Here is a 53,097-nt window from a genome sequence, read left to right on the forward strand (position 1 = left end):
GGGAAGGAGTCGAAGAACGGGTCCCCGGCCGTCGTCGCCCCCGGGTACGGGACGGGAAGGGGCGGAGGGGGCGGAGGGTGCGGAGGGGGCGAGAGAACCTGGCCGGGTACGACGAAGGCCCCCGGGACCGGACGGTCCAGGGGGCCTTCACTTCAGCGGGGCGACGGGCTACGCCTCCGGCAGCCGCTCCAGCTGCTCCTGGATGCGGGCGATGTCCTCGTCCGCCTTGGCGAGCCGCGTGCGGATCTTCTCCACGACCTGGTCCGGTGCCTTGGCCAGGAACGCCTCGTTGCCGAGCTTGCCGTTCGCCTGGGCCTTCTCCTTCTCCGCGGCCGCGAGGTCCTTGGCCAGACGCTTGCGCTCGGCGGCGATGTCGATCGTGCCCGACAGGTCGAGCGCGACCGTCGCGCCCGCCACCGGCAGCGTCGCCGTGGCCGAGAAGCTCTCGCCCTCCGGCTGAAGACGCAGCAGCTGGCGGATGGCCGCCTCGTGCGGTGCCAGCGCGGTCCCGTCGAGGGTCAGCCGGGCCGGGACCCGCTGGCCCGGCTGGAGGCCCTGGTCGGCACGGAAGCGGCGGACCTCCGTGATGACCCGCTGGAGCGCCTCGATCTCTCCCTCGGCGGCGGTGTCGCGGAAGCCGCCCGCCGCCTCGGCACCGGGAACGGACACCGCCTTCGGCCAGTCGGCGATGACGACCGACTCGCCGCCCGTGAGGGTGGTCCAGAGGGTCTCCGTCACGAACGGGACGATCGGGTGCAGGAGCCGCAGCGTCACATCCAGGACCTCGCCGAGGACCCGGCCGGAGACCTTCGCGGGTTCGCCGCCCGCCATGAACGTCGTCTTGGACAGCTCGACGTACCAGTCGAAGACCTCGTCCCAGGCGAAGTGGAACAGGGCGTCCGACAGCTTGGCGAACTGGAAGTCGTCGTACAGGGCGTCCACTTCGGCGACCGTGGCGTTCAGCCGGGACAGGATCCAGCGGTCGGTGGCCGACAGCTTCTCGGCGGGCGGGAGTTCACCCTCGACCGTCGCGCCGTTCATCAGCGCGAAGCGGGTGGCGTTCCAGATCTTGTTGGCGAAGTTGCGCGAGCCCTGGACCCAGTCCTCGCCGATCGGCACGTCGACACCGGGGTTGGCGCCGCGCGCGAGCGTGAACCGCAGCGCGTCACTGCCGTACTTGTCCATCCAGTCCAGCGGATTGACCGCGTTCCCGAAGGACTTGGACATCTTCTTGCCGAACTGGTCGCGGACCATGCCGTGCAGGGCGATGGTGTGGAACGGCGGGGTGCCGTCCATCGCGTACAGGCCGAACATCATCATCCGGGCGACCCAGAAGAAGAGGATGTCGTAGCCGGTGACCAGGACGGAGTTCGGGTAGAACTTCGCGAGGCTCTCGGTCTGTTCGGGCCAGCCGAGCGTGGAGAACGGCCACAGGCCGGAGGAGAACCAGGTGTCGAGGACGTCGGTGTCCTGGTGCCAGCCCTCGCCCGTCGGGGCCTCGTCGTCGGGACCGACGCAGACGATCTCGCCGTTCGGCCCGTACCAGACCGGAATCCGGTGGCCCCACCACAACTGCCGCGAGATGCACCAGTCGTGGAGGTTGTCGACCCAGTCGAAGTACCGCTTCTCCATCTCCTGCGGGTGGATCTTGACTCGGCCGTCGCGGACGGCGTCGCCCGCGGCCTTCGCCAGCGGACCGACCTTGACCCACCACTGCATGGACAGCCGCGGCTCGATGGTCGTCTTGCAGCGCGAACAGTGGCCCACGGAGTGGCTGTACGGCCGCTTCTCGGCGACGATCCGGCCTTCGGCGCGCAGGGCGGCGACGATGGCGGAACGGGCCTCGAGACGGTCCAGGCCCTGGAAGGGACCCGGGACGGTGATGACCGCGTGCTCGTCCATCACGGCGATGTTGGGCAGGTTGTGGCGCTGCCCGATCTCGAAGTCGTTCGGGTCGTGGGCGGGCGTCACCTTGACCGCGCCGGTGCCGAACTCGGGGTCGACGTGCTCGTCCGCGACGACCGGGATGAAACGTTCGGTCAGCGGCAGCCTGATGAGCTTGCCGACGAGGTGCTTGTACCGCTCGTCGCTCGGGTGAACGGCGACGGCCGTGTCACCGAGCATGGTCTCGGCACGGGTGGTGGCGACGACGATGGACTCGTCCCCCTCCCCGTACTTCATGGAGACCAGCTCGCCCTCGTCGTCCTGGTACTCGACCTCGATGTCCGAGATGGCGGTGAGGCAGCGCGGGCACCAGTTGATGATGCGCTCGGCGCGGTAGATCAGCTCGTCGTCGTAGAGCTTCTTGAAGATGGTCTGGACGGACTGGGAGAGCCCCTCGTCCATGGTGAAGCGCTCACGCGACCAGGCGACTCCGTCACCGAGGCGGCGCATCTGGCCGGAGATCTGCCCGCCGGACTCGGCCTTCCACTGCCAGACGCGCTCGACGAACGCCTCCCGGCCGAGGTCGTGACGCGACTTGCCCTCCTTGCCGAGCTCCCGCTCGACGACGTTCTGCGTGGCGATGCCGGCGTGGTCCATGCCGGGCTGCCACAGCGTCTCGAAGCCCTGCATGCGCTTACGGCGCGTGAGGGCGTCGATGAGGGTGTGCTCGAAGGCGTGTCCGAGGTGCAGGCTGCCCGTGACGTTCGGGGGCGGGATGACGACCGTGAACGGAGGCTTGTCGCTCTTCGCGTCCGCCTCGAAGTAACCGCGCTCTACCCAGCGCTCGTACAGCGGCCCCTCTACATCGGCCGGCGCGTACTGGGTCGGCAGTTCGGTGTTGGGCTCTGATGGCTGCTGCTGAGCGTTTTCGGTCACGGGGTCAGTTTAGAGGCGTCACGCCCCTGTCCCGAAACGCGATTACTTCGTAACGGTGCGGCCCCCGCGGACTTGGGCGCGTGACCTGTGCGTCAGGATGTTGGGAACACATAAGCATCTGGAGGGGAACCCAGGAATGAGCTACAACCAGCCGGGCCCGTACGGCGGGCAGCCCCAGCAGCCCGGACCGCACGGTCAGCCGGGCCCCTACGGCCAGCAGCCGCAGGCCCCCCAGCCCGGCTACGGTTACCCGCAGCAGGCTCCCCCCGCGCAGCCCGGCTACGGCTATCCCCAGCAGGCTCCCCAGGGCGCCCAGCCGCCGACCCCTCCGTACGGCCAGCCCCCGTACGGCCAGCAGCCCCCCTACGGCACGGTCCCGATGCCGCCCGAGCCGTCGGGCGGCAAGAAGAAGACGGGCCTGATAATCGGCGCCGTCGCCGTCGTGGCGGTGCTCGCGGTGGGCGGGTACCTCGTCTTCGCCGGAAGCGGGGGCGGAGGCTCCGACGTGGCCGACGACGGAGCCCACAAGCTGACGACGCCGGCGAAGGTCCTCGGCGGCGAGTACAAGAAGTCGACCAACAGCAGCGACAGCAGCGGCATGACCAAGAACGACCTGAAGGACGCCGAGGGCTGGGGCGTGAAGAACCCCAAGGACGTCAGCGCCGCGTACCAGTCGGGTGACGAGAGCAACCCGCTCTCGATGAAGCAGATCTCGTTCGGTGGCGTCTGGGGAACCATCGACGACCCCGAGGCGACCGTCGACAGCATGTTCGCCGAGATGAAGAAGAACCAGCAGAAGGAAGGAACCAAGGACGGCGAGCTCGTCGGCAGCCCGAAGGCGTACAGCCCGAGCGCGCTCGACGGTGCCGTCCTCAAGTGCCAGGAAGTCAAGATCAAGAACGACTCGTCGGACACCGGTGCCAGCGCCGGCCCCGGCGAGTTCACGATGCCGGTCTGCATCTGGGGCGACCACAGCACGCTCGGGTTCGTGATGCCGATCGACTACGCGAGCATGATGGCCGGCAAGGGCAGCACGCCCGAGGCCGCGGCCGACATCGCCGCGAAGCTGCGCAAGGACGTCCGCGTCAAGATCTGACGCCGCCCGTCCGCGGACGGAATCGGCGAGTGGGGCCCGGCCATCGGCCGGGCCCCACGGCGATGCGCCGTACTCGGCTCCGCGGACGGCGGTCCCGGGAAATGACAAGGGGCGCCCGGTGATTGCTCGCCGGGCGCCCCTTCGTCGTAGAGGTGTCGCTACGCCGTCTTCTGCTCCCCCGGGCCACGGCCCCGCGCGTCGCGCGGGATCAGGGTCGGGTTGACGTTCCTCAGGACCACGTCGGCGGTGATGACGACGCGGGCGACGTCCTTGCGGGACGGGACCTCGTACATCACGGCCTGGAGGACTTCCTCCATGATGGCGCGCAGGCCTCGGGCGCCGGTCTGGCGGAGGATGGCCTGGTCGGCGATGGCCTCCAGGGCCTCGCGCTCGAAGTCCAGCTCCACGCCGTCGAGTTCGAAGAGGCGCTGGTACTGCTTCACCAGGGCGTTGCGCGGCTCGACCAGGATCTGGAGGAGGGCCTCGCGGTCCAGGTTGTGGACCGAGGTGATCACCGGGAGACGGCCGATGAACTCGGGGATCATGCCGAACTTGACCAGGTCCTCCGGCATGACGTCCTCGAACTGGTCCTTGGACTCCAGCTCGCGCTTCGAGCGGATCGTCGCGCCGAAGCCGATGCCCTTCGCGCCGGCCCGGGACTCGATGAGCTTCTCCAGGCCCGAGAAGGCACCGCCCACGATGAACAGGACGTTCGTCGTGTCGATCTGGATGAACTCCTGGTGCGGGTGCTTGCGCCCGCCCTGGGGCGGCACCGAGGCCGTCGTGCCCTCGAGGATCTTCAGCAGAGCCTGCTGCACGCCCTCGCCGGACACATCGCGCGTGATCGACGGGTTTTCGCTCTTACGGGCGACCTTGTCGATCTCGTCGATGTAGATGATCCCGGTCTCGGCCTTCTTGACGTCGTAGTCGGCGGCCTGGATCAGCTTCAGCAGGATGTTCTCGACGTCCTCGCCGACGTATCCCGCCTCCGTCAGCGCCGTCGCGTCGGCGATGGCGAACGGAACGTTCAGCATGCGCGCGAGAGTCTGGGCGAGGAGCGTCTTGCCGGAACCCGTGGGGCCCAGCAGCAGGATGTTGGACTTCGCCAACTCGATGGCGTCCTCGCGGTTCTGGCCCGCGCTGTTCTCACCGGCCTGGACCCGCTTGTAGTGGTTGTACACCGCGACCGAGAGGGCCTTCTTGGCCGACTCCTGACCGACCACGTACCCCTCGAGGAACTCGTAGATCTCGCGGGGCTTGGGGAGTTCCTCCCAGCGCACCTCGCTCGTCTCCGCGAGTTCTTCCTCGATGATCTCGTTGCAGAGATCGATGCACTCGTCGCAGATGTACACACCGGGGCCTGCGATGAGCTTCTTGACCTGCTTCTGGCTCTTGCCACAGAACGAGCACTTGAGCAGATCGCCGCCGTCACCGATGCGTGCCACGGTGTGCTTCCCCTTCGCCTGGGAGACGCCTAGGTCCAGCGGCTCCTGGTGCTGCCTTATGTCCGACGGTACCTTGCCGAGCCCCTCGTCCGGGCCCCCCTTGGCGCGGTTCACTTTGTCGTGAACCGTGCCAAGGAGCGGCAGACGATACAGCGATACGTCATACGACCGCGGAGTTGTTCATCTTCCGGGTGGAGATGATCTGGTCGATCAGGCCGTACGCCAGGGCGTCCTCGGCCGTGAGGATCTTGTCGCGCTCGATGTCCTCGCGGATCTTCTCGATCGGCGTGGTCGAGTGCTTGGCCAGCATGTCTTCCAGCTGCGCACGCATCCGGAGGATTTCGTTGGCCGCGATTTCGAGGTCCGAGACCTGCCCGCGGCCGGTCTCGCTGTAGGGCTGGTGGATCAGCACACGGGCGTTCGGAAGTGCCATGCGCTTGCCCGGCGTACCGGCGGCCAGCAGGATCGCGGCGGCCGAGGCCGCCTGTCCCATGCAGACCGTCTGAATGTCCGGCTTCACGAACTGCATCGTGTCGTAAATGGCCGTGAGGGCCGTGAACGAGCCACCGGGGCTGTTGATGTAGACCGAGATGTCACGGTCGGGGTCCATCGACTCCAGGCACAGCAGCTGTGCCATGACGTCGTTGGCGGAGGCGTCGTCGATCTGCACGCCGAGGAAGATCACGCGCTCCTCGAACAGCTTCGCGTACGGGTCGTACTCACGCACGCCCTGCGAGGTGCGCTCGACGAAGCGCGGGATGACGTAGCGGGACTCCGCGCGAGGACCGGTGTACTCGGCCTGCGTGCGGGCGAAGAGGCCGCTGCCGGGGAAGTCGTTCACTGTGTCTCCTGAAAAGCCTGAAAAGGGCTGAGCGGTCGGCTGAGGGCCCGGCAGGGGCCCTGTGCCGCCCGGGGGCGGGGAAGGGCCCTGCGCCGTCCTCGGGGGCACTGGAGGGGCTTACGCCGCCCCGGTGCCGCCGCCGCCCGGCATACCGGCAGCGGTGGGCATGATGTCGTCGATGAGGCCGTACTGCTTGGCCTCGATCGGGTCGAACCAGCGGTCGCGGTCCGAGTCACGAGTGATCTGCTCGACGGTCTGACCGGTGTGGAAGGAGGTCAGCTCCGCCATCCGCTTCTTGGTGTGCAGCAGCCGCTCGGCGTGGATCTTGATGTCCGACGCCGAACCCGCGAGACCAGCGGAGGGCTGGTGGATCAGGATCTCGGCGTTCGGCAGGGCGAAGCGCTTGCCGGGGGTACCGGCGCTGAGCAGGAACTGGCCCATCGAGGCCGCCATGCCCATGGCGATCGTCACCACGTCGTTCTTGATGTACTGCATGGTGTCGTAGATCGCCATGCCGGCCGTGATCGATCCGCCGGGGCTGTTGATGTAGAGGTAGATGTCCTTGTCCGGATCGGAGGCAAGGAGCAGCAGCTGTGCCGTGATCTTGTTGGCGATGTCATCGTCGACCGCCTGGCCGAGGAAGATGATCCGCTCGCCGAGCAGTCGGTTGTAGACCTGGTCGCCGAGGCCACCACCGATGGGGTCGCCGGCAGCTGTGGGCATCAGATTCGTCACGTATCCACCTGCTCGTCTTACGACGGCGCCGGGCCGTCTCACGTCTTCTGCAGGGCCTGGGACCCCGGGTTCCGCGCCGCCTCCCGACGGCGTCCGGGGTCTCCCCTGCCCTCGTATTCATGGACCCTAACGCGCGGGTCCCTCCGGGGAATCCCGCAGAGGGAACTGTTCGCTGTGAGCGCATGCGCTGCGCCGGTCCGACCGGGGTCTCGGGCGCCGCCGTCCGAGGGGCCGGACGGCGGCGCCCGACCCGTGAAAAGCCGCACCCGTCGGGGCGCCGGGGGCCGGGAACGCGGCTGCGGCACGGTGGGGGTCGCTCACGCGGTTCCTCGCGCCCCCAAAACGCAGACGGGCCCCCGGGGACATGAAGTCCCCCGGGGGCCCGTCAGGGCGTACTGGCGAGGCGATCAGGCCTCGGGCTTGTCCTCGGCCTCGGCCTCGGTGGCACCCTCGGTGGCCGCGACGGTCTCGGCCGTCTCGTCCTCCTCGTCGTCGAGGTCGACGACCTCGCCGTTGGTGTCCTTGACCGTGGCGGCCTCGACGACGACCGCGAGGGCCTTGCCGCGGGCGACCTCGCCGACGAGCATCGGAACCTGGCCGCCCTCGACGACGGCCTGGGCGAACTGGTCGGGGGACATGCCGGAGGAGGCGGCGCGCCGCATGAGGTGCTCGGTGAGCTCCTCCTGGTTGACGTTCAGCTTCTCCTTGTTGACGAGCTCGTCGAGGACGAACTGCGTCTTGATGCCCTTGACCGCGGCTTCCTTGGTCTCGGCGTCGAACTCTTCCTCGGTCTTGCCCTGGATCTCCAGGTACTTCGCGAGGTCGAGGCCCATCTGGCCGAGCTGGTGGTGCTCGAGGTTGTGCTTGCGGGTGTTGATCTCGTCCTCGAGCAGCTTCTCGGGGACGGGCACCTCGACCAGCTCGAGCAGCTTCTCCAGGACGCGCTCCTGGGCCTGCGTGGCCTGGTCGTACTGCTTCATGTTCTCGAGGCGCTTGCGGCTGTCCGCCTTGAGCTCCTCGAGGGTGTCGAACTCGGAGGCGAGCTGCGCGAACTCGTCGTCCAGCTCGGGCAGTTCACGGGCGGCGACCTGGGTGACCTTGACGGTGACCTCGGCCGCCTTGCCGGCGGCGGAGCCGCCCTTGAGCTCTGAGGCGAAGGTGGTCTCGCCACCGGCCTCCAGGCCCTTCACGGCGTCGTCGATGCCGTCGAGCAGCTCGCCGGAGCCGATGGTGTACGAGACACCGCTGGCGATGCCGTCCTCGAGGACCTCGCCGTCGACCTTGGCCTCCAGGTCGAGGGTGACGACGTCGTCGTCCTGGGCGGCGCGCTCGACCGGGGAGGTCGAGGCGAAGCGCTCGCGCAGGTCCGAGACGGCCTTCTCGATGTCCTCGTCGCTGACCTCGACAGCGTCGACCTCGACCTCGATGCCGGAGTAGTCCGGGATCTCGATGGCCGGGCGGATGTCGACCTCGGCGGTGAAGTTCAGCGTCTCGCCGTCCTTCAGCTCGGTGATGTCGACCTCGGGCTGTCCGAGGACATTCAGCTCAGCCTCGTTGACCGCTTCGGTGTAGAACTTCGGGAGCGCGTCATTGACGGCCTCTTCGAGCACGGCGCCGCGACCGAACCGCTGGTCGATGATGCGCGCCGGAATCTTGCCCTTCCGGAACCCCTTCACCGTGACCTGCTGGTTGATCTTCTTGTACGCCGCGTCGAGGCTGTCCTTGAGCTCCTCGAAGGGCACCTCGACAGTGAGCCGAACCCGGGTCGGGTTCAGGGTCTCCACGGCGCTCTTCACGGTTCGGTCTCCTTGTGGCTGACTTCTTGGGGGGTTCTGCTGCGTGCTGCTGCCGGTCGGGCAGAGCCTTGGGCGGATTCGCGGCCCTTGAGAGACGTAACACTGCAGACATACGGGCACGCAGCTTGCATAGTAGCCGCAGGCGGTACACGCCCCAAAAGGTGATCTTGTCCGGGCCGGAGCCCTGGCGGGTTCCTGCCGGTGGTCGGGGTGGCGGGATTTGAACCCACGGCCTTCCGCTCCCAAAGCGGACGCGCTACCAAGCTGCGCCACACCCCGTCGGTGCGACACGTAGGGTACATGCCCGCAGGCAGTGCGGCTGCCGCATTTCGCGAGCGCCGATGCGGGTGGGAATGGGGTGTGCGATGTGGGCGTCCGACCCGCTACGATGCTTTCTGTGCCGCGGTCGCTGACCTGCGGCGCACCCTGTGCGGGCGTAGCTCAATGGTAGAGCACTAGTCTTCCAAACTAGCTACGCGGGTTCGATTCCCGTCGCCCGCTCCATATGACGTAGGGCCAGGCCAGAGGTTCATTCCTCGGCCTGGCCCTTGTCGTTTCCGGGGACGACCGAAGGGAGCGATCGTGCATCGAATAGCGCCCTGGCGGGACCGGCAGGTCTTGGCCGCGCTGGCGATCGCGGTCGTGGCGGGCGCGGTGGCGCTGGGCCTCCGTTCCCTGCCGGAGGTGACGATCGTGAAGGTCTCGGGCCTGATCAGCGGGCTGAGCGTCATGGTGTTCGTGGGCAGATTCCAGCTCGTTCCGCTCGTGCGCTACGACCGGACCACCGTGGTGATCCGCAACGTCGACCGGACGTACGAGATTCCCTGGCAGGCGGTGCGGAGCCTGAACTGGGATGCCAGGGGCGCAAGCCTCAGTCTCGCGCTGGACGGGGACCGGAGCATCCCGGTCGAGGCGTTCAGCCGCTGGCCCTCGTTCGGCCGCCACGAGAAGGTGATCGAAGAGCTGGAGCGGGCCCGCGAGCAACGGGCGGACGCCGGTCGCACCGGCGAACCGACCGAGGCCCCGGCGCCCGGGGTCGTGGAATTGGCCCTGGTCGTACCGGTCGTGGTGACGGTGGTCGCGCTGCTGGTGAAGGGCGTCACGGCACTTCTGTCCTGACCGCCCCCATGCGACTGCCACGCCCCGTCTCCGAGCGGCCACGGCCGTCCACGCCGTGTCTCCGTCGCCGAGGCCGGCTCGGCCCTCCGCGCCTCGGACGGGGGCTTCGCGAGGCGTCGGCCGTCAGGTGCGCCAGTCGTCGGCGTGGGCGCACAGGTAGGCGGCGAGTTCGGGCGGCTGGAGTTCGAGCACCCTCAGGGCCGATGCCTCCGGTGCGACGCGGACGGTGGAGAAGTCGCCCGTGTCGGGGTCGTCGAGTTCGGGGCCGTCGCGACGGTCCGGATCCATCTCCAGCACATCGGCGCGGAAGTAGTGCCGTACGACGGTCGTCCGTCCGCCCGGTTCGGTCAGGGTGAGGAACTCGACGACCGGGCCGATGGTGGCGCCGATCTCCTCCATGACCTCGCGGCGCAGGGCCGCCTCCAGGCCGGCGTCGCGGGGTTCGACGCCGCCACCGACGGTGGTGCAGTAAGGGGCACCGCCGGGCCATTCCCGGCGCAGGAACACCAGGTGCTCCCCGTCGCGCAGGACCGCGCGGACATTGTGGCGGACCTTCATCCCCTTCATCACGACCACCGCCTCTTCGGGGACAGAGGTGTCCGTGGCCGGTGCCGGTGGAGACGGCGGCACCCGCCCGGCAGGGACCGCGCGACCCGCATGCGTTCGCGGGCCGGCGGTGGGGCGTTTCGTCGCGTCCCGTTCAGAAGCTGATCGAGTTGATGGTCTCCGCTATCGAATCGAGGAACCGGTTGATGGACGGAGCCATGCCGGTCGACGCGAGGAAGAAGCCGAAGAGCACCGCGACGATGGCAGGTCCCGCCTTGATCGATCCCCCTCGGATCAGCACCACGAGGATGATCGCCAACAGCAGCACCACTGACAGCGAAATGGCCACAACTGATCACACCCTACGGTCGGTCCGCTCTCCCGGCCCGGAGGTGCAGCCCCGCACACCCCCGCCAGAACCATCGTGCCACCAACAGGCCACTCGTATGCGACAGGTGACGCATCGTTGGCCAAGGACAGACCCGGGGACGGACCGGGGACCCGTCGGCACGGACCGGCGCAGCCGTCCCCCGGCTCCCGCGGAACACGTCGAACGCGCGCCCCCGCAGCGCAATTCGAAGGCATGTCACACAGGGAATTCAGAGCGACCGTTGCCGTGTCCACACATCTTGTTCGCAGGTAATTCGAATTGTTGCCACAGGCACACGGCGAACACCGAGGACGGGTAACTAAAGCCTACCGAACCGGACATAACCCCAGAGTCGCCCGCGGGTGCTATGCACTACTTAGTCAGCATGAAGTGGGACAGAACGCCCCATCCTGGTAAGCGAATCGGTATCCGGAACTACTTGCGAACGGGTAGGCACACATCTCCAAATCCGGGGTAGGCGCAGGCGATAAGCAGGAATGACATCGGGCGTTTTACGAGAACGCACAGACAAGGCTAGGGTGCCTCAGATGTTCCACGCCGCCACGTCCCCCGAACGCGCAGCGAGGTCCAGGGTCGTCTCCCGGAGTTCTTGGCGGGAGGGCCTGTGACCAACTCGCTCCGACCCCATGACCACCGCAGATCGCCGCTCCCTCCGGCGCAGCAGCTGACGGGCGGGGTGCCCGCCCCGCGCTCGCCCCAGGTCCCCGCGACCGCCACCGGTGCCGCGCCGGGCACCAAGCCCGCCAAGCAGCGCGACGCGTTCTTCGACAACGCCAAGTACCTGGCGATCGCGTTCGTGGCCATGGGGCACGTGTGGGAGCCGCTGAAGAGTCAGAGCCGCTTCGCGGAGACGCTGTACACGGTCGTGTACACGTTTCACATGCCGGCCTTCATCATCATCTCCGGCTACTTCTCGCGCAGCTTCGACATGCGCCCCGACCGCCTGAGGCGGCTGGTCACCGGCGTCGTCGTACCGTACGTCCTGTTCGAGACGGCGTACTCCCTCTTCAACCGCTGGGCCGGCGGCGTGACGGACCAGGAGATCAGCCTGCTCGACCCCTGGTACCTCACCTGGTTCCTGATCGCACTCTTCGTCTGGCGCCTGACGACCCCCCTGTGGAAGGTGGTCCGCTGGCCGCTTCCCATCGCCCTGTGTCTCGCCCTGCTCGCGGCCGTCTCACCCGAGATCGGTGACGACCTGGACCTCCAGCGGGTGCTGCAGTTCCTGCCGTTCTTCGTTCTCGGCCTGCTCATGAAGCCCGAGCACTTCCAGCTGGTGCGCCGCCGCGAGATGCGCGTCCTGTCGGTGCCGATCCTGGCCGCGGCGCTGGTCGTGGGCTACTGGGCGGCGCCGCGGATGAACGCCACCTGGTTCTACCACCGCGACAGCGCACAGGAGCTGGGCGCTCCCTGGTGGTCCGGTGTGGTCATGACGCTCGCGCTCTACGGCTGCTCGCTGGTGCTCACCGCGTGCTTCTTCGCCTGGGTGCCGCGGCGGAAGATGTGGTTCACGGCGCTCGGCGCGGGCACGCTGTACGGCTATCTGCTGCACGGCTTCGTGATCAAGGGTTCCGACTTCTGGGGCTGGTTCGACCACGGGTGGGTGCACAAGCCGCTCGGCGAGGTGTGCGTGACCTTCGCCGCGGTCGCGCTCGTGACCGTGCTGTGCACACGGCCCGTCCAGCGGGTGTTCCGCTTCGCGATGGAGCCGGAGATGGCGTGGGCCTTCAAACGGGACGCGGCGGACCTCGCACGGGAGCGGGCGAAGGCCAACGCGTAGCCGGCCGACGCGTGGCCGGCGGGCGTGTGGCCGGGGGGCGTGTGGCCGGGGGGCGTGTGGCCGACGCGTGCGTGTGGCCGGGGGGCGTAAGAGAGGGGCGGGTCCAGGATTTCCTGGCCCGCCCCTTTTGCCTGTCGCGACGGCGCGGAGGCGCGCACGCGGAAACCGCGGGGAGCGCCGGTGTTCAGCCCGGCGGCAGCCCCAGCAGGGCGCGCATCGTCGCGTACTTCTTCGTCAGTCGCGCCCGGGTGTGCTCGTCGAGGACCGCGAGGCGGCTCGGGTCGGCGTTGTGCGCCAGGTCGGACGCCTTGACCAGGAGGGCGCCCCGGGTGGTGCGGATGCGCCGCGCGTACGACTCCGGGGACTCGCCGTCCTGTTTGGTGAGCGCCAGCACGATGTCCTTCGTACGAGGGGTCAGCGCAGCTTCGCCGAGCCAGTCCTCGGAGAGGGCGTCGTCCTCGACGGCGTCGTGCAGCCAGGCCGCCGCTATCTGGTCGTCGTCGCCGCCGCGATCGCGGACGCCGTCCGCCACCGCTTGGAGGTGCTCGGTGTAGGGGCGGCCGGCCTTGTCGGTCTGGGCGGCGTGCGCCGTGCGGGCGAGCGCTTCGACTTCGGCCAGGGTCAGGAGAGGTTGCGTCACGGGATCAGTGTCTCCTCGGTACGGGCCGCTGCCGCCGCGTTGCCGAAATCCGTGGGGCGCGGTCAGCGTACCGGTGTCAGGCCCTCGCGGCAGATCAGGAGGAGGGCCCGGTCGTCGTTGACGTCCCTGGCCACCGCCTCGATGAGGTGCCAGGCGGCGCCGTGGAAGCCTCCGGCGACATAGCGGTCGGCCTCGCCGGTGAGCCGGTCGATGCCTTCGACGATGTCCCGGTCGGCGGTTTCGACCAGACCGTCCGTGAACAGCATCAGCACGTCCCCGGGCCGCAGTGAGCCCTTCACCGGGTCGAACTGGGCACCGTCGTACACACCGAGCAGAGGGCCTTCCGCCGCCTTCTCCTCCCAGCGGCCGCTGCCCGCGCTGAGCTGCAGGCCCGGCGGGTGTCCGGCCGAGAAGAGTTCGTAGTCGCCCGAGTCGAGATCGAGCACCAGATGGATCGAGGTGGCGAAGCCCTCGTCCCAGTCCTGGCGCAGCAGATAGCCGTTCGCCGCGGGCAGGAAGGCGTGCGGCGGCAGTGAGCCGAGGAGGCCGCCGAAGGCTCCGGACAGCAGCAGGGCGCGTGAGCCCGCGTCCATCCCCTTGCCGGACACGTCCGTGAGGACGACTTCGAGGGTCCGGCCGCCGTTCGTCCGTGCGGCCACGACGAAGTCGCCGGAGAAGGACTGGCCGCCCGCCGGGCGGAGCGCCATCTCGCGGTGCCAGCCCAGGGGCAGCTTCGGCAGCTTGCTCTGCACCCGGATGCGTTCGCGCAGGTCGAAGAGCATGGTTCCGCCGCGTCGCCAGGGCACGCCCACCCGGCTGCGGAACTGCGCGATGAGCAGTCCGAAGAAGCCGCAGGCCGCGACCACCAGGACCACACCCGGCGTGACCCGGGACGGGCCCTCCGTGTACGGGCCGAGCTTCACGGACTCGACTATCAGCGCGGTGGCGGCGGCCGCGTACAGCCCGAGCAGACTCGCGGGGCGGAGCAGCAGGCCGCCGGCCACGATCGGCAGGACCAGGGCGGCGGGTGAGCACCACACCGAGTTGACCAGGGTGGTGGAGGCGATGATCGGGATCGTGATGAGGAGACCGGCCAGCGCGATCCAGTCCGAACCGTCCCCGCGGAAGTAGTCGACAGCGGATCTGCGCAGCCCTGTGCGGGCCCGGTGCCATTGCTTCTTCAACCGGGCCGTGAACGTATCGGCTTCCGCGCGCCGCTCTCGTCCTGCTGCCATTAGTTCGGGACCCTATCCATCGGACCAGGTGCTTGGCACGGGAGGTCCCACTTGTCCCCCCTCCGAGCGCTCAACTTCACAGAGAACTGCACAGGTGTGTTCCGGTCGGGGGCCTCGGCGAGCGGGCGAAATTCCCTCGCTCGTACCGCATTGCCCTGGTAGGCATGGGCTATGACGACTGACGTTCGGGTGCTGCGGCAGGCCGACTGGGACAAGTGGTACGAGAACCTGATCCGCGCGTTCGGAGGTGTGTCGGAGTCGTCCGAGGAGCGCGAACTGTGGAACGCGCTCACAGAGTACGACCGTTCGCTGGGCGTGTGGGACGGGGAGAGCTGCGTGGGTACGGCGGGGGCCTTCTCCTTCAACGTCACGGTCCCGGGCGGCGCCCTGGTACCGGCGGCCGGGATCACGATGGTGAGCGTCGCGGCGACGCACCGTCGGCGCGGGGTGCTCACCGCGATGATGCGCCGCCAGCTGGACGACATCCGTGCCGGGAGCGAGCCGCTCGCCGTCCTGACCGCGTCGGAGCCGGCGATCTACGGGCGGTTCGGCTACGACATCGGGACACTGCAGATCAGCGCGGAGATCGACACGAGCCGCGTAGGACTGTCCGTGCCGCCCGGGACCGACGACGTACAGCTGCGCTACGCGGTGCCCAGGGACGTGCTGGACGCGTGCGAGGCGGTGTACGCCGGCCTGGTGTCGGAGCGTCCCGGGATGCTGGCCCGCCGGCCCGGCTGGCAGCGGCTCGGGGTGCTCGACCCGGAGGGTGAGCGGAACGGCGCCTCGCCGTTGCAGTGCGTGGTGGCCGAGCGGGACGGCGAGGTCGTGGGCTACACCCGCTTCCGGGTCAAGCCGGAGTGGGGGCCGTCCGGGCACAACGGGACGGTGATGATGGACGACCTGGAGGGACTGGACCCCGCGGTGCGGGCGGCACTGTGGCGATTCCTCTTCGGCATCGACCTGACGTCCACGCTGCGGACCCGGGGCCGTCCCGTGGACGAGGCCTGGCAGCGCATGGTCTCCGACATCCGCCGCTGTCAGCTGCGGATGAAGGACTCACTGCATGTGCGGCTCGTCGATGTCGGGGCCGCGCTGGAGGCGCGTACCTATCAGGCCCCGGTGGACGTGGTGTTCGAGGTCGAGGACTCCTTCTGCCCCTGGAACGAGGGGCGTTGGCGGCTCACCGGCGACGCGAAGGGCGCTTCGTGCGTGCGGACCGAGGACGCCCCCGATCTCGCCCTGTCCGTAAGGGAGTTGGCCGCGGTCTACCTCGGCGGGGTGTCGCTGGCCTCGCTCGCGGCGGGCGGACGGGTGCGTGAGCTGCGACAGGGTGCGCTGGCGGAGACGTCGATGGCGTTCACCTCGGTGGTCGCGCCCTGGCTTCCGCACGGGTTCTGAGGACCCGCGTCCACGGCATGGTCCGCGGGACGCGCTCCGACTCGGCCCGGATTCAGGCTTGTTGGCAGGCCGGGCACCAGAACAGGTTGCGGGCGGCGAGATCGGCGGTGCGGATCTCGCCGCCACAGATGTGACAGGGCAGGTTCGCCCTGCGGTACACGTAGACCTCGCCCCCGTGGTCGTCCACGCGCGGCGGGCGGCCCATCGCCTCGGGGGTGTGTTCCGGGCGGACCGTGTCGATGCGGTTGTTGCGGACGCCCTCGCGCATGAGGTCCACGAGGTCGGCCCAGACCGTGTCCCACTCCCTCGCGCCGAGGTCCTTCCCCGCGCGGTACGGATCGATGCCGTGCCGGAAGAGGACCTCCGCGCGGTAGACGTTGCCCACACCCGCGATGACCTTCTGGTCCATCAGCAGGGCGGCGATCGTCGTACGGCTGCGGGAGACCCTGCGGTAGGCGGCCGCCGGGTCGGCGTCCGGGCGCAGCGGGTCCGGGCCGAGGCGGTCGTGTACCGCGCGCTTCTCGTCGTCCGTGATCAGGGCGCAGGTGGTGGGGCCGCGCAGGTCGACGTACGCCGCGTCGTTCGTGAGGCGGAGGCGGACGGTGTCCGTGGGCGGCGGGGCGGGGGTGCCGCCGAAGCCGACCTTGCCGAACAGGCCCAGGTGGATGTGTATCCACTCCGCCGGGCGGAAGCCGAGGAAGAGGTGCTTGCCGTGGGCTTCCGCCGCGGTCAGGACCGAGCCGTCGAGGAGGGCCGCGGCGTCACTGAACTTGCCCTGGGGGCTGGTGACGCGAACACCGCGGCCGCCGAACGCGCCGAGGTGGTCCTCGGCGAGCCGGTGAATGGTGTGCCCCTCGGGCACCGGTCCTCCTGCTGTCTCTCGCCCTACGGCCCGTGGGCCCGTGGGCCCGTGGGCCCGTCGGTACTACGCCTGCGGCTGCTGCGGGTGGTGGGCCGGGATCGGCGGGAGTTCCCGGGTGGTCTCGTAGTCCGCGAGCATCTCGATGCGGCGGACGTGGCGCTCTTCGCCGGTGAAGGGGGTGTTGAGGAAGGTCTCGACGAACTTCGTCGCCGCTTCCTCGGTGTGCATACGGGCGCCGACGGAGATGACGTTGGCGTTGTTGTGCTCGCGGCCCAGCGCCGCGGTCTCCTCGCTCCAGGCGAGGACGGCCCGTACGCCGGCGACCTTGTTCGCGGCGATCTGCTCGCCGTTGCCGGAGCCGCCGATCACGATGCCGAGGGCACCCGGGTCCGCCACCGTGCGCTCAGCGGCGCGGAGGCAGAACGGCGGGTAGTCGTCCAGGGCGTCATAGATGTGGGGCCCGCAGTCGACGGGCTCGTGCCCGGCGGCTTTGAGCCACTCGACGAGGTGGTTCTTCAGTTCGAGACCGGCATGATCGGAGCCGAGATACACGCGCATGGTCCGAGTGTGACACGACCGTTTCGGATCGGCCTCGCCGGGTGCCGCAGCCAAAGAAACGTGACCCAGCCTACAGAACCTCAAGGAAACCTCAAGTAACGATCTGGATTCAAAGGTTCACGAATTCCTTTGCCTCCGTTTCACTGGACCGACTCGTACGCCGACCCACACCCAGGGCGAGCGCGTGCCCCATACACCGCTCGTACGGGATGGGCGCTCTGTACGGGAATCTGCTCATCCGGCGCAAAGGAATCCCCCTCATGACCTCGCAGCCGACCCCCACGAAGGCCGCCAAGGCCCCCGGAGGCCCCGGAGAACCCGGTGGCGGCCTCCAGGCCGGACTCAAGAACCGTCATCTGACGATGATCGCCATCGGTGGTGTCATCGGAGCCGGACTCTTCGTCGGCTCCAGCTCCGGCATCGCCACCGCGGGCCCCGGCATCCTCCTCTCGTACGCCCTCGTCGGCACGCTCGTGGTGCTGGTGATGCGGATGCTCGGCGAGATGTCCGCCGCCAACCCGACCTCGGGTTCGTTCTCCGCGCACGCCGACCGCGCGCTCGGCCGCTGGGCCGGCTTCTCCATCGGCTGGCTGTACTGGTTCTTCTGGGTCGTGGTGCTGGCCGTGGAGGCCACCGCCGGCGCCAAGATCCTCGAAGGATGGATGCCCGCCGTACCGCAGTGGGGCTGGGCGCTCATCGTGATGGTGGTGCTGACGGCCACCAACCTGGTCTCCGTCGGCTCGTACGGCGAGTTCGAGTTCTGGTTCGCCGGGATCAAGGTCGTGGCGATCGGCGCGTTCATCGTCGTCGGCGCCCTCGCGATCTTCGGCGTCCTGCCGGGTGTCGAGGCCGAGAAGGCCGGGCTGGGCAATCTGACCGACCACGGCGGATTCCTGCCGCACGGACCCGGCGCGATCCTCACCGGTGTCCTGCTGGTCGTCTTCTCCTTCATGGGAAGCGAGATCGCGACCCTCGCCGCCGGCGAGTCCGAGGACCCGCAGCGGGCCGTCACCAAGTCGACGAACAGCATCATCTGGCGCATCGCCGTCTTCTACCTGGGCTCGATCCTCGTCGTCATCGCCCTGCTGCCGTGGAACGACCCGTCGATCAAGGACAAGGGCTCGTACGTCGCCGCCCTCGACTCCCTCGGTATCGCGCACGCCGGTCAGATCATGAACTTCATCGTGCTGACGTCGGTGCTGTCCTGCCTCAACTCCGGCCTCTACACCGCCTCCCGCATGGCCTTCTCGCTCGGTGAGCGCGGGGACGCGCCGAAGGCGTTCGCCAGGACCACGCGCCGCGGTGTGCCGATGACCGCCATCGTCGTCTCGGTCGTGTTCGGCTTCGTCGCCGTCTTCTTCAACTACAAGTTCCCGGACTCGGTCTTCCTCTTCCTGGTCAACTCCTCCGGTGCGGTCGCCCTGTTCGTGTGGCTCGTCATCTGCTTCTCGCAGCTGCGGATGCGGAAGATCATCCAGCGCGAGGCGCCGGAGAAGCTCGTCGTGCGGATGTGGCTCTACCCGTACCTGACCTGGGCGACCGCCGCGATGATCGTCTTCGTGCTCGGCTACATGCTGACCGACACCGAGCACGACGGCCGGGAGACGGTGCTGCTGTCGCTGCTCGTCGCGGCGATCGTGCTGGTCATCGCCTTCGTCCGGCAGAAGATGGGCGCGGGTGCCCCGTCGTCCGCGCAGACGCTCGCAGGCGAGTCCCGCGACGAGACCCAGGCCAAGGTCGGCGCCTGACCCGCCCCCGACGCCTGAGTGAGGTGGGGCCCGCGGCACATCGCCGCGGGCCCTTCTCCTTTCGCGTCGCCGTTCGCGTCGCCCTTCGTGCCACCTTTCGCGTCGCCGTTCGCGTCCTCACGCCGGGCCGCGGTGGCGGCGGCCGGCGGCCGGCTGCTCACAGCACGGTGAAGCTGTTCTTGACCTGGTTGTAGACCTTGAGGGCCCGGTCCTCGATGTCCCGGTGGTACCAGGTGTTGATCTGGTACGACTTCCCGTCGGCGTCGAAGCCGAGAAGTCGCGCGTGCCAGCTCACGCCCTTGAGCGTGAAGGTGTACTCCCAGACGATCGCGTTCCGGCCCCGGAACGTCGTCTCCTCCAGCCGGATCTTCCGGTAGTCCTGACCCTGGCGGGCGTCCTGCTCGGAGGTCTGCCAGGTGTCCATCAGATTCCCCTTGGCGAGGGAGGATTTGGCCGCCAGTTCCTGTGCGCCGTCGGGCGAGGTGTAGTGCACCTCGGAGCCGGTCTTCAGATCGCGTCGCCAGCCCTTGGGCGTCACCCACGCGTAGCCGCCGGCCTCCCGGCGCGCGCCCGGGGGCGGGCCGGGCGGGCGTGAGGTGCCCTCGACGGTGGGCGCCGGGGACGAGGGAGCGCCGGTTGTGGCGGAGGCGGAGGCCGTCGGTGCGGTCGAGCCCCGGGAGGCCCCGTTGCTGTCGTCGGGCGATCCGCCCGTCAGGGCGACGACGGCCCAGGCGACGGCTCCCGCCGCGACCGCCCCCGCGGCGGCGAGACCGACACGGCGCCCGCCGCGTCGCGAGCCCGCCCGGGCGCCGAGGTCGTCGCCGTGGCCCTGGCGATGCCCCTGGTCGTACCGGCCGTACCCCTGGACCTCGTCGGAGCCGGACGGTACGGCGGGGCCGGGGAGTTCACCCGGTGGCGTCACCACGGGCACCGGTGCCGTGGGCAGTTGGGAGACCGGGTGCGAGCCGGGTTCCGAGCGCGGTTCCGAGGGGGTTTGCGAACTGGGCTCCGTACGCGGTTCGGAGGGGATCTCGGTGGAGGCGTTGGCCGCCGCCGGCAGGTCGGGGCCCCGGGTGACGGCTTCGAGTCCGGGGACCGCGGAGCGCTCCGGGGGAACTGCCTGAGGATGCTTCCGGAAGTCGGGCGCGCTCTTCCGAGTCGGAGTGCGCTGGATCGGAACGGCGTCCTGCACGGAGTGATGCTGCGGCTCGCGTCCGGGGTTGGGGTTGGGGTTGGGGTCAAATCCGGATCCGGGTTCAGGTCCGGATCCGGGTTCAGGTCCGGCTTCGGGTTCAGGTCCGGCTTCGGGTTCAGGTCCGGCTTCGGGTTCAGGTCCGGCTTCGGGTTCAGGTACGGCTTCGACTTCGGATCGAGTCAGTGGCCTGCGCGGATCACTTGTGCCGACGCGCCGTTCGTCCGGCGGCGGAGTGGCTTCGGGAAGGTCACCCGGGGGCTGCCGCGCCGCCCGCACGAGCTGGGCGTCGAGCAGAGCGGGCGTGGCCGAATCCTTCAGGTCGTGCCCGGGGGCCGACGTGGACGACTTCCGCAGGTCACGCCCGGGGGGCGGCTGGTCCCTATCGGGTCCCGGGGCCAGCTCGGGCCCCGAGGTCGGATCGGGTGCCGAGGTCGGATCGGGTGCCGAGGTCGGATCGGGTGCCGAGGTCGGATCGGGTGCCGAGGTCGGATCGGGTGCCGAGGTCGACTCGCGTCCCGGGGCCGACTTGGGTCCCGGGGCCGACTTGGGTCCCAAGGTCGGATCCGGTGCCGAGGCCGGATCGGGTGCCGAGGCCGGATCGGGTCCCGAGGCCGGCTTGAGTTCCGCGGTCGGCTCAGGTTCCGAGGCCGGCTCAGGTTCCGAGGCCGGATCGCCTGCCGAGGCCGGATCGGGTGCCCTGCCGGATGCCGGCTCGGGGTTCGCGTCGCGGGCCTGATCCGGGGTGAGTTCCGACAAGCGCTCGGATTCAGGGGCGGGCTGGTGTGGGGAGTGGAGCTCGGGAGCGGGTCGGGGCGTGGGGTAGGGCCGGGGGGTGGGCTCGGGGCGGCCCTGGAGCCCCGGCTCGCCCTCGAACCCCGGCGCATCTTCACGCCCCGGCTCGCCATCGTGCCGCCCCGGCACAACCTCGCGCCCCGGCTCGTCATCATGTCGCCCTGGCGCACCATCGCGCCCCGCTTCACCCCCGTACCCCGCCTCACCTTCGCGACCTTGCGCGGGCTCGCCCCCCGGAGCACCGTTGCCCCCGAGAGCGCCCTCGCGCCCCGCTTCACCTTCACGCCCTTGTCCGGGCTCGCCCCCCGGAGCGGGATCGTGCCCCGGCTCGCTCTGGAACCCCGGGGCTCGTTCCGGCCCGGGGGCGGGGGCGGGGCCCTGCTCCGGACCGGGCTCGGGATCGTGTGCCGGTGCGGGTTCGGGTGCGGGGTCGTACAGGGTCTCGTACGCGGTTCCGTAGGCGAATCCGGAGGCGAAGTCGTACTCGGGCCCCTCGGTCGGGGATCCGAAGGGAGTGGTACTCGTCCTCGGGGGACGGATGATCTCCCTCAGTCCCGCCTCCAGTTCCTCCAGACCGGGCCGCGTGGACGGGTCCTTCTCCAGGAGGGCGGCCAAGATCTCCTGCAACTCGCCCGCACCGGATGGGAGTTCCGGCTCTTCGTAGAGAACCGCGTGCAGGGTCGCGAGGGTGGTGGAGCGGGAGAACGGGGAGCGGCCGCCGAGGGCCGCGCAGAGCGTGGCGCCGAGGGACCACACGTCGGAGGGCGGGCCCTGCGGTCGGCCGGAGATCCGCTCGGGGGCCATGTAGTCGGGGGAGCCGACGAGCATGCCGACCATGGTGAGCGCTTCGGCGTCCTGGAGCGCGGCGATGCCGAAGTCGGTGAGGACGACACGGTGCCGTCCGGCGCGCTCGATCAGCACATTGCCCGGCTTGATGTCCCGGTGCAGCACTCCCTGGGCGTGCACCTGCCGCAGCGCCCCGACGAGTTGGAGGCCGACGCGGGCCGCCTCGCGCGATTCCAGCGGTCCGTCCTCGACCACGACCCGTTCGAGCGAGCGGCCGGCGACGAGCTCCATCACGATCCACAGCCGCTCGCCCGCGTCCACGACGTCGTAGATACGGACGACATTGGGGTGGTCGATCCGGGCCGTCGCCCTCGCTTCGCGCAGGGTGCGTTCCCGGCGCGTTCGGGTGTCCTCGGGATCGAGTCCGTCTATCCGCATTTCCTTGACCGCGACCTGCCGGTCGAGCATTTCGTCGGCGGCTCGCCACACCCGCCCCATTCCCCCCTGACCAATACTCTCGACCAGCCGATAACGTCCGGTCACCAGTAATCCCGGAACACCACCCTGTACGTTCGCCGACAATCTCTGCACCCCCTCAACATCAGCCACAATCGCCCGTCACAGCAGAAACACAATGGTCACACTTCAGGCCGTACCAGCATAGTGCGGAGAAATCTTGTGGTACCTCTTCAAGTACTGCGAATTCAGGCGCAGCCAAGGGGGACGAACATGAGTTCTCGTCGTACGACGACCATTACGGGATCGCTGCTCACGGCGTGCTTCTCGGCCGTGATGATCCTTTCCCACACCGCCGTCGCGGACGACCAGGGACCGGGGAGCGGCAAGGGCGGGAAAGCGATGGACAAGGCGCCGACGGGCGTCAAGGTGACCACGCTGCTGCCGGAGAAGATCTCGGTCGACAACAGTACGCAGAAGACGGCGATTACCGCCACGGTAAAGAACGAAGGGACCAAGGAAAGCGGCAACATCAGGATGCTGGTGGTCGGTTTCGACGGCCTGACGGTCAAGAACGTCGAAGGCTGCACCGCCATGGCAAAAAAGGATCTCCCCGAAGGGTCGAACAGCGGTTTCATCTGCTCCACCGGCAATCTCGCGGCGGGCAAATCGAAATCGTACGACGTCGACGCGACGTTCGATCTGAGCAAGACCGGAAAGATCTGCCTCCCGGTCCAGACGAGCGACGGGAAGAAGACGTACTGGCAGCAGGGACCGGTTCCGTTCGGCACGACGAACCCGTCGCCGAACGCCCCCGCGACCCCGCTGCTGCTGGGCACCGACAACAAGCCGGTGGCACCCGGCGGCGACCGGCTGCCGAAGACCGGGGGCGGAAGCGAGGTCCTGCCGCTCGGCATGGCGGGCGCGGCGCTGATCTCGGCCGGAGCGGCGGGGCTGTGGTGGGCCGGCCGTAGGCCCCGGCAGGAACACTGACCGCCCGGCGCCGTCACCCCTGGCGGAGGGGCACGGTGCCGAGCGGGAACGCGCAGAGGCCCGCCGGGTCGAGGTCGAAGACCGACCCGGCGGGCCTCTGCGCGGAACGCCGACGTCATCGACGCGGGCGTCATGCCACGGCGCGGCGCGTCACTTCTTGTCGACGAGCTTCCACGCCGTGGGCAGGACGCCCATCGCCAGGGCGGCCTTGAGGGCATCGCCGATCAGGAACGGGGTGAGACCCGCCGCGAGGGCCGCGCTCGCCGACATGCCGGTGACCACGCCCAGGTAGGGAACACCGATCGCGTAGATGATCGCCTCGCCGAGCAGCATCGTGCCCGCCATGCGCAGGACGGAACGGTCGGCGCCGCGGCGGGCCAGGGCGCCCACGACGGTGGACGCCAGCAGCATGCCGAGGATGTAGCCGAAGGACGGCGCCGCCGCGCCGGAGCTCCCGCCCGCGAACCACGGGACACCGGCCATGCCGACCAGCGCGTACACCGCGAGCGACAGGAAGCCGCGGCCCGCGCCGAGCGCTGTGCCGACGAGCAGCGCCGCGAAGGTCTGGCCGGTCACCGGCACCGGGGAACCCGGGACGGGCAGCGAGATCTGGGCGGCGATGCCGGTGAGCACGGCGCCGCCGAGCACGAGGGCGACGTCACGGACGCGGGAGGCCGGAAGAAGGTCGGCGATGACCTCGCCGGGTCGGGAGGGCGTGGCGGCAGCGGTGCTCATGAGGACTCCGGCGAAGGGGGATACCCCGTTGCTCATGCGGAGCTCGGGGGAGGGCAGGTCAGGACACGGTGACGCTATCCCAGGGGTGCACGGGTGATCACCGTCCGCGCTCGACAAAGGGCGGATCCGGACCTTGGTGGGCTCCTTACAAAGAGGACCCGGTACACCCGCACGAAGGTGATGCTGGTCACTGAGGTGAAGTCGTTTCCGCTACGGGGCGGTTCGCGCCGGGACTGTGGAGACTCACCAAAGGCGCTTTCACCCGCGCCGGGCCCACAGGGCCCTCGGCCGCGGACCCGCCGGACCCGCAGGACCCGCAGGGGTTCGGACCCGCCGGACCCGCCCCTCACTTCCGCCGGGCGCTCCGCCTCCCCTTCCGACCCGCGGTACGCCCCTCACTTCCGCCGAGCGGTACGACTCCGGGCCCGCACCGCGCGCCCGTCGGGGACGCCGACCGGGCCTGGCCGTTCCGGTGCGCGGGCCGGAGCGGGAACGCGCTCGGCCTGTCCGGCCCTTGGGCACACCTGGCAGGTCTCCCGGGCCGCCCCTACCCTTCACCCCATGGTTCCCCAGGCCCTGAACTTCTCGTCGCGTCGCTATGTCGACCTGCGACGCCAGGGCACTGCCACCTGTCGCCGCCCGTCCTGAGGCGGGGCGGAGCGGATCCGGCTCGCCGAGACGAGACCAGAGCACACCACACCAGTCGCACGTCGCACCCGATGTGACGAGGCGTACGTGACGGCGCAGTGCCGGACCAGCTCCCGAGGAAGATCTCCATGGCCAGTACCGTGGCACCCCCTTCGACGTCCCCGCCCTCCCCCGTCCTCGACCGGCGCCGGACCAGCGCCAGCGTGATCCTGCGGTCCGTCCTGGAGCACGGGCCGGTCGCCCGCAGCACCATCGCCCGGCTCACGGGGCTCTCCCCCGCGTCGGTCACCGACTACTGCGCCCGCTTCACCGAGCGGGGCCTGATCCGGGAGGCCGCCGCACCCCGCCGGTCGGGCGGGGTCGGGCGGCCGCATCTCCCGATCGACCTGGACCGCTCCCGGTTCGTGGTCGGCGGAGTGCATGTGGCCGTGCCGTACACGACCGTCGCGCTGCTGGACCTGCGCGGCCGTGTCGTCGCCGAGAAGCGTCTGCGGCACGACCGCACCGAGCCGCACCTCGTTCTCGCGAACGCCGCCGACGGGCTCGCCGCCCTCCTCGCGGGCGCTCCCGGCCGTACCCCCCTGGGCATCGGTGTGGCGACCGGCGGCTGGGTCGACCCGGACTCCGGCACGATCGTGGAGCACGCGTTGCTGGGCTGGCACGACGTGGCCGTCCGGGAGGTCATCGAATCGCGCACCGGGCTGCCGGTCCATGTGGACGGGCACGCGCGGGCGTTGGTCAACGGGGAGCGGCTGTTCGGGCAGGCCCGGGGCAGCCGGAGCGTGTTGCATCTCTTCGCCGGCAATGTGGTGGATGCCGCCTTCGCCACCCATGACCAGGTGCACTACGGACCTCGCTCGCAGGCCGGGGCGATCGCCCATCTGCCCCTGGCGGGCGGGTCCGAGCGGTGCGACTGCGGGCGGACGGGATGCCTCCAGGCCGAGCTGAGCGAACGGACCCTGTGCCGGCGGGCGCGGGAACGGGGTGTCATAGACGGCTCGAACCCGATGCACGTGGTCTCCGCGGCTGCCGCCGGCGACCCGTTGGCCGTACGGCTGCTGATGGAGCGGTCCCGGATGGTCGGGCGGGCGGCGGGGCTGTTGCTCGACGTGCTCAACCCGGAGATGGTCGTCGTCACCGAGATCGGTGCCATGTACCGGGAGGACTGCCTCGGCGCGCTGCGGGAGGCGGTGGGCCCGGAGCGGGCGGCTGCGGTCGTCCCGACCAGCTTCCCGGATTCGGTGCTGGCCGTGGCGGGCGGATCGGTCGCGCTCGATGTCCTGTACCGCGATCCGCTGGGTTCCGCGGGCTTCACGGCCCGCTGAAGGCCTCCCGGCCGCCCGGGCCGCTCAGGACTTCCCCGGGCTCCCCACCGGGGGCGAATTAATTCAGAAACTCGGAATGTTGACAGGGCTTGTGCCCGGACAGGAGCATCGTGGCCATGAGCAGCGCGCGGGTGCAGGTTCCGCTCACCAAGTGCCGTGTGGTCGACCTGATGCGGGTCGCACGCACACGTTGTTGCTGACCCCTTGTCGCCGACAGGTCGCTGACGCGTTGAAGCGCTGAGGTTCACTCGGCAGCCTTCGCCCCGAGGGCCACTCGGCCGCCGTCGTGCCGAGGTCCGCCGACCGTCGTCGTCCCGACGCCGATCCGGCCGTCGTCGTTCCCAGGCCGATCCGGCCGTCGTCGCGCCGTGGTCTCCTCGGCCGTCGTCGCCCCGAGGGCCGGTCCGCCGTCGTAGCGACGCGGACCGTTCAACTGCCGTCGCACCCCCAGTCGACTCGTCCCCATCGGCACGCCTTCGGCGTGTGTCCCTTTCGGCGCGTGTTCCTCTCTTCCGGCTTCGCCCTGCCCGGAACTCCACGCGCTGTCCCGCCACTTGGAATCCCCGGAGTCCTTCCATGCCACCACTGTCCCCCTTGTCCTCCGCCGCGTCCGCGACCGCCGCCTCCAGGTCCGGTGTCGACCGGCGCGTGTTCCTGTCCTCCCTGCTCGGTGTCGCCGCCGCGGCCGGACTGAGCGGTTGCGCGGGTGCCAGTGCCGCCGACACCGATTCCCGGGCGGACACCTCCGCGCCTCTGTCCGACAAGGTGCCGAAGGGCACCAAGCTCAAGATCGCCTCGTACCAGGGTGTCCAGCAACTCCAGTTCAAGCTGGCGGGGTTGGCCGCTCTGCCGTTCACCGTCTCCGACTGGGTGAACATCGGCGCCGGTCCCGATGTCATCAACGCCTTCCGTGCCAAGTCCCTGGACGTCGGCAACAACGCGGGCATCCCGCCGATCCAGGCGCACTACCAGGGCTTCGACGCGAAGATCGTCGCGATCAACATCACCCGCAAGCCCAACTACCTGTTCGCCACCAAGCCCGGCAGCGACATCAAGGACGTGCAGGACTTCAAGGGCAAGAAGCTGGCCTTCTCGCAGGGCCAGGCGCAGGGTGTCGTCCTGCTGCGCGCCCTGAAGCAGGCAGGCATCGCCTACGACGACGTGACCCTGGTGCCGCTCACCAGCAACCAGTTCCTCACCGCGCTCCAGGCGGGCCAGGTGGACATCGCCCCGCTCGCCAACAGCCAGGCGCCGGCCTACCTCAAGCAGTACGGGTCCAAGGGCGCCCACACCATCGACACCGAGGTGGTGGACCTGCTCAACCTGCTCTGGGCGCCGACCTCGGTACTGGCCGACCGCGCGAAGGCTGCCGCGGTCGCCGCGTACATCCCGCGCTGGGCGAAGGGTCAGGTGTGGGCGTACGAGCACCCCGACGCCTGGAACAAGGAGTTCTACGTCAAGACGCAGAACCTCACACTCGCGCAGGCCCAGTCCATCACCGAACTCGCCAACAAGCCTTTGTTCCCGCCGAGTTGGGACGAGGCCGTCAAGTGGGAACAGGAGACCGCCGATCTGCTGGCGGAGGGCGGCTTCGTGAAGGGCTTCAAGGTCGACTCGCTCTTCGACCGCCGCTTCGAGGCCCTCGCGGCCAAGGCCGTACCCGCGGAATACCGGAGGTGACGGCGATGGCGACCAGGAGCACGACCACCACGCAGTCCCCTTCGACACCATCGACCGCGGTCACGGACGACACCGCCCCCGTCTCCGCCTCAGCCACCGAGACGGGCTCCACCACCAAGACGGACGCCGGCACCGAACCGGACGCCACGACCGAGCCGGGTGCAATCACCGGCACCGGCACCGGCACCGAGCCGGTCTCCGTCCCGGTCGCCCCGGCCACGCCCGTCGAGTCCGACGCGGACAGTCGCCGGTCGCGCCGGCCTCGCCGTTCCCGGCGCCGGAGTCTCGCGCCGGGCAAGCGGCTGCCCGCGTCCCGGCTCATCGGGCCGGTGCTGTTCCTGGCCCTGTGGGCCCTCGCGTCCGCCGCCGGGCAACTCGATCCCGGCGCGATCCCCGCGCCGTGGACGGTGCTGAAGACCACCGGCCATCTGTGGACCGACGGCACACTGCCCACCGATGTGCTGACGTCCCTGGAGCGCGCGGGATACGGGTTCGTGCTCGGCCTGAGCGCCGGGGTCGTCCTCGCCCTCGCGTCCGGGCTCAGCCGCGTCGGGGAAGCCCTGATCGACGGGACCGTGCAGCTCAACCGGGCGATCCCGACCCTCGGTCTGATCCCGCTGTTCATCCTCTGGCTCGGCATCGGCGAGACCTTCAAGATCGCGATCATCGCCATCGTCGTCTACATCCCGATCTACCTGAACCTGCACTCCGCCCTGTCCGGCATCGATCACCGCTACGTCGAACTCGCCGAGGTCCAGGGGCTGTCGAGGCTCCGCTTCGTCCGGGAGATCGTGATCCCCGGCGCGCTGCCGGGCTTCTTCGTCGGACTGCGGCTCGGGGTGACCGGCTCCTGGCTCTCCCTGGTCGTCCTGGAGCAGATCAACGCCACCAGCGGCCTCGGCTACATGATGTTCCAGGCCCAGAACTACGGCCGGACCGACATCATCCTCGTCGGCCTGCTGATCTACGGCATCTTCGGGCTCATCTCCGACAGCGCGGTTCGTCTCATCGAACGGAAGGTGCTGTCATGGCGACGCACACTCAGCAACTGACCCGTGAGCACACCGTCCAACTGCGCGGCCTCACGCGGTCGTTCGAGGGGCGTACGGTCCTCGACAACATCGACCTCGATCTCCCCGCGGGTCAGTTCACCGCCCTGCTCGGACACAGCGGCTCCGGCAAGAGCACGCTGCTGCGCGCCATCGCCGGCCTCGATCACAACGTCGCCGGGAGCGGACAGCTCATCGCCCCGGAAAGGGTGTCCGTCGTCTTCCAGGACTCCCGGCTGCTGCCCTGGCGCCGCGTCCTCGACAACGTCCTGCTCGGCACGGACGGCAGGGAGGCGGCGGAGAAGGGCCGCTCCGCCCTCGCCGAAGTGGGACTCGCGGGACGTGAACGGGCCTGGCCCAACGAGCTGTCCGGCGGGGAGGCCCAGCGCGCCGCCCTGGCCCGTTCGCTCGTACGGGAGCCCGAACTGCTTCTCGCCGACGAGCCGTTCGGGGCGCTGGACGCGCTCACCCGGATCCGGATGCATGTGCTGCTGCGCGAGCTGTGGGAGCGCCACCGGCCGTCCGTCCTGCTCGTCACGCACGACGTGGACGAGGCGATCGTGCTGGCCGACCGCGTGCTCGTGCTCGACCGGGGCCGCATCGGCGTCGACCTCACCATCGACCGCCCGCACCCGCGTTCGTACCGCGATCCGCGCCTCGGGGAGTACCGCGAGCGCCTGCTGAGCGCCCTCGGGGTGACCGAGGACGTGACGGGAGCACCGGAAGGGACGGACCACGGAGCGACAGAACACGGAGCGGCGGAACACACCGTCGCGGAACCGGACGGGGCGACGGGACACCCCGTCGCGGGACGGGACGCGGCGGCGGACGACACAGCCGGGCACGACGTGCCCGCGCACCACGAGGAGAAGCACCCGTGACCAGCCCGCGCCGACTCCATCTCAACGCCTTCCTGATGAACACCGGCCACCACGAGGCATCCTGGCGGCTCCCGGAGAGCGACCCGTACGCCCATGTCGAGACGGCTCACTTCGTGCGTCTCGCCCGGATCGCCGAGCGCGGGACCTTCGACTCCCTGTTCCTCGCCGACGGCCCGGTCCTCTTCAACAGCGTGGGCCAGCGCCCGGCCGGCGCCCTCGAACCCATCACCCTGCTCACCGCGCTGGCCACGGCCACCGAGCACATCGGCCTGATCGCCACCGCCTCCACCTCCTACAACTCCCCCTACAACCTGGCCCGCAGATTCGCCTCCCTGGACCACATCAGCGGTGGCCGCGCGGGCTGGAACATCGTCACCACCGCGGGCGCGGAGGCCGCCCGCAACTTCGGTCTCGACGACGAGCCCGCGCACGCCACCCGCTACCAGCGCGCCGCCGAGTTCCTGGACGTGGCGCTCAAGCTCTGGGACAGCTGGGAGGACGATCTGGTCGTCGCGGACAAGGCGGCCGGTGTCTGGGGCGACACGGACAAAATCCATCCCGCGCGCCACAAGGGGACGTACTTCAGCGTGGAGGGCGCCCTCAATGTGCCCCGCACACCGCAGGGTTACCCACTCCTCGTGCAGGCGGGCTCGTCGGAGGACGGCAAGCGGTTCGCGGCCCGGTACGCGGAAGCGGTGTTCACCGCCCAGCAGACCCTCGCGGACGCCCAGGACTTCTACGCCGACCTCAAGTCCCGTACCGCGCAGGCCGGCCGGGACCCGGGCCACATCAAGATCCTGCCCGGTATCGTCCCGGTCATCGGCTCGACCGAGGCGGAGGCGCTCGCCCAGGAACGCGTCCTCGAGGACCACATCGTCTACGAGCACGGACTGAACCGCCTGGAGCACCTGCTCCACCTGGAGCCGGGCACCCTCGTCCTCGACGCGCACCTGCCCGCCGACCTGCCGCCGGAGGACGCGATCGAGGGGGCCAAGAGCCGCTACACCCTCGTCGTGGAGCTGGCCCGGCGCGAGCGGCTCACCGTCCGCGAGCTGATCGGCCGGCTCGGCGGCGGGCGAGGGCATCTGACCTTCGCCGGCACGCCCGAGCAGGTCGCCGACGCGATCGAGGAGTGGTTCCTGGGGGGCGCCGCCGACGGCTTCAACATCATGCCCGCCGTGCTGCCCTCCGGCCTCGACCTCTTCGTGGACCACGTGGTGCCGATCCTGCGCGACCGGGGCCTGCTGCGCCGGGAGTACGGGCCCCGGCAGACCCTGCGGGAGCGCTACGGCCTCCCGCGCCCGGCCAACCAGTACGCGGTCCCGCCCACCGTACCCACGGCCGACGCGCCCGCGGCCGCCCTCGCCTGAACCGCCCCCGACCAGCACCGCCCCTGCCCGATCAGCCGATCCGCCGATCCGAAAGGACCCGCACCTCATGGCAGACATCGAGATCCAGAAGGTCACCGCGCACATCGGTGCCCGTGTCTCCGGCGTCGACATCTCCAAGCCGCTCGACGACATCACAGCCGCCGCCCTGCGCACCGCCCTCAACGAGCACAAGGCCCTGGTCTTCGACGACGTCGACCTCGACGACGAGGGCCAGCAGGCCTTCGCCCGCCACTTCGGCGACCTCACCACCGCGCACCCCACCGTGCCCGCCGTGGACGGCGCCCCGAACGTGCTGCCCGTGGACAGCGAGCGGGGCCGCGCCAACCACTGGCACACCGACGTGACCTTCGTGCTGAACCCCCCGCAGGCCAGCACCCTGCGCAGCATCACCGTCCCGCCGTACGGGGGCGAGACGCTCATCGCCAACTCCGCGGCCGCCTACCGCGATCTGCCCGAGCCGCTGCGCGCGCTCGCCGACACCCTGTGGGCCGAGCACACCAACGACTACGACTACGCGGTACCGGACGAGAACATCGACGAGGAACAGGCCGCGCAGCGGGCCCAGTTCACGTCCATCAAGTACCGCACCGCGCATCCGGTCGTCCGGGTGCACCCGCTGACCGGCGAACGCGGCCTGTTCATCGGCGGGTTCGCGCAGCGGATCGTCGGGCTGTCGGTGGGCGAGTCCCGCAAGATCCTCGACCTGCTCCAGGCGTACGTCACCCGGCCCGAGAACATCCTGCGCTGGCGCTGGTCCCCGAACCAGCTGGTCCTGTTCGACAACCGGATCACCCAGCACTACGCCATCGACAACTACGACGGACTGCCGCGCCGGCTGCACCGGGTGACGGTCGCCGGTGACGTGCCGGTCGGCATCGAGGGCAAGGAGAGCCACTCGATCGCGGGCGACGCCTCGCACTACACGTCGGTGGCCTGACGCGGATGACGTAACGGGGCAGACCGCCCCCAGGACGCCCGGAACCCGGGCGTAAACGGACCCTTACACTCCGTATGCAGCACGTCCGCATGCTGGGCGGCCCCTTCTCCCGGTCGGAGGGGCTGCCCAGACTGTGGGCGTTTTTGCCGCTCGTCTGTAAGGGACCCCCCACTCTCATGTCCCGCACCACCCTCGACGCGCCGCCCGGCACCGCCGCCGCGGACGCCCCCCTCTCTCACGGCCTGAAGCAGCGCCATCTGTCGATGATCGCCCTCGGCGGCGTCATCGGCGCCGGCCTGTTCGTCGGCTCCGGCGCCGGCATCGCCGCCGCCGGTCCCTCGATCGTCATCGCGTACGCCGTCTCCGGTCTGCTCGTCATGCTGGTGATGCGGATGCTCGGCGAGATGTCGGCCGCGTATCCGTCGTCCGGTTCCTTCTCCGCGCACGCCGAGCGGGCGATCGGCCCCTGGGCCGGCTTCACGGCGGGCTGGTCCTTCTGGGTGCTGCTCTGCACGGCCGTCGGCCTGGAGGGCATCGGCGCCGCGAAGATCGTCACCGGCTGGCTGCCCGGCACGCCCGAGTGGGCCTGGGTGGCACTGTTCATGGTCGTCTTCTGTGTGGCCAACCTCGCCGCCGTGAAGAACTTCGGTGAGTTCGAGTTCTGGTTCGCGGCGCTGAAGGTCGGCGCCATCACGCTGTTCCTGGTGCTCGGGGTACTGGCCATCGCGGGTGTCCTGCCGGGCACGGACGCGCCGGGCACCGCGAACCTCACCGGCGAAGGGGGCTTCCTGCCGAACGGCAGCGAAGGGCTCGTGATCGGTCTGCTCGCGTCGGTGTTCGCGTACGGCGGTCTGGAGACCGTGACGATCGCGGCGGCCGAGTCGCAGGACCCGGTCAAGGGCGTCGCGAGCGCCGTCCGCACCGCCATGTGGCGCATCGCGCTCTTCTACATCGGCTCGATGGCGGTCATCGTCACCCTCGTCCCGTGGGACTCCGCGGCGGTCGTCGAGAAGGGCCCCTACGTCGCCGCCCTCGAACACCTCGGCATCCCCGGCGCCGGACAGCTGATGAACGTGGTCGTCCTCGTGGCGCTGCTGTCGGCGATGAACGCCAACATCTACGGCTCCTCGCGCATCGCCTACTCCCTCGTCCAGCGCGGCCAGGGCCCGAAGGCGCTGGGCCGGGTCTCGTCCGGGGTGCCGCGTGTCGCGGTGCTCGTCTCCTGCGTCGTCGGCTTCGGCTGTGTCGTTCTCAGCTACTGGCGTCCGGACGACGTCTTCCCCTGGCTGCTGAACATGATCGGCGCGGTGATCCTGGTCGTCTGGATGTTCATCGCGGTCTCGCAGCTGCGGCTGCGGCGCCGTCTCGACCGGGAGGCCCCGCAGAAGCTGGTCGTCCGGATGTGGGTGTTCCCGGCACTGACCTGGGTCGCGCTGGCGGGCATGGTGGCGATCTTCGTCCTGATGGCCCGGGAGCCGGACACCCGGGTGCAGCTGTACTCGACGGGCGCCATGACGCTGTTCCTGGCGGCCGTCGGCTACACCCGGCAGAGGGCGCGCGCCCGCGCCTGACCGGTACTCCACCTCACCGAAGGGGCCCCCGCGCGAAGGACGGTGTCGCGCGGGGGCCCTTTCGCGTGTCCGGACGCGGGCCCCGGCGCCCTCGGAACCCGGTACGGGCCCGGACACGCGCCCTCATCTTCTTGCTGCTAGCGTGCAGTTGCAAGTAGCTTGCAATAAGAGGTCGGAGGGAACCCCCAGTCATGCCCGTCTACACACTCCCTGAACTGCCGTACGACTACTCCGCGCTCGCGCCCGTGATCAGCCCCGAGATCATCGAACTGCACCACGACAAGCACCACGCGGCCTACGTGAAGGGCGCCAACGACACGCTGGAGCAGCTCGCGGAGGCGCGGGACAAGGAGTCGTGGGGGTCGGTCAACGGCCTGGAGAAGAACCTGGCCTTCCATCTCTCCGGCCACATCCTGCACAGCATCTACTGGACGAACATGACCGGGAACGGCGGCGGCGAACCCCTGGCCGCCGACGGGGTGGGCGATCTCGCGGACGCCATCACCGAGTCGTTCGGCTCGTACGCGGGCTTCAAGGCCCAGCTGACCAAGGCCGCGGCGACCACCCAGGGTTCCGGCTGGGGCGTCCTCGCCCACGAACCGCTGAGCGGCCGGCTCGTCGTCGAGCAGGTCTACGACCACCAGGGCAACGTCGGCCAGGGCTCGGTGCCACTCCTCGTCTTCGATGCCTGGGAGCACGCGTTCTACCTGCAGTACAGGAACCAGAAGGTCGACTTCATCGACGCGATGTGGGCGGTCGTGAACTGGCAGGACGTGGCCCGGCGTCACGAAGCGGCCACGGCCCGCCGGGACGTATTGCTCCTGGCCCCCTGAGAGGGAACATGAACGTCCTGCTCGTGATCGTCTTCTCACCCTTCACGTGGCAGGCGGAAGAAAGGACGGCCCCCGCGAGGACATGACTCGCGGGGGCCCTCCCGTCACGGCACGCACGGCACGTTGAGCGACAGCAGGGCGGCGGACCCGTCCTCCACCCGGAGTTCGGTGATCGCCGCGTTGCCGAGGCTCGGCAGGACACGGCGGTACTCGCCCAGCGGGATGGACAGGGCGGAGCACAGCACCAGACGCAGCAGGGTGTTGTGGGCGACGACCAGCACCCGTTCACCGGAGTGGGCCGCCGCGATGTGGCGCAGTGCGCGCGTTCCACGGGCCGCCGCGGTGCGCGGGTCCTCCGCCTCCGGGAAGGGGTAGGACACCGGATCGGCCCGGAACGCCTTGGCCCGGACCGGGTTCTCGGCCTCGAACTCGGCGAGCGTACGGCCCTCCACCACGCCGAAGTCGCATTCGCGCAGGGTGGGTTCGCGCTGCGGAACGAGCCCCAGGGCGCGGCAGGCCGGCTCGGCGGTGGCGACGGCACGCGACACGGTCGAGGTCCAGATCGCGTCGACCGGGTGCGCGGCGGCCCAGCGCCCGAGGGCCTCCGCCTGGGCGCGGCCCTCGTCGGTGAGGGGGATGTCGCTCACTCCGGCGTAGCGGTTCTCCGCGTGCCAGACGGTCTGCCCGTGCCGGGCCAGGAGGAGCGTCGTGCTGCGGCTCGTAGTACTCATGACGCCGCAGTATCCAGTCCCGGGCCGACCCCCGGCCACGCGTCGCCGTCGTACACGGTCCGGACCTCCCGCGCTGTCGTCCTCGTACGCAATCCGGACCTCCCACACCATCGCCCCGCATGCCGTCCGCACCTGTTATCACGCACTCCGGGCGGCGAAATCTCAGCACGCGCCGAGCTTTTCACCTGCATGAGGGATCCGAACCGGGACGAGCCGGCACGAGACGAGACGAGTGGACGGGCCCGGGACGCGGCCGGACCGGTTCCGGACCCGTCGGCGGCCCCGCGAGCGCTTACGCTCGCAGGGCCGGCGTTCGGCACCCGGATGCTTCTCGACCTTTCCCGTCCGTTCTCACACGGAGGTGTCGCCGTGGACGTGCGCTGCCCGAACTGCGGAGGACCGCTGCAGAAGTTCCGCAAGCTCACCAAGGACGAGGAAGAGTCGGTGCGCAAGATCAAAAAGGTGGAGGACCCGGCGGCCTACCAGCGCTGCACCCGTCCGGGCTGCCGTCGCTTCCAGCGCTGGAGCAACTGGCGCGACGGCGACAACTTCCCCGAGCCCGACGCCAAGTAGTACGCCGCCGAGGGCGGCCCCCAGGGACCGGCACCCCGGGCCGAGCGGCACCGGACCCGCGCCGGACCGGAGCCGCCTACAGGTTGCTGAAGTCCGGTCCCGCCGTGCGCGTGCGCTTGATCTCGTAGAAGCCCGGTACCGAGGCGACCATGAGCGTGCCGTCCCAGAGCTTGGCGGCTTCCTCGCCCTTGGGGGCCGGGGTGACGACCGGGCCGAAGAAGGCGAGCTGCTCGCCGTCGGCGCCGGGGACGGCGATGACCGGGGTGCCGACGTCCTGGCCGACCTTCTCGATGCCCTCCTTGTGGGAGGCGCGCAGCTCGGCGTCGAACTCGAAGTCCGCCTGGTCGGCGTAGTCGATCAGGTCGGCGGGGAGTCCGACCTCTTCGAGGGCGCCGGCTATGGCCTCCTTGGTCGGGCCCGTGCCGTCGTTGTGGAAGCGGGTGCCGAGCGCGGTGTACAGCGGGCCGAGGACGTCGTCGCCGTGCTTCTGCCAGGCGGCGGTGACCACCCGGACCGACTGCCATGCCGTGGTCGCGAGCATCTCGCGGTAGTGGTCGGGAAGCTCGTCCAGCTTGGGCTCGTTCAGTACGGCGAGGCTCATGATGTGCCAGCGGACCTCGATGTCGCGGACCTTCTCCACTTCGAGCACCCACCGCGAGGTCATCCAGGCCCAGGGGCACAGCGGGTCGAACCAGAAGTCGACGGGGGTCTTGCCGGAACTGGTCTGAGCGGTCTGCTCGGGCATGGCTCTCCTCGGAACGCGGTCTTTCCGTGGCCAACACCGGCACGCGTCCGCACCATTCCCGCGCGTACGTGTGATTCCCGCGTGGCGGCGCGATTCCCCGGTGTCCCCGCCGTCGCAGTGCCCGGCGTCAGGGGCACATGGCAGGATCGGTCCTGTTCGGACATGTCTATGACGCCATGAGGGAGTGCAGCCGTGCCCGGTGAGAATCTGTCCCGCGACGAGGCCCAGGAGCGGGCGGCACTGCTGTCCGTCGACAGCTACGACGTCTCCCTCGACCTGCGCTCGGCCGTCGGGGAGACGGAACCCGGCGAGGCGGCCGGCGAGCCCCGCACCTTCCGCTCGGTCACCACGCTCCGCTTCCGCTGCGCCGAGCCGGGCGCGGCGAGCTTCGCGGACCTGATCGCTCCACGTGTGACGGCAGTCTCGCTCAACGGCAGGGACCTCGACCCGGGTGAGGTCTTCGACGGCTCCCGCATCCGGCTGGAGGACCTCGCCGCCGAGAACGAACTCGTCGTGGACGCCCAGTGCGCCTACTCCCGCACCGGTGAGGGCATGCACCGCTTCGTCGACCCCGAGGACGGCGAGGTGTATCTGTACACGCAGTACGAGCCCGCCGACTCGCGGCGCGTCTTCGCCAACTTCGAGCAGCCGGACCTCAAGGCACCGTTCCGCTTCGAGGTGCGGGCCCCCGAGGGCTGGACCGTCTGGAGCAACGGCGCCGGTGAACTCGCCGACGGTGTGTGGAAGTTCGCCGAGACGAAGCCGATCTCCACCTACATCACGGCGGTCGTGGCGGGCCCGTACCACTATGTGACGGACTCCTACTCCCGTACCTTCGACGACGGTACGACGCTGGAGATCCCCCTCGGCGCGATGTGCCGCAAGGGCCTGGCCCCCCACTTCGACGCCGACGACGTGTTCCTGGTGACCAAGCAGGGGCTGGACTTCTTCCACGACCACTTCGACTACCCGTACCCCTTCGGGAAGTACGACCAGGCGTTCGTGCCCGAGTACAACCTCGGCGCGATGGAGAACCCGGGTCTGGTCACCTTCCGCGAGGAGTACATCTTCCGCGGCAAGGTGACGCAGACGTCGTACGAGGCCCGGGCGAACGTCATCCTGCACGAGATGGCGCACATGTGGTTCGGCGACCTGGTCACGATGGTGTGGTGGGACGACCTGTGGCTGAAGGAGTCCTTCGCCGACTTCATGGGCACGTTCGCCAACGTCGGCGCGACCCGTTTCACCGACGCCTGGATCACCTTCGCCAACCGCCGCAAGGCCTGGGCGTACCGCGCGGACCAGCTGCCGTCCACCCACCCGATCACGGCCGACATCCGCGACCTGCAGGACGCCAAGCTCAACTTCGACGGCATCACCTACGCCAAGGGCGCCTCGGTCCTGAAGCAGTTGGTGGCGTACGTCGGACAGGACGCCTTCCTGGAGGGCGCCCGCCGCTACTTCAAGCGGAACGCGTACGGCAACACGCGCCTCGGCGATCTGCTGTCGGCCCTGGAGGAGACGAGCGGACGGGACATGGCCGCCTGGTCCCGGTCCTGGCTCCAGACCGCGGGCGTCAACTCCCTCACCCCGCAGGTGATCCTGAGCTCCGAAGGGCGCGTCACCGAGCTGGCGATCGTCCAGGAGGCCGCCGAGTCCCATCCCGAACTGCGCCCGCACCGCGTGGCCGTGGGCCTCTACCGGCGGCAGTCGCTGCGCGAGGGCGGGGACGGCTCGCTCGTCCGCTACGCGCGCGCCGAGGTGGACGTCGACGGGCCGCGCACGGTCGTCGCCGAGCTGGTCGGCGCGGAGGCCCCCGAGCTCGTCCTCGTCAACGACGACGACCTCACGTACTGCAAGATCCGTTTCGACGAGGGCTCGCTGGCCACGCTGCGGGACGCACTCGGCGAGATGACCGACCCGCTCGCCCGCGCGCTGTGCTGGTCGGCACTGTGGAACCTCACGCGCGACGCGATCGTGCCCGCCCGGGACTTCATCGGTCTGGTGCTGCGTTTCGCGGGCCGCGAGTCCGACATCGGCGTGCTCCAGATGCTGCAGGCCTGGGCGAACTCCGCGCTCGTCCACTACGTGGCGCCCGACTGGCGCGCGGAGGGCGGACAGCTGCTCGCCGAAGGTGCGCTGAAGGAGCTGCGGCTCGCCGAGCCGGGCAGCCAGCACCAGCTCGCCTGGGCCCGCTTCTTCGCCGACATCGCGTCGTCCGAGGCCGATCTCCAGCTGCTCCAGGGCCTGTTGGAGGGGACCGCCAAGATCGACGGGCTGGAGGTCGACCAGGAGCTGCGCTGGGCGTTCCTGGAGCCGCTGGCCGCGCAGGGGGCCGCCGACGAGTCCGTCCTCGCCGCCGAACTCGCCCGCGACGACACGGCGTCCGGCAAGCGGCACCAGGTCCGCTGTCTCGCCGCCCGCCCCTCGGCCGCGGTCAAGGCCCAGGCCTGGGCGGCCGTCGTGGAGTCCGACGCGCTCTCCAACGCCCTCGTCGAGGCGACCATCTCCGGCTTCATCCAGCCGTCCCGGCGGGAGCTGCTCGCGCCCTACACCGCCAAGTACTTCGCCGCGATCGACCGTGTCTGGGCGGAGCGGTCCATCCAGATCGGCATGGACGTGGTCAGGGGGCTGTTCCCCTCGCTCCAGGACTCCCCGGAGACCCTGGAGGCGACGGACGCCTGGCTCGCGGCGCACGAGGACGCGCCGCCCGCGCTGCGGCGGCTGGTGCTGGAGTCACGTGACGATCTGGCGCGGGCACTGCGGGGGCAGGCCTGCGACACCGCCGCGGCGGGCTGAGCACCCGCTCCGCGCGAACCACCCCGAGGGCACCGGCGCGACGCGCGTCCGGTGCCCTCGCCGGTGAACTGATCCGATGCGTCCACTGGTTACGAAATGGAGGTATTCAGAGCCGTAACCCCTATTAATCTCCATCCGGACCAGCGTCTTTCGGCAGTCGAACGTCCGTACTTTAGGGCGCGCTTGTCCCGATTTGCCGACGAGCCTGTAACAGCGGTTAGAGGGCGGCTCCCCGGCGGGAAACCCCGGGTCATGAACCACATCCCCCCGCTCTCCCCCCGCCCCCTGCGCCACCTGTCCCACGTACGGCGCCGGGTCCTGACCACCGCCCAGCTGCGCAGCCAGGGCGTGGCCGGCGCCGACGCCAACGAACGCTGCCGGCCCGGCGGACCCTGGCAGCGGATCCTTCCGGGCGTCTTCCTCCTGCACCCCGGCCCGCCCACCGCCGAGGTACGGCTGCACGCGGCGCTGCTGTACGCCGCCCGCTCCCCCGCCCCCGCTCGGGCGTTCCACATCCCCGTCCAGCCGGGCGCCGAGGAGCCGCACACCGCCCAGCCGTACGCGGACGCGCTGATCACCGGCGTGGCCGCGCTGGCCCTGCACGGCTTCACCTCCGCCGCGCCGCTGCTCTCCCTCGACACGATCGACGTACTGGTCCCCCGCATGCGCCGACTGCGCTCGACCGGCTGTGTCCGCATCGTCCGCACGACCTCGCTGCCGGCCCCCGCCTTCGTGACCGGCGTCCCGGTCGCCGCCGTCCCCCGAGCCCTGGCCGACGCGGTCGCGGAACTGACCGACGCGGGCGCCGTGCGCCGGCTGCTCACGGAGGCGGTGCGCGGCGGCCACTGCGAACCGGCCTCGATCGTCAAGGAATTGACGGCGGCGCGGCTGCTCGGCCGCCCGCACGTGGTGGACGCCGTGGACTCGCTGAAGGCGGAGGGCAGGGCGATCGCGGAGACCCACCTGTACCGGATGGTCCACGAGCACGGGCTGCCCGACCCGGTCTGGAACGTCGACCTGCGGCTGCCCGGCGGCCCGCACCTCGGTGGTCTGGACGCCTACTGGCCCGAGCAGGCGGTGGCGGTCGAGCTGGACACCCGGACCCCGCGTCAGAGCGAGGACGCCGTGTGGTCCGAGTACGCCCGCAAGCGCGAGCACCTGGAGCGGCTCGGCGTCACCGTCGTCCACATCACCCCGAAGAAGCTCCGTGAGGCGATGGAACAGCAGGCCACGGTCGTGCGCACCGCTCTGATGGCCTCGAACGACCGCGATCCGGCGGCGTATGTCGTGGTGCTGCCCCGGTAGTGACGGACCGGGTGGTGCCAGAGGGGAGGGAAGGGGCCGGCGAGGGTCCGCGAGGTGGTCCCGCCGGCCCCTTTCCCGCGTTCCGGTGGCGTTGTCAGTGCCCCGATCTACTGTGGGGGCGAACAGGAGATCCATGGCCGGACGCGTCGCCGTGACGAGCAAGACGAGAGACAGGAGAGCCTGATGACGACCCTGACCGATCGCCCGAACACCGCACTGCTGGTGATCGACATGCAGCACGGAGCGGTGGATGGCGCTCACGACCTCGACAGCGTGATCGCGAACATCAACACGCTCGTCGCCAAGGCCCGCGACGGGGCGGTGCCGGTGATCTGGGTGCAGCACTCGGACGACGGGATGAAGCGGGACAGCGAGGCCTGGCAGTACGTGCCGGAGCTGGTCCGCCGCGACGGGGAGCCCGTCGTCCACAAGAACTACGGCGACTCCTTCGAGGCCACCGACCTGGAGGACCTGCTCGCCGAGCGCGCCGTCGGCCATGTCCTCGTCACCGGCGCCCAGACCGACGCCTGTGTCCGCTCCACCCTCCACGGCGCCTTCACCCGCGGGTACGACGTCACCCTGGTCGGCGACGCCCACACCACGGAGGACCTCACCGCGTACGGCGCCCCCGCCCCGGCCGAGGTTGTCGCGCACACCAACCTCTACTGGAAGTGGCAGAGCGCGCCCGGCCGGCGCGGGAACACCGTCGAGACGGCGAAGGTCAGCTTCGCGGCGGGCGCCGCGGACTAGGACCAGTCCGAAGGGCCGCGGCCGGGGCGGGAGCTGGGTCCGGGCGGCGCGAACGGCTCGCCGGGACCGCCTACTTCCCGCAGAACTCGGCCTCGATCACCGCGTCGCTGTCGCCCGACCAGTCCCCGTTGAAGTTGAAGGAGAGGGAGTGGCGGCCGTCCGCCGTGGTGACGGCCGAGGAGACCGAGCCGTGGATGCCTCCGTCGTGGCCCCAGACGTGGACGCCGCAGCTCAGCTCGCGGTCGATGAGGCCGAGGCCGTAGCCGGCGTTGGGGATGCCGTCGACCTCGACCGTCGTCTTCATCTCCTTGAGCTGCTCGCGCGGCAGGAGCCTGCCCCGCAGGAGCGCCGTGTAGAAGCGGTTCAGGTCGGCGTTGTCGGAGATCATCTCCCCCGCGGAGGAGGCGAGGGAGGGGTTCAGCGTGGTGACGTCGTACGTCGGTCCGGTCGTCGTCTCGGCCAGTTTGGAGTACGCCCTGCTGCTGGGGCGCGGGAGTGTCACCCGCGTGCCGGGGACCGACGTGGCGTGCAGGCCGAGGGGTTTGATGATCCTCTCCCGGATCTGCGAGGCGTAGGAGTGGCCGGTGACCTTCTCGATCACCATGCCGGCCAGGACGTAGTTCGTGTTCGAGTAGTTCCAGGAGGTGCCCGGCGCGAAGTCCGGCTTGTGGGACAGGGCGATCGCGACGAGCTGCTCGGGTGTCGATGTGTCGTAGCGGTGCCGGAGGAAGCCGTCCTTCAGGAAGTACGTGCGGACGAAGTCCTCGTCGGCCGTGTAGTCGAAGATTCCGCTGGTGTGGTTGAGGAGTCGGCGGAGGGTGATCCCGGTGCCGTCGTTTCCGTTGCCCCGCACCACGCCCGGCAGCCACTCGTCCACCGTGTCGTCCAGTGACAGCCGTCCCTCCGCCTCCAGTTGGAGCAGGACGGTGGAGACGAACGTCTTGGTGATGCTGCCTACGCGGTAGCGGTCGGCCGCGGAGCGCGGTGCGCCGGTCCGCAGGTCGCCCACGCCCGCCGTGGCGGACCATGCGCCGCGCCGGTCCCCGGCCGTCGCGGTCACACCCGGCACACCGTCGCGCACGGCCGCCTCGACGGCCTGCCGGGTCGGCGAGTGGTCCCCTCTCGCGGGGGCCGCCACCGCGGGTCCCGCCAGTGTCGCCGCGATCGCCACGGCGGTCGCCCCCACCAGTCCCGTACGTACCCTCATGTCTTCCCCATCTCACCGTTGGACCTGGTCGACGGGACGGACACGAGGGCGCGCTCACGGGTTGCCCGGCCGGGACGCGTTGAGCCGTTTTCAGCCCTTCTTCAGGATCAGCTCGGTGTTGCGGTCGCGGGAGGTGCCCGACAGGTCGGTGCGGGCTCCGGGCGTGTTGAAGGAGATCTCCCGGTAGAGCGCCGCGAGGCCGGTCTGGGTGAGGTCGGAGAAGTCCGTGGCGTGCGGGGCGGCGGACTCGATCAGGGTGGTGAACAGGGAGAGCGTGCCGTCCTTGTTGTCCACCAGCTCGATGACACGCGCGAGTTGGGGGAAGTCGACGTGCGAGGCGGTGGAGATCTCCCAGAAGGAGCGGTTTCCGGGGGCGGCGTGCGGGGTGATCTGGTTCTTGTGGGAGTGACCGTTCACCCAGGCGAGGGTGTTGCTGAAACGGGCGAGGAGGGCGACGACCTCGTCGCCTCCGTGCCGCCTCTCGGCGGGACGGGCGGGGTCCGCGTAGGTGTTGCGCATCGTCTTGCTGGTGTGGTGGCTGAAGACGATGACGTACCTGTCCTCGTTCTCGCGCAGCGTCCTCTCCAGCCAGCGCAGCTGTGCCGTGCCGACGGAGCCCTCGTAGTGGCCGCCGGGGTCGGTGGTGTCGAGGCTGACGCCGATGACGTCCTCGGCGATACGGAAGGAGTAGTACTGGGTGCCCGCAGCGAGGTTCGCGGAGGAGTAGCCGTGACCGATCGGGCCCGGTCCCGTGTACGCCGGGTCGAGGTGCGCCTTGACGTACTCGGCGGGCGTGAACGGGGCGCGCTTCTCGTCGGGTGTGACCGAGCGCATCTGCCGCTTGTGCGCCTTGAGCAGGTCGTGGACCTCTTTGCCTTTCGGGCTGGTGCCCTTCTTCAGGCTCTTGGCGAGCGCGGCGCACTCCGCCGAGCCGACCGACATCAGTTTCTTGCCGCCGACGGCGAACTCGGTGAGGTACGAGTCGCCGCGTGTGGCGTAGCAGCCCATCGGGAGCGCGTCGTGGTTGCCGACGGTGGAGTACCAGGGCAGGCTCAGGCCGGGACTGCGCAGCTCGCGGATCGCCGCTTCCAGGAAGCCCTGGATGCGTGGGAAGCCGCGCTGCTTGTCGGCGTCGCGCAGGGCCGCGTCGGGCTGCCAGTACGTCTTGAGGCCGGATGCCTGGACGCCCTCGTAGTGCCGCGGGTCGCCGCTGTTCGGGCTGATGCGGCCACCGCTCATGGCCTTGAGGAACCACTCCAGCTCCGTCTTGGAGTTGTTGTCCGTGTTGTCCCCGGTGGTCATGACGAAGTGCAGCGGAGAGCCGGTGACGGGGGCTCCCCGCAGGGAGTTGACGCGTTCCACCAGCGAGACCGCGCCCGCGACGGTCAGCGTCTCCTGCGGACGCCAGGCGCTGGTGTTCTGGGAGCGCAGGAACTCCAGGCGCAGCGGGTGCTGGGTGTCGGTCAGGTGCAGGTCGGTGAGCTGCACGAACGCGGCGAGCGCGGTGCGCCGGTCGGCGCGGCCGTTCTTGCCCGCGGCCAGTTCGTCGCGCACGACCCGCTTCCAGCCGGCGCCGTCACCGAGCCGGCGGTACCCGGAGGAGCCGGAGCGCGGAGCGGCGACGCCGCTCAGTGTGGTGCCGCGCGTGTACGGGACCAGCTCGGCCGGTGCCTGCGGACCGGCCGCGACGGCCTGGGCTTTGGAGCGGGCGACGGAGTCGGCGACGGTCGCCTGCTCCGGAACCGCGGCGTGCGCGGGGGACTCCGGGCGCAGCGCGAGTCCGATCCCCGCGGAAAGGGACACCGCTCCGGTGGCGGCCAGCAGGGTGCGGCGGTTGAGGGCGGGTACGGCAGCGACAGAGCGTATGCGCGGCATGGCGCGGTCTCCCCGAGTACGAACGCGTCGGCAGTGGCCGCGGGGTGCTCGACTGGCGAACTCCCCGCTCATACTGGATCGTTGGCATTGGGGATGACCTGTGCGTTAACTGGGCGGCAACGGGCAGCGCCGATCACCGTACGTGGATCTTTGCGCACCCTGCCCGTCCATGGAGTCCTGTCCGAACGGCCGGTGGCCGGTCACTCCGCGTTCATCTTCCGGGGTAGGGGAGGTGATTCCGGGGCTGTCGCCCCCCGTTCAGGGGTTGGCCGGCGAGTAGGCGGGCGCGGACCAGCGCAGGGGGCTGGCGGCGGGCGTCTCGACGGCTTCGGCGAGGGTGAACCGGACGGTCCGTTCCCCGTCGGGGGTGAACTCCGTGCGGGCCGTGCCGGTCAGCTGGAGCACCGCCCCCGATGACCAGTCCAGGAAGAGCAGACCGGCGCGCGGGTCGGCCGCCAGGTTGCCGAGGGTGAGGAACATGGAGTTCCCGGCGTAGTCGCGCCAGCTCAGTTCGCCGGGCGCGTCGACGTGCACGAAGCCGGGGTTGCCGCCGCGGTGGCTCGCGTCGGCGCCGTGCGGGTGGGCCGTGGCGAGGAAGAAGGTGTCGGCGGTCTCGACGAACTCCCGCTGGGACGGCGTGAGTTCCGTGCCGCTCCGGGGAACGCCCGCCGTACGGTCGACCGTCTCGTACACCTCCCTCTTCTGGAGGTACTTGGGGCAGTTGGCGAAGACCTGGTCGGCCTCGACCGCGAAGCCGCGCGGGGTCGGCCGGACCCGGCCGTTGAGGCGCATGCGGCGACGGGTGCGCGGGTCGAGGGCGAGGGTGCCGACGGGCGTGCCCGGGGTGGCGAGCGCGGCCGCGAGCGGATCGCCGGCCCGGAGCCCGCCCGCGACCGACATCTGACGAGGTCCGGTGGCGCGCACGAATCCGGGCCTCCCGGTGAGCAGCGAGGCCCACACACTGCTGTTACCCGCGGTCGCGCCGCCCGCGGCACCGATGCCGTCTCCCGGCTCGGCACCGGCCCGGGAGCCACGGCCTCCTCCCGCCTGCGCGCCGCTCCCCGGAGCCGCCGCGCCGACGACCAGCATCGGTTGCAGTTCGAGGAAGGCGGCGGCCACCGGGCGGATGCCCTGGCCGATGGCCCGGCCCATGTGATCGGCGAGATCACGGACGCCGACGCGGTCCTGCATCGCCCGCGAGCCCGAGTGATACGTCATGACCGCTCCCCGCTCTAGAAGAATCCGCAGGTAGGCGCGGAGGCGTTCGGCACCGGCGAGTCCTCGGCGCCGCTCGCCGCGAAGATCTCCAGACGGGTGCCGTCCGGATCGTGGAAGAAGATGCCGCCCGAGGCGGCGCCCTCACGGTGGGCGACCACGCCCTCGTAGGCGAACGTCACGCCGTAGGCGCGCAGGGCCGTCTCGTGCTCCCTGACCTGTTCGACGGAGTCGACTTCGAGGGCGAGGTGGTGCAGGCCCGCCAGGCCGGTGTCGTACGCGCCCCGCGCCTGCTGCCAGAGCGTGAGCACCGGGCGGCCGTCCCCGGCCGGGGAGCCGAGGAACGCGTACCGCCGCTCCCCGTCGTCGCCCTCCTTGCCCTCGCCGAGGACGCCGAAGCCCAGGACGTCGCGGTAGAAGGCGAGCGAGCGGTCGAGGTCCGTGACGTTCAGGCCGATGTGGCCGGTGCGCGGAGTCATGACGGTCCCCTTCTGTCGTCGGCCGCCCCCGAGAGGCTAACCTTTGTTATTGACATTAAAGGTTAGAATCGAGAGCGTCAACCGGTGACCTACCCTTGAGCGGTTAGCAGTGAAGGGAGACCCGCCATGCCCACCCGTCCCGACCCCCGACCCCTCACGGGCGAGCCGGTCTCGCTCGACCTCCTCAACACCCGCTGGAACCAGGAGGGCGTGGTGCGGGACCTGCTGACCGGCACCGAGGGCCTCGCGGTGTGGCTGGCGGGCAACGGGCTCGACTTCCCGGCCGACGACACCGTCCTGCGGCACACGCTCGAAGCCCGCGACGCCCTGCGCGCCGCGATCGACGGACCCCACGACCGGGGCGCGACCGCCGACGACGAGGGTCCGGCGGGCACCGCCCTCCGTCTCCCGGCACAAGCCGCCGCCCGCGTCGACGCCCTCCTCGCGCACGGGCGCGTCCGGCTGACGCTCACCGCCCAGGGGCCGGGCGAGACACCCGAGTTCGAGGACCCCTCCTGGGGGCCGGCCTGGCTCGCCGCGCGCGACTACCTGGAACTGCTGGACACCGCCCCGGACCGCATCCGCCACTGCGCCCACGACTCCTGCATCCTGCACTTCTTCGACACCTCGCGGAACGGCACCCGCCGCTGGTGCTCGATGGCGGCCTGCGGTAACCGCGCGAAGGCGTCCCGCCACTACGCGCGCACAAAAGAGAGCTGAATCGACAAAGGGAGACATCCGCCCTGTCCTGGATATCCGCGCATAGGGCGCTATCACCGACGTGACGCATGGCGGAAGTGCGCCATGGCTCCATCCCGCCACGGTCAACTCTCCCCAAACAACTGTCCCTTGGGTAAAGCTGAGCGGTCATCCGGGTCCACATACCGGACTGACACGACCGGTCCGTCATCAACGCCGGAACCGGCCGCTCCACGCTCGTTCCTTTACCTACAAGGGATGCAGATGACCTCCGACCCTCAGCGCGCTCCGATATCGGGCGCGAGACGCGTGGCCCGCATTGCCGTGGCCGCGGGCCTGGTGGCCGCGCTCTCCGCGGCCGGGCCGATACCCATGGCCTTCTCCGCGGACACGGGCGCGCCCACGACCGACCCGGGCACCAAGTCCGCAGCCGCCAAGCTCGGTTCGTCCGACGCCGACCTCCTCACCGAGGCCAAGGCCAACGGCGACAAGAACGTCACGATGATGATCGCCACGGCTCCCGGCCAGACCGAGCAGGTCGCCGAGGAGCTGGACGCGGTCAAGGGCGGCTCGGTGGGCCGCACCTACGACAAGCTCGGCTACGTCCGGGCGACCGTCCCGACGGGCAGGGCGGACTCGGCCATCGCCGCCGCCGCGAAGCTGTCCTCGGTGCAAGGGATCGACCTGCGCCAGGAGATCGCGCTGGACGACCCGACCCCGAGCGCCGACACGGCCAAGCACGGCAACAACGCCTCCACGGCCGCCGCATACTCCGGTCCCGGCAAGAAGACCCCCGCCGAGAACCCGTACAACCCGTCCTTCGAGACGGGTGCCGTCGACTTCGTGCAGGATCACCCGAAGGCGGACGGCCGGGGCATCACCATCGGCATCCTGGACTCCGGCGTCGACCTGGGCCACCCCGCCCTGCAGAAGACCACCACCGGAGAGCGCAAGATCGTCGACTGGGTCACCTCGACCGACCCGATCCTCGACAGCGACGCGACCTGGCGCCCGATGATCACCCCCGTGGCCGGGCCCACCTTCACGTACAGCGGCAGGACGTGGACGGCGCCGGCGGGCTCGTACGAGATCAGCACGTTCCGTGAGTCGGCGACGACTGGCGGCGACGCCGCGGGCGACGCGAACCGCGACGGTGACACCACCGACGCGTGGGGCGTGCTCTACGACGCGGCGGCGGGCACGGTCACCGTCGACCTGAACAACAACAGCGACTTCACCGACGACGCGCCGATGAAGCCGTACAAGAACGGCTTCCAGATCGGCTACTTCGGTACCGACAACCCGGCGACGGACGTCGTCGAGCGGCAGCCGTTCGTCGTGGAGATCCGCAAGGACGTACCCATGGACCCGTACGGCGGGACCTGGGTCGGCAAGACGGCGGACTTCGTCAACATCGGCGTCATCGAGTCCGAGCACGGCACCCACGTCGCCGGCATCACCTCCGCGAACGGCCTGTTCGGCGGAAAGATGAACGGCGCGGCCCCCGGTGCGAAGATCGTCTCCTCGCGGGCCTGCACCTGGACCGGCGGCTGCACCAACGTCGCGCTCACCGAGGGCATGATCGACCTCGTCGCCAACCGCGGTGTCGACATCGTCAACATGTCCATCGGCGGTCTGCCCGCGCTCAACGACGGCAACAACGCGCGCGCCCTGCTCTACACGCGTCTCATCGACACCTACGGCGTCCAGCTGGTGATCTCCGCGGGCAACTCCGGCCCCGGCGCGAACACCATCGGTGACCCGGGTCTGGCCGACAAGGTCATCTCGGTCGGCGCGACCATCTCCAAGGAGACCTGGGCCGCCAACTACGGCTCGCAGGTGGAGAAGAAGTACGCGATGCTGCCCTTCTCCTCGCGCGGCCCGCGTGAGGACGGCGGCTTCACGCCGACGCTGAGCGCGCCCGGCGCCTCCATCAACTCCACCCAGACCTGGCTGCCGGGCTCCCCGGTCGCCGAGGCGGGCTACACCCTGCCGGCCGGCTACTCGATGCTCCAGGGCACCTCGATGGCGTCCCCGCAGGCCGCGGGCGCCTCGGCGCTGCTCCTGAGCGCGGCGAAGCAGAAGGGGATCGATCTCACCCCGGCCACCCTGCGCACCGCGCTCACGTCGACCGCCGACCACATCAAGGGCGTTCAGGCGTACGAGGAGGGTGCGGGCCTCATCAACATCGGTGACGCCTGGGACTCGATCAAGGACGGCGCCACCGCCCACGACGCCGCGTCTTCCGACTACGCGGTCAAGGCACCGGTCGACACCGCGATCGACTTCGCGCTGAAGACGCCGGGCTTCGGCACCGGCCTGTACGACCGCGAGGGCGGCCTCAAGGCCGGCGAGCGCAAGACGTACGACATCACCATCACGCGTACGTCGGGCGCGGACCGGGCGATCCGGCACGAGCTCTCCTTCGAGAACAACGCCGCCGACACCTTCCGGATCATCGGCAAGGACGAGGTCAAGCTCCCGCTGAACCAGCCGGTGACCGTCAAGGTCCAGGCCGCGCCCCGGTCGGCCGGTCTCAAGAGCGCGATCCTCGAGGTCGACGACCCGCGGACCGAGGGCGTCGACAAGCAGATCCTGTCGACCGTCGTGGTCTCGGCCCCCGTCAAGTACACCTACGCCGCGTCGAGTTCGGTGCAGCGCAACAGCACCACCTCGTACTTCGTCACGGTCCCCGAGGGCGCCAAGTCCCTGGAGGTCGCGATCGGCGGGCTGAAGGACAAGAGCCAGACCCGGTTCATCGCGATCCACCCGTACGGCGTTCCGGTCGACAACACCGGTACCCCGTACTGCTACAACAACTACCTCGACGGCAACGGCTGCAAGCCCGACGTGCGTTCGTACGCGGACCCGCAGTCCGGCGTCTGGGAGATCGAGGTCGAGGCGCGCCGCACCTCGCCGCTGCTCGACAACCCGTACAAGCTCGATGTCGCCGTGCTCGGCGCGGCCTTCGACCCGGCCGTCGTGACCGTCCCCGAGGCCAAGGTCGGCACCCCGGCCACCGCCTCCTGGAAGGTGACGAACAACTTCGCCGCGCTCGACGGCAAGCTGAAGGGCGGCCCGCTCGGTTCCTCGAAGAACGCGCGGCCGACCATCGCCGAGGGCGCGACGCAGACCACCACGGTCGAGGTGCCCGCGGGCGCAGCGTCGCTCGACGTGGTCATCGGCAACGTCTCGGACAACGCCGCCGACCTCGACCTGACGGTGAAGAACGCCGCCGGGACCGTCGTCGGACAGTCCGCGGACGGCGACTCGGAGGAAGCGGTCTCGGTCGCCTCCCCCGCCGCCGGGACGTACACCATCGAGGTCGCGGGCTACTCGGTCCCGTCGGGCTCGACGGCGTACGACTACCAGGACGTGTTCTTCTCGACCGCGCTCGGCACGGTCACGGTCGACGACTCCACCGCGGTGAAGCTCGCCACCGGCGCCTCCGCCACGGTGTCCGGTTCGGTCACCGCCGCCGCGGCGGCGCCCGAGGGACGCGAGTTCTTCGGACAGGTCCAGCTGGTGAACGCGCGCGGCACGGTCGCGGGCCTCGGCAGCGTGAAGATCGAGAAGGTCACGCCGTAACAAAGTGGACCCCGGCCGCGTGAGCGGTCCCGGGGCACGGGGCGGGCGTCCGGAAACGGGCGCCCGCCCTTTCGTGTGCCGCCCGGCCCGTGCCGCGCCTCAGCGCGCGCACCTCATGGCCCGGGACTCGGGCAGCGCCTTGAGGATCCAGGACCGTTCGCGGGCGATGTTCTTCTCCCCGGTCGTCCAGGTGTCGGGAGTCGAGGCGTGCTGCTGGATGCCGACCAGCACCTCGTCGCCCCGGTGCAGCCGCGGATCGACGTTCCGGTCCATCAGGAAGGCGACCTCCTTCTCGCCCTTGGCCGGCTTGTAGTAGTGGTACACGTCGAGGGTGATCCGGTCCTGCTCGGTGCCGGGGACCTGGAGCACCTCCGTGACCGTGCCCTCCGCGATGAGCCGGGAGCAGGCGATGTAGCCGGGCCCGCTGAGCAGGCTGTTGCTGTCCGCCTTGGCGTCGGAAGCGCCCTGGTCGCTCGCTCCGCCCATCCCGTTGTGCGCGACCAGCCAGCCCATCCCGACGACCAGCGAGGCCGCCGCGGCCGCCGCCAGACCGCCGAAGCCGACCGCGAGGGCGCCTCGATGCCTCGAGCGCTTCTTCGGAGTGCCCTCCGGACGCCCGTCCCCGGACCTCCGTGGCCCCCGGGACCTCTTGGACCCCTTGGACTTCTGGGCCGCTCGGGCCGGCTCGGTCGCCTTCCCGGAGTCCGCCAGCGCGTCCCCGATGATGATCAGCTGCTCCCGGAGCACGTCCACGTCCTCGCGTGCCGACCGGTGCTCGGCCATGAACGCGACATCGTCGCGAGCGCCTTCGGGCAGTGAAGCGTCCGTGATCGCGGCCAGCAGCGCGTCCACACCTTCGTACTCGGCCACGTCACACCACCTCGTCCTCGTGCAGGCGGACGCGCAGCGCGCGGACCGCCGTGTGCAGCCTGCTCTTGACCGTGCCCTCGGGTATCCCGAGTTCGTCGGCGATGTCGCGCACGGGCAGGTCGGCGTAGAACCGCAGGACGAGGACCTGACGCTGGGCGTCGGGCAGTTCGTCCAGACCCTGGGCGACGGCCAGCGAGAGCACGCTCGATTCCTCGTCGGAGGGCTGCTCCAGCTGACGCAGCGAGGCGAGACGTTCGCCCAGCCGGTCCTGCCGGCTCCTGGCCCGGTGCCAGTCCATCGCGAGGTTCGAGGCGACGACCGCCGCCCAGGCGGACACGTCGCGCGGTGCCTCGTCCCCCTTGGCGGCCCGCTCGAGCAGCCGCAGCCGGACCTGTTGCACTCCGTCCGGCAGGTCCGCCTGCGGTACGCCGCCGAGCGCGAGCACCGCACGCACCCGGCGTTCCTGCGCCGCGTCCAAGGGGTCGTCCGCCCCCGGTGCGCGACGTGGCTTTCTGCGCAGCACAGCCACCCCTCCCCTCCCGCGTTTCCTCTACGACGCCGGTGCGGGCCAAAACGTTCGGCCCGGTTCGAGTCGTACGTCACACCGGGCCCGAAACCATGACGGCGCCCACACCGTACGGCTTGCGGTTCCCTTCCGTCGCCGGGCGATTTCTTCGTACGGGGACGCCCGGCCGCCGCAGGATCGGGCTCATCCGCGCGTCTCCCGGTGTCCCATTCCTCGAGCGGCGCGGCGAAAGGATTGGACACGCGGACCCGGGTCAGACGCATGATGGAAGCGCTGGACCACGTGAAACGCACGCAAAGGGAGTCGCCGTGAGGGTCGGAATCGTCGGAGCCACCGGTCAGGTCGGCACAGTCATGCGCAGGATCCTGGTCGAGCGGGCCTTCCCGGTCGAGGAGCTGCGTCTGTTCGCCTCGGCCCGTTCGGCCGGGTCGGTCGTCGACGGTGTCACGGTGGAGGACGCTTCCACGGCGGACTACTCGGGCCTGGACATCGTGCTGTTCTCGGCGGGCGGTGCCACCTCCAAGGCACTGGCCGAGAAGGTCGCCGCCCAGGGCGCGGTCGTGATCGACAACTCCTCCGCCTGGCGCAAGGACCCCGAGGTACCCCTCGTCGTCTCCGAGGTGAACCCGCACGCGATCGCCGACCGCCCCAAGGGCATCATCGCCAACCCGAACTGCACGACGATGGCCGCGATGCCGGTCCTGAAGCCGCTGCACGAGGAGGCCGGGCTGGAGGCGCTGGTCGTCGCCACCTACCAGGCGGTGTCCGGTTCCGGCGTCGCCGGCGTGGCGGAGCTGCACGGGCAGGCCCTGAAGGTCGTCGCCGACGCGGACAAGCTGGCTCACGACGGCGAGGCGGTCGACTTCCCCGAGCCCGCCGTCTACAAGCGCCCCATCGCCTTCAACGTGCTTCCCCTCGCGGGTTCGATCGTCGACGACGGCCTGAACGAGACCGACGAGGAGCAGAAGCTCCGCAACGAGTCCCGCAAGATCCTGGAGATCCCCGCCCTCAAGGTCTCCGGCACCTGCGTCCGTGTCCCGGTCTTCTCCGGCCACTCCCTCCAGGTGAACGCCCGCTTCGCGCGCCCGCTCTCCGCCGAGCGCGCCACCGAGCTCCTCGCGGGCGCCCCGGGTGTCGTCCTCTCCGACATCCCGACCCCCCTCGAGGCCGCCGGCAAGGACGCCTCGTACGTCGGCCGCATCCGGCAGGACGAGACCGCCGAGCACGGCCTCGCGCTGTTCATCTCCAACGACAACCTCCGCAAGGGCGCCGCGCTGAACGCGGTCCAGATCGCGGAGCTGGTGGCGGCCGAGCTCAAGGGCTGACACCCGGATCCACCACGCGTCCGAGGGGGCGGCCGCCGGCCGCAGGGTCGCCCTGGCCCGGCACTGCCACCACCTGTTCGGCTTCACTCCGCTGGACTCGATCGACCTGGACGTGCCGCTCGCCG

Annotated in this window: 42 protein-coding genes, 2 tRNA genes and 1 pseudogene; 22 read left to right on the forward strand and 23 right to left on the reverse strand. The window is 70.1% G+C overall.

The window, feature by feature from the left end; all coding sequences use genetic code 11:
- Positions 1-168 precede the first annotated feature (168 nt).
- A complete protein-coding gene (locus ACWD68_RS33860) occupies positions 169-2,820 on the reverse strand; it encodes a valine--tRNA ligase (protein WP_451810284.1) in 2,652 nt (883 codons plus the stop codon).
- A 136-nt stretch (positions 2,821-2,956) separates the two neighbouring features.
- Between ACWD68_RS33860 and ACWD68_RS33865 the strand changes: the two genes are divergently transcribed.
- On the forward strand, positions 2,957-3,916 hold the full coding sequence (locus tag ACWD68_RS33865) for a hypothetical protein (protein WP_451810285.1): 960 nt from the start codon (positions 2,957-2,959) through the stop codon (positions 3,914-3,916).
- A gap of 158 nt (positions 3,917-4,074) precedes the next feature.
- On the opposite strand, the gene clpX is transcribed toward ACWD68_RS33865, so the two are convergent.
- From clpX to ACWD68_RS33890, 5 genes are all read right to left on the reverse strand, one after another.
- Entirely contained in the window at positions 4,075-5,361 is a 1,287-nt protein-coding gene (gene clpX / locus ACWD68_RS33870) for an ATP-dependent Clp protease ATP-binding subunit ClpX (protein ID WP_266758728.1), read from the reverse strand.
- Positions 5,362-5,521: 160 nt separating this feature from the next.
- Positions 5,522-6,202, reverse strand: coding sequence for an ATP-dependent Clp protease proteolytic subunit (locus ACWD68_RS33875; protein WP_266758730.1), 681 nt, complete (start codon positions 6,200-6,202; stop codon positions 5,522-5,524).
- Between the two features lie 117 nt (positions 6,203-6,319).
- Positions 6,320-6,925 (reverse strand): ATP-dependent Clp protease proteolytic subunit, encoded by a 606-nt coding sequence (locus tag ACWD68_RS33880; protein ID WP_261708795.1) that lies wholly within the window; start codon positions 6,923-6,925, stop codon positions 6,320-6,322.
- 419 nt (positions 6,926-7,344) lie between these two features.
- Positions 7,345-8,733: a trigger factor gene (tig, locus tag ACWD68_RS33885; RefSeq protein WP_451810286.1), complete on the reverse strand. Its 1,389-nt coding sequence runs from the start codon at positions 8,731-8,733 to the stop codon at positions 7,345-7,347.
- Positions 8,734-8,935: 202 nt separating this feature from the next.
- A tRNA-Pro gene (locus tag ACWD68_RS33890) sits at positions 8,936-9,012 on the reverse strand.
- A 151-nt stretch (positions 9,013-9,163) separates the two neighbouring features.
- Here ACWD68_RS33890 and ACWD68_RS33895 point away from each other — a divergent pair.
- Positions 9,164-9,237: transfer RNA gene (locus tag ACWD68_RS33895), tRNA-Gly, on the forward strand.
- Between the two features lie 78 nt (positions 9,238-9,315).
- Positions 9,316-9,852, forward strand: a complete 537-nt coding sequence (locus ACWD68_RS33900; RefSeq protein ID WP_451810287.1) for a hypothetical protein — start codon at positions 9,316-9,318, stop codon at positions 9,850-9,852.
- Positions 9,853-9,975: 123 nt separating this feature from the next.
- Here the strand turns inward: ACWD68_RS33900 and ACWD68_RS33905 are convergent, their stop codons facing one another.
- Both ACWD68_RS33905 and ACWD68_RS33910 read right to left on the reverse strand, forming a co-directional pair.
- Positions 9,976-10,419, reverse strand: coding sequence for an NUDIX domain-containing protein (locus ACWD68_RS33905; protein WP_451810288.1), 444 nt, complete (start codon positions 10,417-10,419; stop codon positions 9,976-9,978).
- Between the two features lie 133 nt (positions 10,420-10,552).
- Positions 10,553-10,747 (reverse strand): hypothetical protein, encoded by a 195-nt coding sequence (locus ACWD68_RS33910; protein ID WP_010986847.1) that lies wholly within the window; start codon positions 10,745-10,747, stop codon positions 10,553-10,555.
- A gap of 646 nt (positions 10,748-11,393) precedes the next feature.
- On the opposite strand from ACWD68_RS33910, the gene ACWD68_RS33915 reads away from it, so the two are divergent.
- Positions 11,394-12,569 carry an acyltransferase family protein gene (locus ACWD68_RS33915; RefSeq protein ID WP_451810289.1) on the forward strand — a complete coding sequence of 392 codons (1,176 nt, stop codon included), beginning with the start codon at positions 11,394-11,396 and terminating at the stop codon, positions 12,567-12,569.
- A 184-nt stretch (positions 12,570-12,753) separates the two neighbouring features.
- On the opposite strand, the gene ACWD68_RS33920 is transcribed toward ACWD68_RS33915, so the two are convergent.
- Entirely contained in the window at positions 12,754-13,209 is a 456-nt protein-coding gene (locus ACWD68_RS33920) for an HD domain-containing protein (protein ID WP_451810290.1), read from the reverse strand.
- Positions 13,210-13,271: 62 nt separating this feature from the next.
- Entirely contained in the window at positions 13,272-14,444 is a 1,173-nt protein-coding gene (locus ACWD68_RS33925) for a PP2C family protein-serine/threonine phosphatase (RefSeq protein ID WP_266758744.1), read from the reverse strand.
- 171 nt (positions 14,445-14,615) lie between these two features.
- Between ACWD68_RS33925 and ACWD68_RS33930 the strand changes: the two genes are divergently transcribed.
- Positions 14,616-15,845: a GNAT family N-acetyltransferase gene (locus tag ACWD68_RS33930; protein WP_451810291.1), complete on the forward strand. Its 1,230-nt coding sequence runs from the start codon at positions 14,616-14,618 to the stop codon at positions 15,843-15,845.
- A gap of 52 nt (positions 15,846-15,897) precedes the next feature.
- Here the strand turns inward: ACWD68_RS33930 and ACWD68_RS33935 are convergent, their stop codons facing one another.
- Together ACWD68_RS33935 and ACWD68_RS33940 are read right to left on the reverse strand one after the other, a co-directional pair.
- Complete coding sequence (locus ACWD68_RS33935) at positions 15,898-16,707, reverse strand: Fpg/Nei family DNA glycosylase (protein ID WP_451810292.1); 810 nt, start codon at positions 16,705-16,707, stop codon at positions 15,898-15,900.
- Positions 16,708-16,770: 63 nt separating this feature from the next.
- On the reverse strand, positions 16,771-17,265 hold the full coding sequence (locus ACWD68_RS33940; protein ID WP_451810293.1) for a ribose-5-phosphate isomerase: 495 nt from the start codon (positions 17,263-17,265) through the stop codon (positions 16,771-16,773).
- A 260-nt stretch (positions 17,266-17,525) separates the two neighbouring features.
- On the opposite strand from ACWD68_RS33940, the gene ACWD68_RS33945 reads away from it, so the two are divergent.
- Positions 17,526-19,013, forward strand: coding sequence for an amino acid permease (locus tag ACWD68_RS33945; protein ID WP_451810294.1), 1,488 nt, complete (start codon positions 17,526-17,528; stop codon positions 19,011-19,013).
- Between the two features lie 157 nt (positions 19,014-19,170).
- On the opposite strand, the gene ACWD68_RS33950 is transcribed toward ACWD68_RS33945, so the two are convergent.
- Positions 19,171-22,284, reverse strand: coding sequence for a protein kinase domain-containing protein (locus ACWD68_RS33950; RefSeq protein ID WP_451810319.1), 3,114 nt, complete (start codon positions 22,282-22,284; stop codon positions 19,171-19,173).
- 231 nt (positions 22,285-22,515) lie between these two features.
- Here ACWD68_RS33950 and ACWD68_RS33955 point away from each other — a divergent pair, with 231 nt between their 5' ends.
- A complete protein-coding gene (locus ACWD68_RS33955; RefSeq protein WP_451810295.1) occupies positions 22,516-23,235 on the forward strand; it encodes an LPXTG cell wall anchor domain-containing protein in 720 nt (239 codons plus the stop codon).
- A 150-nt stretch (positions 23,236-23,385) separates the two neighbouring features.
- Here the strand turns inward: ACWD68_RS33955 and ACWD68_RS33960 are convergent, their stop codons facing one another.
- Positions 23,386-23,970: a biotin transporter BioY gene (locus ACWD68_RS33960; protein ID WP_451810296.1), complete on the reverse strand. Its 585-nt coding sequence runs from the start codon at positions 23,968-23,970 to the stop codon at positions 23,386-23,388.
- A gap of 776 nt (positions 23,971-24,746) precedes the next feature.
- Here ACWD68_RS33960 and ACWD68_RS33965 point away from each other — a divergent pair.
- A complete protein-coding gene (locus tag ACWD68_RS33965) occupies positions 24,747-25,943 on the forward strand; it encodes an ROK family protein (protein WP_451810297.1) in 1,197 nt (398 codons plus the stop codon).
- Between the two features lie 244 nt (positions 25,944-26,187).
- Here the strand turns inward: ACWD68_RS33965 and ACWD68_RS33970 are convergent, their stop codons facing one another.
- On the reverse strand, positions 26,188-26,409 hold the full coding sequence (locus ACWD68_RS33970) for a hypothetical protein (RefSeq protein ID WP_451810298.1): 222 nt from the start codon (positions 26,407-26,409) through the stop codon (positions 26,188-26,190).
- A gap of 110 nt (positions 26,410-26,519) precedes the next feature.
- Here ACWD68_RS33970 and ACWD68_RS33975 point away from each other — a divergent pair, with 110 nt between their 5' ends.
- From ACWD68_RS33975 to ACWD68_RS34005, 7 genes and pseudogenes are all read left to right on the forward strand, one after another.
- Positions 26,520-27,623 (forward strand): ABC transporter substrate-binding protein, encoded by a 1,104-nt coding sequence (locus ACWD68_RS33975; protein ID WP_451810299.1) that lies wholly within the window; start codon positions 26,520-26,522, stop codon positions 27,621-27,623.
- A 5-nt stretch (positions 27,624-27,628) separates the two neighbouring features.
- Positions 27,629-28,675, forward strand: coding sequence for an ABC transporter permease (locus ACWD68_RS33980; RefSeq protein ID WP_451810300.1), 1,047 nt, complete (start codon positions 27,629-27,631; stop codon positions 28,673-28,675).
- A pseudogene (locus ACWD68_RS33985) lies at positions 28,651-29,379 on the forward strand (ABC transporter ATP-binding protein); the annotation flags it as partial. The gene ACWD68_RS33980 and the pseudogene ACWD68_RS33985, both read left to right, overlap by 25 nt.
- A gap of 170 nt (positions 29,380-29,549) precedes the next feature.
- Entirely contained in the window at positions 29,550-30,923 is a 1,374-nt protein-coding gene (locus ACWD68_RS33990) for an LLM class flavin-dependent oxidoreductase (RefSeq protein WP_451810301.1), read from the forward strand.
- A 67-nt stretch (positions 30,924-30,990) separates the two neighbouring features.
- The gene (locus ACWD68_RS33995; RefSeq protein WP_451810302.1) at positions 30,991-31,881 is read left to right on the forward strand and encodes a TauD/TfdA dioxygenase family protein; all 891 of its coding nucleotides are present in this window, start codon (positions 30,991-30,993) and stop codon (positions 31,879-31,881) included.
- A gap of 176 nt (positions 31,882-32,057) precedes the next feature.
- Positions 32,058-33,452, forward strand: coding sequence for an amino acid permease (locus ACWD68_RS34000; RefSeq protein WP_451810303.1), 1,395 nt, complete (start codon positions 32,058-32,060; stop codon positions 33,450-33,452).
- A gap of 191 nt (positions 33,453-33,643) precedes the next feature.
- Entirely contained in the window at positions 33,644-34,285 is a 642-nt protein-coding gene (locus ACWD68_RS34005) for a superoxide dismutase (protein WP_451810304.1), read from the forward strand.
- Between the two features lie 104 nt (positions 34,286-34,389).
- Here the strand turns inward: ACWD68_RS34005 and ACWD68_RS34010 are convergent, their stop codons facing one another.
- On the reverse strand, positions 34,390-35,016 hold the full coding sequence (locus ACWD68_RS34010) for a histidine phosphatase family protein (protein ID WP_451810305.1): 627 nt from the start codon (positions 35,014-35,016) through the stop codon (positions 34,390-34,392).
- A gap of 369 nt (positions 35,017-35,385) precedes the next feature.
- Between ACWD68_RS34010 and ACWD68_RS34015 the strand changes: the two genes are divergently transcribed.
- Positions 35,386-35,589, forward strand: coding sequence for a hypothetical protein (locus ACWD68_RS34015; RefSeq protein WP_451810306.1), 204 nt, complete (start codon positions 35,386-35,388; stop codon positions 35,587-35,589).
- A 76-nt stretch (positions 35,590-35,665) separates the two neighbouring features.
- Here ACWD68_RS34015 and ACWD68_RS34020 read toward each other — a convergent pair whose 3' ends face one another.
- Positions 35,666-36,334 (reverse strand): mycothiol-dependent nitroreductase Rv2466c family protein, encoded by a 669-nt coding sequence (locus ACWD68_RS34020; protein WP_385706976.1) that lies wholly within the window; start codon positions 36,332-36,334, stop codon positions 35,666-35,668.
- Positions 36,335-36,526: 192 nt separating this feature from the next.
- On the opposite strand from ACWD68_RS34020, the gene pepN reads away from it, so the two are divergent.
- The 3 genes from pepN (at position 36,527) to ACWD68_RS34035 (ending at position 41,188) form a co-directional block, all read left to right on the forward strand.
- Positions 36,527-39,133 (forward strand): aminopeptidase N, encoded by a 2,607-nt coding sequence (gene pepN, locus ACWD68_RS34025; protein WP_451810307.1) that lies wholly within the window; start codon positions 36,527-36,529, stop codon positions 39,131-39,133.
- A 252-nt stretch (positions 39,134-39,385) separates the two neighbouring features.
- Positions 39,386-40,438: a hypothetical protein gene (locus ACWD68_RS34030; RefSeq protein ID WP_451810308.1), complete on the forward strand. Its 1,053-nt coding sequence runs from the start codon at positions 39,386-39,388 to the stop codon at positions 40,436-40,438.
- Positions 40,439-40,621: 183 nt separating this feature from the next.
- Complete coding sequence (locus ACWD68_RS34035) at positions 40,622-41,188, forward strand: isochorismatase family protein (RefSeq protein ID WP_451810309.1); 567 nt, start codon at positions 40,622-40,624, stop codon at positions 41,186-41,188.
- A gap of 70 nt (positions 41,189-41,258) precedes the next feature.
- Here ACWD68_RS34035 and ACWD68_RS34040 read toward each other — a convergent pair whose 3' ends face one another.
- The 4 genes from ACWD68_RS34040 to ACWD68_RS34055 all read right to left on the reverse strand — a co-directional run bounded on the left by ACWD68_RS34040 (position 41,259) and on the right by ACWD68_RS34055 (position 45,964).
- A complete protein-coding gene (locus ACWD68_RS34040) occupies positions 41,259-42,395 on the reverse strand; it encodes a serine hydrolase domain-containing protein (protein WP_451810310.1) in 1,137 nt (378 codons plus the stop codon).
- 90 nt (positions 42,396-42,485) lie between these two features.
- A complete protein-coding gene (locus ACWD68_RS34045; RefSeq protein WP_451810311.1) occupies positions 42,486-44,270 on the reverse strand; it encodes a TIGR03767 family metallophosphoesterase in 1,785 nt (594 codons plus the stop codon).
- Positions 44,271-44,528: 258 nt separating this feature from the next.
- A complete protein-coding gene (locus tag ACWD68_RS34050; protein ID WP_451810312.1) occupies positions 44,529-45,488 on the reverse strand; it encodes a pyridoxamine 5'-phosphate oxidase family protein in 960 nt (319 codons plus the stop codon).
- Between the two features lie 14 nt (positions 45,489-45,502).
- Positions 45,503-45,964: a VOC family protein gene (locus tag ACWD68_RS34055; protein WP_451810313.1), complete on the reverse strand. Its 462-nt coding sequence runs from the start codon at positions 45,962-45,964 to the stop codon at positions 45,503-45,505.
- 126 nt (positions 45,965-46,090) lie between these two features.
- On the opposite strand from ACWD68_RS34055, the gene ACWD68_RS34060 reads away from it, so the two are divergent.
- Positions 46,091-46,684: a CGNR zinc finger domain-containing protein gene (locus ACWD68_RS34060; protein ID WP_451810314.1), complete on the forward strand. Its 594-nt coding sequence runs from the start codon at positions 46,091-46,093 to the stop codon at positions 46,682-46,684.
- Between the two features lie 243 nt (positions 46,685-46,927).
- Complete coding sequence (locus ACWD68_RS34065; RefSeq protein WP_451810315.1) at positions 46,928-50,251, forward strand: S8 family serine peptidase; 3,324 nt, start codon at positions 46,928-46,930, stop codon at positions 50,249-50,251.
- 99 nt (positions 50,252-50,350) lie between these two features.
- Here ACWD68_RS34065 and ACWD68_RS34070 read toward each other — a convergent pair whose 3' ends face one another.
- Together ACWD68_RS34070 and ACWD68_RS34075 are read right to left on the reverse strand one after the other, a co-directional pair.
- A complete protein-coding gene (locus tag ACWD68_RS34070; RefSeq protein WP_451810316.1) occupies positions 50,351-51,121 on the reverse strand; it encodes a hypothetical protein in 771 nt (256 codons plus the stop codon).
- A gap of 1 nt (position 51,122) precedes the next feature.
- A complete protein-coding gene (locus ACWD68_RS34075) occupies positions 51,123-51,650 on the reverse strand; it encodes a sigma-70 family RNA polymerase sigma factor (RefSeq protein WP_451810317.1) in 528 nt (175 codons plus the stop codon).
- 305 nt (positions 51,651-51,955) lie between these two features.
- On the opposite strand from ACWD68_RS34075, the gene ACWD68_RS34080 reads away from it, so the two are divergent.
- On the forward strand, positions 51,956-52,972 hold the full coding sequence (locus ACWD68_RS34080) for an aspartate-semialdehyde dehydrogenase (protein ID WP_451810318.1): 1,017 nt from the start codon (positions 51,956-51,958) through the stop codon (positions 52,970-52,972).
- The last annotated feature ends 125 nt before the right edge of the window (positions 52,973-53,097 follow it).

This window comes from Streptomyces sp. NPDC005141, assembly GCF_053599975.1.

Excerpts from the sequence above, each read along its gene's own strand:
- ACWD68_RS34055 (WP_451810313.1), bottom strand. The coding sequence starts at position 45,964 with ATGACTCCGCGCACCGGCCACATCGGCCTGAACGTCACGGACCTCGAC.
- ACWD68_RS33925 (WP_266758744.1), bottom strand. The coding sequence starts at position 14,444 with ATGGCAGCAGGACGAGAGCGGCGCGCGGAAGCCGATACGTTCACGGCC.
- ACWD68_RS34060 (WP_451810314.1), top strand. The coding sequence starts at position 46,091 with ATGCCCACCCGTCCCGACCCCCGACCCCTCACGGGCGAGCCGGTCTCG.
- ACWD68_RS33975 (WP_451810299.1), top strand. The coding sequence starts at position 26,520 with ATGCCACCACTGTCCCCCTTGTCCTCCGCCGCGTCCGCGACCGCCGCC.
- ACWD68_RS34040 (WP_451810310.1), bottom strand. The coding sequence starts at position 42,395 with ATGAGGGTACGTACGGGACTGGTGGGGGCGACCGCCGTGGCGATCGCG.
- ACWD68_RS33880 (WP_261708795.1), bottom strand. The coding sequence starts at position 6,925 with ATGCCCACAGCTGCCGGCGACCCCATCGGTGGTGGCCTCGGCGACCAG.
- ACWD68_RS34030 (WP_451810308.1), top strand. The coding sequence starts at position 39,386 with ATGAACCACATCCCCCCGCTCTCCCCCCGCCCCCTGCGCCACCTGTCC.
- ACWD68_RS34020 (WP_385706976.1), bottom strand. The coding sequence starts at position 36,334 with ATGCCCGAGCAGACCGCTCAGACCAGTTCCGGCAAGACCCCCGTCGAC.
- ACWD68_RS33945 (WP_451810294.1), top strand. The coding sequence starts at position 17,526 with ATGACCTCGCAGCCGACCCCCACGAAGGCCGCCAAGGCCCCCGGAGGC.
- ACWD68_RS33980 (WP_451810300.1), top strand. The coding sequence starts at position 27,629 with ATGGCGACCAGGAGCACGACCACCACGCAGTCCCCTTCGACACCATCG.
- ACWD68_RS34005 (WP_451810304.1), top strand. The coding sequence starts at position 33,644 with ATGCCCGTCTACACACTCCCTGAACTGCCGTACGACTACTCCGCGCTC.
- ACWD68_RS34050 (WP_451810312.1), bottom strand. The coding sequence starts at position 45,488 with ATGACGTATCACTCGGGCTCGCGGGCGATGCAGGACCGCGTCGGCGTC.
- ACWD68_RS33930 (WP_451810291.1), top strand. The coding sequence starts at position 14,616 with ATGACGACTGACGTTCGGGTGCTGCGGCAGGCCGACTGGGACAAGTGG.
- ACWD68_RS33995 (WP_451810302.1), top strand. The coding sequence starts at position 30,991 with ATGGCAGACATCGAGATCCAGAAGGTCACCGCGCACATCGGTGCCCGT.
- ACWD68_RS34035 (WP_451810309.1), top strand. The coding sequence starts at position 40,622 with ATGACGACCCTGACCGATCGCCCGAACACCGCACTGCTGGTGATCGAC.
- ACWD68_RS34010 (WP_451810305.1), bottom strand. The coding sequence starts at position 35,016 with ATGAGTACTACGAGCCGCAGCACGACGCTCCTCCTGGCCCGGCACGGG.
- ACWD68_RS34065 (WP_451810315.1), top strand. The coding sequence starts at position 46,928 with ATGACCTCCGACCCTCAGCGCGCTCCGATATCGGGCGCGAGACGCGTG.
- ACWD68_RS33950 (WP_451810319.1), bottom strand. The coding sequence starts at position 22,284 with ATGGGGCGGGTGTGGCGAGCCGCCGACGAAATGCTCGACCGGCAGGTC.
- ACWD68_RS33865 (WP_451810285.1), top strand. The coding sequence starts at position 2,957 with ATGAGCTACAACCAGCCGGGCCCGTACGGCGGGCAGCCCCAGCAGCCC.
- ACWD68_RS34000 (WP_451810303.1), top strand. The coding sequence starts at position 32,058 with ATGTCCCGCACCACCCTCGACGCGCCGCCCGGCACCGCCGCCGCGGAC.
- ACWD68_RS33955 (WP_451810295.1), top strand. The coding sequence starts at position 22,516 with ATGAGTTCTCGTCGTACGACGACCATTACGGGATCGCTGCTCACGGCG.
- ACWD68_RS33970 (WP_451810298.1), bottom strand. The coding sequence starts at position 26,409 with ATGGGGACGAGTCGACTGGGGGTGCGACGGCAGTTGAACGGTCCGCGT.
- ACWD68_RS33905 (WP_451810288.1), bottom strand. The coding sequence starts at position 10,419 with ATGAAGGGGATGAAGGTCCGCCACAATGTCCGCGCGGTCCTGCGCGAC.
- ACWD68_RS33965 (WP_451810297.1), top strand. The coding sequence starts at position 24,747 with ATGGCCAGTACCGTGGCACCCCCTTCGACGTCCCCGCCCTCCCCCGTC.
- ACWD68_RS34045 (WP_451810311.1), bottom strand. The coding sequence starts at position 44,270 with ATGCCGCGCATACGCTCTGTCGCTGCCGTACCCGCCCTCAACCGCCGC.
- ACWD68_RS33960 (WP_451810296.1), bottom strand. The coding sequence starts at position 23,970 with ATGAGCACCGCTGCCGCCACGCCCTCCCGACCCGGCGAGGTCATCGCC.
- ACWD68_RS33940 (WP_451810293.1), bottom strand. The coding sequence starts at position 17,265 with ATGCGCGTGTATCTCGGCTCCGATCATGCCGGTCTCGAACTGAAGAAC.